Raw genomic sequence first — 56,197 nt, forward strand, 5'->3', positions numbered from 1 at the left:
TTGCGTGAAAGCCCCTGAGGGCTCGGTTGATCCTTGCTCCATGTATCAGTTGTTGAAAGACGGCGATGGCAACGATGTCGCGGAAGTGACGATGTTCCATGTTGGCTCTGACACTGTCGAAGCCGCCGCCACCTTCACCACACCGCTTGAGACACTGTTGACCGCGCAATTGGCGTTTTTCGTGGATGGCGAAAACGGCCGTCGCTACCCCTATTCGTTCTGCACCAAAGTCGGCTGTTTCGTGCGCGCGGGCATGAGTGGTGCCGAAGTTGAGCAGTTGAAAAAGGGCGTTGAGGGTCAGGTTGCCATTGTGCCGGTCGGTCGCCCCGACGAACCAGTGCAATTGAAACTCTCGCTCAAAGGCTTCACCGCCGCCTATGCCAAAGTGACCGAATTGAACATTGCGGCGAAGGATGGCAAAGGTCCCGAAGCGCCTGCTGAGTAAGCTCAGACCTATTTCAATCAAAAACGCCGCGTAGATAAAGATCTGCGCGGCGTTTTTACGTTTGAGGCGACTATTTTAGGGCGCTTTTCGCAACGCAAGCACCGCGTTCAACCCACCAAAGGCGAAAGCATTGGACAGAGCGACATCGACCGTCGCATCGCGCGCCTCATTGGGCACGACATCAAGGGCGCATTCGGGATCAGGCTCCTCATAGTTGATCGTCGGTGCGATGATCCCGTCTTTGAGCGCCATGATACAGGCCAAAAGTTCCACCGCGCCGGTGCCGCCAATCAGGTGGCCGTGCATGGATTTGGTTGAGGAAATCATGATGTTATCCGCATGGGCGCCAAGCGCGTCCGCCACAGCGGCACATTCGGTTTTGTCATTGGCCGCCGTGCCGGTGCCATGGGCGTTGATATAGCCGATCTCATCTTTGTTGAGCCGCGCATCGGTGATGGCCCCCGATATGGCCCGCGCCGCACCCTGTTTCGAGGGCATCACAATGTCGGAGGCATCCGACGTCATGGCAAAGCCGATCACCTCGGCCAAAATTTCGGCCCCGCGTTTTTGCGCATGTTCCATGTCTTCGAACACAAACACCGCAGCACCTTCGCCCTGCACCATGCCATTGCGGTTGAGCGAGAACGGCCGACAGGCGTCTTTCGACATCACCCGCAGCCCTTCCCAGGCCTTCACCCCGCCAAAACACAGCATCGACTCGGAGCCGCCGGTGATCATCGCGGTGGACATGCCACAGCGGATCATGTTGAACGCCTGCCCCATGGCGTGATTGGACGAAGCGCATGCGGTGGCAACCGTGTAACACGGGCCTTTGATGTTATATTCCATCGACACATGGCTACAGGCGGCGTTGTTCATCAACTTGGGCACAACAAAGGGATGCACCCGGTTTTTGCCCTCTTCGTAGACCATGCGGTAATTGTCGTCCTGGGTGGTCAGACCACCGCCAGAGGTGCCCAAAATCACCCCAGAGCGCAATGCCAATTCACCGACAAACTCAAGGCCGGATTGGCCAATCGCCTGTTGTGCGGCGACCAAAGTGAATTGGGTGAACCGGTCATAAAGCGCCATTTGTTGGCGGTTGAACTGGCCTTCGGCGTCCCATTCATGAATCTGACCGCCGATTTTGATCGCCAAACGGTCCACATCGCGGAAATTCAGATCGCCAATGCCACATTTTCCCTCTGCCATCGCGGCCAAGGTCGAAGGCACATCAAGGCCAAGCGCATTGACGGTCCCGGCGCCGGTAATGACAACCCGCTTCATGCTTTTTGGTCTTCGATCAGCCCTTGAACCGCTTTGACAATGGCGGCGACAGACGAAATATCGAAATCCGATTGGTCGGGTTCGTTGGCATTGAACGGCACGGTGATGTCAAAGGCCTCTTCGATGGCGAAAATGCTTTCGACCAGACCCAGGCTGTCGATCCCCAGCGCCTCAAGGGTTTGATCCATCGACACATCAGAAGGATCAAGCACCGCCTGCTCCGCGATGATTTCGATGATCTTTTCTTTCACATCCAATGCCATGTCGCTCTCCTCACCTTGCCCCGTATCCGTGTAAATGATCGGTTCCGCTCAGCTGCCAATCTGCGGCTGTCTGCGCACCGATTTAGTCTGAATTGCCCGGCTTTGAAACAGATTTTTGTGACAATTGCATATCGCCTGCGCCCCAAACCCCTGTTCCGTTACGCCAAATTCACCCGTCGCCGCGCAGTTTGCCGATCAACCGCGGCAAGCGTCGCAGGGCTTTATACATCTCAACATGGGTCTGCATCGCCACCGCCGGATAGCCCATCATCGCTTTGCCCTTGGGCACATTGGACAAAACCCCCGTGCCCGCGCCAATGATCGCGCCCGCGCCGATGGTCAGATTGTCTGCCGCCCCCGCCTGCCCGCCCATGACGCAGAAATCGCCAATGACGGTGGACCCGGCAATGCCGACCTGACCGCAGAGCAAACAATGCCGCCCGACCACAACATTGTGGCCAATGTGGACCTGGTTATCGAGTTTACAGCCATCACCGATCCGCGTGGCCCGGATCGTGCCTTGGTCAATTGTGACATTGGCCCCGAGTTCGACGTCATCACCGATCACCACAGAGCCGACCGAGGCAATGCGCATCCATGCCTGCCCGGCCGCCTCGACCGTCTCGCCCAAGCTTTCGCGGGCTTCTTCGACGGCGGATTTTTCTTGGGTGACAAAGGAAAACCCATCCGCGCCGATCACGCCGCCGGGTTGGGCAATCAAGCGGTCACCAATGGTCGCGCGCGCACCGATTTTGACGCCGGGATGGATCAAGGCGTCATCGCCAATCGTCACCCCTGCACCGATGGACACTTGCGCCGCGATCCGGGCGTTTTTGCCAATGCGTGCGCCCGCACCGATCACGGTCAGCGGGCCGATGGCCGCGCCAATGCCGATCTGCGCGCTTGGATCAATCACCGCCGTGGGATGCACGCCCGGAGCCAGTCCAAGGCCGGGATCGAAAGTTGCCGTCACGCCAGCCATTGCCAACCGTCCACGCGAGACCAGAATGGCGGCTTTTAGCCCGAAGCTCTGCCAATCTGCGCCCTGCCACAAGACGGCGGCAGAGGCGCGGCTCTGGGCCAGCGCGGGCGCGAATTTCGGGCTCATCGCCAGCGCCAGATCGCCCTCGCCCGCGTCCTGCGGCTCGGCGGCCTTGGAGACGATCACATCGCCCTGCCCCTCAAACGGTGCGCCAAGGCGGGCGGCAAGATCGGTGATGGTGATGGCGGTGCCGGGGATGGGATTACGCATGGGGCCTCCGAAAGATTGCTCTGATGGACATAAGCGCTTTACGTGGATTTGCAAAGCAAAGGGCGCCCAAAGATCAAACTAAGGACGCCCTAAAGCGTTACGCCATAAACCTGTTTCACGGGATTATGGCGCAACGCCCACACCATTGATATGTCTGGCAGCGTCACGCCTTTCCCCTGTCTCAGGTGAAAGGCGTGACGCTTTAAACCGATGAAAGTCTTGTCTCAGAGATCAGCCGCCAACCGCACGCAGTTGAACACCTTTTTTCTGAAGCGCGGCCCAGATCTTGGCATCGCGACCATAAATGTCGCGACGATACTCCATGCCGCCTTTCGGCAGGGTCACCGCGGTGCGATAGATCAGGTGAACCGGAACATGCTGTTCCAATTCAACAACGTTCTCAGCGCCCGTGGCCAAACGGGCTTTGAAAAAGCCTTCGGGGTCAGAGGTCTGTTTCGCCAACAGCGCATAGGCAAAATCGAACGGCTGTTGCAGGCGAATACAGCCATGCGAAAACGCGCGGACCTCGCGGCCAAACAGGCTCTTGGAGGGCGTGTCATGCAGGTAGATGTTGTATTTGTTCGGGAACATGAACTTCACCAACCCAAGCGCGTTGCCATCAGAGGGCGGTTGCTTGAGGTTAAACGGGAAGGTCTTGGTGGTGTATTGGCTAAAGTCGACATTGGCACGGCTCACCGTGCGGCCCCGGCTGTCAACAAGGCGCAAATGGCCTGCCGCATTCGGGTTCCGCTGCATCATTGGCAGGTATTCTTTAACCGCGATGGAGCGTGGCACGTTCCAGGTCGGGTTGATGACCATATGCTCCATTTCGTCGGAGAATTCCGGGCTACGACGGTCGCCGGTGTTCTGACCAATCACAGAACGGGTTTCAAAACTCACCTTACCATGATCAATGATCTTGGCGGTGAAATCGGTCAGGTTGACCCAGATATGGCGATCGCCGCGGTCAAAATTGGTCCAGCGTTCGCGCTCAAGTGCCACAAGGATCGAGGCCAAACGGTTTTCGGGACCGACGTTGATCTCTTCAATCGTCGCAGCCCCGGCCACCCCGTCCGGGCTCAACCCGTGTTGCATTTGAAACAGCTGAACCGCTTTTTGCAGGCTGGCATCATAGCTGGTTGCCGCCGAGCGCGGCAGATAGCCCATCGCCATCAACCGATTGCGCAAAATGATCACGCCATTGCCCGTTTGACCCGGCTCATATTTCGACCCGGGCACGGTCTGGCCCCAACCGCCCTGCCCCAAGACGCGCTCCAACTTGGCCTTTTCTTTCAAAAGCCGCGCATATTCCGGCGAGGTTGGTTCGAGTTTCCTCAAATAAGCCTGCGGCGATGATTTGACGAAATTGGTCAACACCGACAGGCCATCACGATAGGGCACCTGACGGACAATGCCGCTGTCGATGCGCGATGGGATCAACTGGCCGGTTTGGATGTCGCGGGCATAATCGAGAAACAATTGTGCCATCGCCACTTCGGCCCGCCCCAAATCGCGATCCGATGTGATGGCGCGAAGATTGGCCTCCAACAACGTCGTGTCATAGGGCGCAAGACCTTGGTTCGGAGCGGCCTGAACGGCGCGCAACAAGGCTTGGCGGCGGGCTTTGGCGCGTGACGAATTCTCTGCGAAAACAGGTTTGTACCCGGTTGCACGATAGAATTCCGACAGATCCTTTGAGCCAGACGCGGCCTCGGCAATGGATTGCATCAAGGCGCTGACCTGTTGCGCGTGCAAGGGCGCGGGCATCACCGAGATCACCGAGATCACCGACGCGGCAGTCAAGGACAGGGCGGTGGCCATCGCGACAGACCGCACGCCACGGCGCATATGGGCCATGCTCAAAGAGGGGGTGGAAAACCGGGGAAACGGGAAACGCGTCATGTCTGTCCTCGAACTTTTTCAGCAGTCAGTCGCAGGAAGATAGCGCAATTTCTTGACCGGTGTGAGGGGGAATGAACCGCCAATGCCCTCCTGTGCCCAAAGCACAACAGTCGAAGCCAAAGGGGAGCTAATCGTATTTTTCCCCTTATTTGACGTATTTTAGCGCAGAAATGCCACCGCCATCTCTGGACGTTTGGGCTTTCAAAACATGCGCCAACGCCTCGCCTCTGATCCCCCATTTTGGGCGCCAACAGGCAAATAAGTATGGTTCTCCTTACTGATTTGCGCAAAAACCCGCCGATTTCACCCCTTCCGCCCCCTTCGGTCGAATCCAAGGCTTGGCCCAAGAATCACATTGTGGCATAAGGCTTGCAGATCACTCATGAGGGGGTGATTTGGGTGTTTTTGACGTCACAAAGGATGATCAAACGGCGCTTCTTCTCGCTAAAATGTGATCGCGGTCGAACGATCCAGAGTGAAAAGGGGCGAGATTAAGTCTTAATTTTCTAGACTTCGTCTGATTTTGATCAAAGTGTCGGCAAAAAAATTGATTAAGAATGCCGCAAGAAGCGGCGCGTGACAACGAAAGCCGCGTGAGGCGGGAACAGATCAGCGACGGGACGCTTTGAGAGAATGACCAACACTGCATCAAGCGGATTAACGCGCCGAGGACTTTTGCGCGGTTTCGCAGCAATCACATTGAGTGCCACACCCGTTTACGCCAATGCCGCAGGCTTTCTGCGTGGCGCGGGTGACATTCGCCGCATCAATATGTATTCGGGTCGGACTGGCGAAAGCATCGACACGATTTATTGGATCGAGGGCGAATATATCCCTGAGGCCCTGAAGGAAGTCACCTATTTCTTCCGCGATTGGCGCAACTCCAAACTCAAAGCTGTTGATGCCCGTACAGTCGATATTCTGGCTGCGTCTCATGGTTTGATGGATGTGGACGAACCTTACATGCTCTTGTCGGGCTACCGCTCACCGGAAACCAACGCCATGTTGCGCTCGCGCTCCAAAGGCGTGGCTAAAAATTCCCTGCATATGCAAGCCCAAGCCGCTGATTTGCGCCTGAAATCACGTTCGATCCAACAAATGGCAGCCGCCGCAAAATCCTGTTCGGCTGGCGGCGTTGGCACCTATCGCGGCTCCAACTTTGTTCACATGGATTGCGGCCCGGTCCGCACGTGGAACGGCTAAGCACTCTGATTTTGACGAGGCGTGGGTGACGGCTCACGCCCTCACGATAGAAAAGGCCGCCCTTTGGCGGCTTTTTTCATGCGCGGACCTGAAACCCAAAGCCATCTGCGAAAGGCCTCTTCGCTTTTTTGACGCGCAATTCCTTCAGGTTTCCTCTGTCCTCTCAAAATTTCTTGTGAGAAGCGCGTGACAGTCCCTGCCCTCTGACGTCATAAGACGAAAAACAAAAGGACGGCACCGATGCATCGCCTCTCAGATAAAACTCGCGCCCTGTTGCGTCGGAGTGTGCCACTGATTTTGGGGCTGGTGTTGTTTGGCCTTGGCATCGCGGCGCTGTCGCATCTGTTGCATTCGGTCCATCCCAAGGATGTGATCGCACAGGCCCGCTCGATCCCACTGTCCACCTTGCTCTTGGCTGTCCTCTCAACCTTTGTCGGCTACGGCGCTTTGACGGGCTATGACTGGTGGGCGCTGCGCTTTGTCGATCGCCGGTTGCCACTGCGCGCCGTCGCCATGGGCAGTTTTTTGGGCTCGGCCTTTGGCAACACCGTTGGGGTCAGCATTGTTTCAGGCGGTGCCGTGCGCTATCGCATCTATGCCGCTTTGGGGCTGGACGCCTTTGAGGTCGCGACCGTCTCAACCTACATCGCCGTCTCGGTCGGCATGGGCCTGACCTTCATTGGCCTTGGTGCTTTGGCGCTGCATCCCGGTGTGATCGGAGGCACGATCTTGTCGCCCGATGTGATCCGCTGGGGCGCAACCGCTCTGCTCATTGTTGCGCTCGCGATTTTGATGACCCTCTCAATCGGTCGCAAAACCCTTAAAATCCGCCGCTTTGAAATCACCATGCCGCCGCCCGCCGCCATCCTTGGCCAGCTCGGCTTTAGCCTGATTGATGTTTTGGCCGCCGCCCTGTGTTTGTGGTTGCTGCTGCCCGAAGGTCGGCCCGATTTCACCACCTTCACCGCCATTTTTGCCGGTGCGATGATGTTGGGCGTGATCAGCCATGTGCCCGGTGGGATCGGGGTGTTTGAAACTGCGATCATCGCCGCCCTGCCCAATGAAGCCCCAGTCGGTCATATCGCCGCCGCCTTGTTGCTGTTTCGCGCGATCTATTACCTTTTGCCCTTCGCGCTGGCCTTTCTCATCGTCTCGCTCAACGAATTGCGCATCGCGGGCGGCGCGTTGTCGAAACTCTTCTCCGATCCCCGCGCCGATTTGCGCCCGGCCTATAACGCGCTTTCGGGCATCGTGCCCTCGCTCGTGGCCGTCACGGCCTTTGGCTACGGCGTGTTCCTGCTTGCGGTGGCGTTTGTGCCCTCTTTTCAAACCGGGGCTTTGAACGAAGGCGATCTGAGTGCTGCACTTTTGCTTGAAATCGGGGTGCTTGGCACCGCCGTGATGGGCGTCGTGTTGTTGATCCTGTCACATGCGCTGTTGCGGCGGGTGTCCGCGGCCTATTGGATGATGATCCTCACCATGGGGTTGGGCATCGTTGCCGCCGTATTCAATAATTTCGACTTTGAGAGCATGGATATTTTGGCCGTGGGTCTTTTGGCGATGCTGCCGTTTCGCCGCGCCTTTTATCGTCAGGCCAAATTGACCGATGGGGTGTTCACGCCCGCTTGGATCGTTTTGGTTCTGGCCTCCTTGCTGGGGATCGCGGCATTTTTCTTTTTCCTCCACCGCGCCACGCCCTATTCCTTGAGCCTGTGGACCGAGTTCTCCGCCAATGCCAACACGCCGCGCTCCTTGCGCGCGGGGGTTGCCGCCTCGACGCTGTTGCTGGTCTTTACTGTGATCCAAGCACTGCGCCCGGCCCATACCCACAAAGCGGACGCCGACCGCGATGGCTCGATCATTCGCACAAATGCAGTTTTGGCCACCTCTTCCGATCCGCAGGGATGTTTGGCACTTTCTGGCGACAAGCGATTGATGTTTTCGGACCAAAACCACGCCTATCTGATGTATGGCGTGCAACGGTCAGCCTGGGTGGCGCTTGGCGATCCGGTCGGCCCGGAGACTGAGGCGCATGATCTGGCTTGGACGTTTTTCGAACAGGCCCAACGCGCCAATGGCCGCCCCGTGTTTTACGAGGTCAGCGAGACCTATTTGCCCCTGTGGATTGAGATGGGTCTGTCGCTGCACAAGATCGGTGAAGAGGCCGTGGTGGTGTTGAAAGACTTCTCCTTGTCTGGCTCGAAATTCAAAACCATGCGCGCCGCCTACAACAAAAAACAGCGCGAAGGCTTGGTGCTTGAGATGCTGTCGCCGCCGCATTCTGACGCCGTTTTTGCCGAAATTGAGGCGATTTCCACCGCATGGCTTGGCGGCAAAACCGGCCGGGAAAAGGGGTTTTCGGTCGGGCGGTTTGACCGCGCCTATTTGGACCATTTCCCCTTGGCCGTGATCCGGCGCGAGGGGCGCATTGTCGCCTTTGCCAATGTCCTGGCCCCCGGCGACGGCAAACGCGTGGCAATTGATTTGATGCGCTATTTGCCCGCTGAGGCCTCCGGCATGATGGAATTTCTGTTCCTCTCGCTCATTGAGCATATGCGTGAGGCGGGGGCGGAAGAATTCAGCCTCGGCGTCGCGCCCCTCTCCGGCCTGTCACCGCGCCCCACCGCGCGAATGTGGAACAGCCTTGGGCGGATGATGTTTGAACATGGCGGCGCGTTTTACAATTTCGAGGGCCTGCGCAGCTTTAAACAAAAATTCCGCCCCGACTGGCGTCCGCGCTATATTGCTGTGCCGCCGGGCTATGCCCCGATGCGCGCAATGGCGAATGTGGCCTTGTTGATCTCCGGCGGCCCGCGCGGCTTGATCGGCAAATAAGGTTTGGCAAAGGGGTCAGTTGCTCTCGGTGTTTGAAAGAAAAAACACCTGTCGCTTGGCAGCGTCGCGTTTTTGGAGATTGGGGAATTCGGCCTCATGTCACGAAAGCGGTAGGCCAATTAAAATGGGGCAGGTGAGAGGAAAATTCTCGAACCAATCCGGCCTCAAGTAGCCGAAGGCGGTAGGCCAATTAAAAATGGTGCACCCGACTGGATTCGAACCAGTGGCCTCTGCCTTCGGAGCAAATACTGACTGGTTATCCGAAACATGCGATAAAGTTCGCCAAGGCGCGATAACACACTGAAACCGATTTACTTTTTCCCTGCCCGCCTCAGAAAATTCTATCCGTAAATACGCCGTGGCTTTCCCCCAAGTGCTTACGTGGTGCTTACGCGAGACGCACGGCCCTTCAGGAGGCGTCTGATGGCTAAAATCACGAAGAGGTTTGTCGAAAGCACGCAGATCAAGGGAAAGGATTACGTTGTATGGGACGATGACCTTCCCGGTTTTGGCCTGCGCGTGTTCGCATCGGGCAAACGCAGCTATGTGATCCAGTACCGAAGCGAAGGACGCTCTCGTCGCTACACGATCGGGCTCCACGGAATTTGGACTGCGGAGAGCGCGAGTCGGGAAGCGAGGATCCAAGTCGGGCGTGTTGCTCAGGGGGACAATCCGGCGGAAGAACGGCAGGTCGACCGCCAGGCGATCACCGTGAAGGAGCTTTGTGAGCGCTATATTGAAGCTCTCCATGCCGGCCTGATCCTTGGCAAACGTGGTCAACCGAAGAAGGCATCAACAACCGCCACGGACATCGGTCGTATCAACGGCCATATCATTCCTATCCTCTGGAAAAAGCGTGTACGCGATCTCATCAAACGCGTTCATCCAAAGCTTCGAACTCGTCGATGAGGGTGTTGAAGTTCTCAAGTGCTAGAGCCGACAATTTGGCTTCTGCGACGGCGTTCCGGATGTCCCTGCGAAACCGGGAGGCACCGACTGGAAGGACAACACCATATTCTCCCAGCAGACCGCGAATGTGGTTAATCAGTCCAGTTCGTTGCGTCATGAGCCGATCGCGAGTTCGATGAAGCATCTGCAAACCCTGTTGCTCCGTCGCCTTCACTGGTACAAATCGCATGGTCGAACGCAGAGCAGCCTCGTGGATCGCCTCGGCATCAACAGCATAATTCTTGGCACCTTTGACGAAGGGCGTGACGAAACGCAGATGTATAAGGCGCACAGGATATCCAATGGCTTCGATCCGGCGGCCCCAATGATGCGAACTGGCGCAGGCCTCTATGGTAACACAATCCGGAGAAAGCTCTTCGACTGCAGCCTCCAGCTTTAGTCGGCTCACCTTTATGGAAACCACTTCACCTTCATTGGTAATTCCGTGAATGTGAAAGGACTGCTCGCCCAAATCAATCGCAAGTAACTGCATTAGCTGAACTCCTCTCGTCTGCTATCATTGCCAGAACACTATCGGTTCGGGTGCAACGTGCGTCCATTCCATAAGATGAGACAGAAAACTGGAGCCAAACAAAGCCACGGTGAGAAGGTCGTCAAAGGCATCCGCCGCGCTACCCGCAAACAGTATTCCCCGAGGAGAAGATCTGGATCGTGCTGGACGGTATGAAGGGCGAGGATAGCACAGCTGAGATGTGCCGCCGTGACCAAATACTCAGTGCCTATCCGAATTATACGATAGAGTTCGCCAAGGCGCAATAACACACTGAAACTGATTTACTTTTCGCCTATTCGCCTCAGAAAATTCTATCCGTCAATACGCCGTGGGTTTCCGACAGAGCCGGGCATGGCACGGGCCATCCTCTGACCAGTCGGCTTCTGGGCGCCGACCGTGCCGGCCCGCTAACGGTCGCGGTGATACCCGGCATTGTCATTTGGGCGCGCAATGGCGTTCATCTGCCGCCTTTCCTGCAAGGGAACGATTGCAATCTGCGCCCCTTAAGATAAAAATTATTTCCTCCATAATACATTGTTGTCGAGATTTGCAGTTGTTCTCGATTGTCGTAGATATGTATAGGAGGCAACGGCCTTTCCGGCTTGCCAGCAGAAACATAAGGACTCGGTGATATCGTGCCTACAGCGCCTACAGAAAACCGGACGTCGAAAGCCTACAAGCTTTTGCGTCAGGAGATTTTGACCTGCCGCTTGAGGCCCGACCAGAAACTGGTGATTTCCGAACTTGTCTCAGAGATGGGGTTCAGCTTAGGTGCTGTGCGCGAGGCGCTGTCGCGCCTGACCTCTGAGGGGCTTGTCGTGCTCGAGACCAACAAGGGGTATCGCGTTGCGCCGATCACCAAGGAAGATCTCGAAGACCTGACCCGCACGCGAATCCTGATCGAAACCGAATGCCTGATGAACGCGATTGATAATGGCGATCTGAAATGGGAGGCGCAAATCGTCTCGACGCTTTTCGAATTGTCCAAAACCAGCCTGTGCAAGCCCGGCAGCACCAGCATCAATGAAGATTGGGCCACCATTCATGCCCGCTTTCACGAGGCACTGATAGCCGCCTGCGACAGCCCTTGGCTGCTGCGGTTGCGCGGCATGCTCTATACGCAATCGGAGCGCTATCGCAGCGTCTCCGTGCCGCTCGATCGCAAGAACCGGGACATCAACGCCGAACATCAGGCGATTGCGGATGCGACGATCGCTCGCGACAAGAGCGCGGCGGCCAGAGCGATGAAAGATCATCTCGCCCTGACGACGCAAATCTTGCTCGATGGAAATGTCACCGGCGATATGGCGCTGAACGACCGCTGAGCGTGCGCGAAGCACGGGCGATGGCGGAGCTTGTCCGATTACATTTCCAAAAGGATCGCGGCCGCGACGCACAGCAGCGCGCCGGCGAAAACCTTTTTGATCAGTGCTTCATCGAGCTGTCCGCTGATCCGCACTCCGAGCGGCGCCCCAAGCGCGGAGCCGGCTGCTAGCCCAACAAAGGCTGGCACATAGAGATAGCCGATGGCGAGGTTTCCGGGCAGATCGACGGGCTGAAGCGCGTAGACCACGGCGCCGAGGATCGAGACCGGCAGGCCGATCAGGGTCGAGGTTGCGACGGCTTTCGGCATCGGATGGCCACGGCTCGACAGGAAGGGCACCATGAAGACGCCGCCGCCCGCGCCGATCACGCTTGCGGCGAGCCCGATGGCGCCCCCGACCAGCCGGTAATGCCAGGGACCGGTCTGTGACGAGGCCGCTGCCCCCCCGGGCTTTCGGCCCCGCAACATGCGGATCGCGATATAGATCAGAAAGGCGCAGAACAGGACGCGGATCACCCCGCCGGGCAGGCGCGCTGCAAGGGAACTGCCAATGGCGATGCCGATGAGGCTCACGGGAATGGTGGTGCGCGCAACCTGCCAGATGACATTGCCTTTTCGATTGTGGCTGAGCACGGAGGAAACCGATCCGACGGAGACCACGGCCATAGAGGTTGCCAGCGCGATCAGAGGCACTGCCTCGCTGTCGAAGCCGAAGAGCGGCAGGCTGAAGATCAGCAGTGGCACAGTGACGAGCGCCATGCCGACGCCGATCAGCCCGAGCAGCACACCGCCGCATATGCCCGCGACGAAAAAGGCCAGTACAGGGCCGAGAAGATCCAGCATGTTTTCAATCCACCTTTCGCGTGACCGGGAAAATCGTCCATCCCGTTTTTTGTTCCAACAGCCCCCAAAGACCGACGCGTGAAATCAGCATCGTCACGATGGCTATCAGCCCCAGCACGATAAGATAGACCGCGCCCAGATCGGCGAGAAGTTCGCGGGTGATAAAGAATAGGATCGTTCCCAGCAACGCGCCTTCCAGTCGGCCGATGCCGCCGATGACCACGATAAAGATGATATAGACGGTCCAGTCGTTGACGTTAAAGGCGCTGTCCGGAGAAATCCGCAATTTCTGAAGAAAAATCACCGCGCCCAAGAGGCTGGTCACGGCGGCCACACCGACATAGATTAGGAATTTCGTTTTCCAAATGTCGATACCGAGCGAACCTGCCGCTAGGCTGTTGTCGCGAATGGCCATCAAGGCGAGCCCGGCTTTCGAACGCAAGAGCAGATAGGCGCCGATCAGTGTCCCCATCCCCATGCTCAACAACATCCAATAGATATAGGCCTCGCGATCAGGTCGGTTGGCGGCGATGGCTTTGACCGTCGCGACCGGAAGCGACATGCCCGCCCCGCCCCCGAGCTCGGGGATCATGCCAAAGCACAGACTGATGGTTTCGGCCGCCACCCAAGTGCCGATGGCGAAATATGCGCCGTTCAGACGGAACAGCAAAGGCGCGAATATGGCGGCGACAAGCGCGCCGGCGAGCGGGGCGGTGAGCAGTGCGATATAGGGGGACAGGCCGATCTTGGCGCTGATCACGAACAGGGTATAGCCGCCGATCCCGACAAAGGCCTGTTGTCCGACGGACAAAAGCCCGGCATAGCCCGCCAGCAGGTTCCAGAGCACGGCGAGACCGAGAAAGCTGAAGAATTCGCCCATCAGCCGGATGTCCGAGCGGCTGGCCCACCAAGGGGCGGCGGCCAGAATGATCAGCGCGGCGACGAGCGCCAGAGCCAGGATGGCTTCGCTCGAGAGGAAAGGTTTAGGCTTTTTGCTCGTCATGTCTCAGTCCGCCTTTGGGAACAATCCGCGCGGGCGCAGCGCGAGGATCAGAAAGAATACCAGATGTCCGGTGATGACCTGAAAGCTGGGCGAGATCTGTGCGCCGAGCGATTGCGACACGCCCAAGACGATGCCGCCCAGCAAAGTGCCCCAGAGGCTTCCGAGCCCGCCGATGATCACTGCTTCGAAACCGTAGATCAGCCGGGCCGGACCGGAGAACGGATCGAAATTGGAGCGCATCCCCAGAAGAACCGCAGCCACCGCGACGATCATCAGCGACAGGGCCATGGCCATGCCGAAGACCTTGCGGGTGTTCAACCCGATGGCGCGCGCCATTTCCGCATCATCGGATGTCGCACGAAAGGCGCGTCCGGTGCGGGTTCTGGAAAAGAAAAACTCCAGTGCGAGGATCAGGATGATCGCGACCGCGAAGGTCAGGAGCGGCAACAGGCCCAGCGAGATGCCGAATATGCTGATGCTCTGGGTCTCGATCGTGCCGGCGGGCAAACGTCGGCTGTCCGCAGAGAATGCGGTCAAGAGGCCGTTTTGTAGGATAATCGAGAGGCCGAACGTGACCAGAAGCGGCGGCAAGAGATCATCGCTCAACGTCCTGTTGAGCACCAGAACCTGAAGATAATAGCCAAACACCCCCATGATCGGGATCACGAGGATCAGCGACAGAGCCGGATGGATGCCAAAGGCCGAAACCACGCCATAGGCGATATAGGCGGCAAAGACGATCAGATCGCCATGGGCAATATTCACCAGACGCATCACGCCGAAGATCAGCGACAGACCGGCGGCGAACAACGCATAGAGCCCGCCCAGAAGGATGCCCTGAAGAATGGGTTCATAGAGCGACATGTTTATTCTCCGAAATAGGCGACGGTGAGGTCGTGCTGGCTGAAGTCATCCGCCCGGCCGCGCAAAACGACACGGCCTTCGCGCATGCAGATCAGATCGTCGGCGAGCGATTTGGCGCGGGTGACATCCTGTTCGACGAGAATGCCGCTAATGCCACTCGCCGTGATTTCCGGCATCGCCTGATAGACATCTCCGACGACGATCGGCGCGAGGCCGAGTGAGATTTCGTCGAACAGGACCACTTCGGGATTGGCGACCAGTGCCCGGCCGATGGCGACCATTTGTTGCTGTCCCCCGGACAGGGCCTGCGAGGGGATATTGCGCTTTTCGCCGAGGATCGGGAAAAGCTCCATCACCCGTGTCACGGTCCAGTCGCCCTTGCGACCGTAATCCGCACAGATCCGCAGGTTTTCCTCGACCGAGAGCGAGCGGAACAGACGGCGGCCTTCGGGCACCAGCGCCACGCCGAGCCGGGAGAAGGCGCTGGTCGGCAAATCGCCGACCGGTCTGCCCTTGAAATGGATCATCTCCCTGTCACGCGGCAACATGCCGAGGATGGATTTGAACAGGGTGCTCTTGCCGGCACCATTGGCCCCGACGAGCGCGAGAAGAGATTTCGGTTGCAGATCAAAGCTGACATCGAAAAGCGCCTGAAAGTCGCCATAGCCGGACGACAGGTTACGGACGGACAGAAGGGGCTCAGACATCGGCGCTCTCCGGTTCGAGACCGAGATAGATCGACGAGACCTCGGGGCTTTTCATGATCGTGTCCGGCTCGCCCTCGGCGATGAGTTCGCCAAAATCGAGAACGGCGATGCGGTCGACCACCGACAACAGCGCGTGCAGCACATGTTCGATCCAGACGATAGTGACGCCGCTCTCCTTGATATTGAGAATGAGCGTGATCAGATCGTGGCATTCCGCTTCGGTCAGCCCGCCGGCGATCTCATCGAGCAGGAGCATTCTGGGTCGTGTGGCAATCGCGCGGGCCAGTTCGAGCCTCTTGCGGTTGAGCAGGGTCAGAGAGCCGGCCTTGTCCTTGGCCAGATGCGCCAGCCCTGTCTGTTCAAGCGCGAGCCGCGCCGTCTCCCGCGCGCTTGTCTGCGAAATCCTCTGACCAAAGCAGGCGGCGACCAGAACATTCTCGAAAGTGGTCAATCCGGAAAACGGCTGCGGCACCTGAAACGAACGTCCGATGCCCAGATGACATCTCTGCCGAGCCTGCATGGCCGTTACGTTCTGATCAAAGAAATGCACCGTGCCGCCATTCGGGCGCACGGCGCCGGTGATCAGGTTAAAGAGCGTTGTCTTGCCCGCTCCATTCGGCCCGATGATGCCAAGCGCATCGCCTTCGTGAAGTCGGAGACTCACGTGTTTGGTGACCTGTAAGGCACCGTAGGATTTCGACAAATCCTGTACGTCCAATGCGATTTTCCGCTGTGACATTTCCCCTCCCAAGTCATGTCCACGATCTTTGGTATGGGCTTCAACAAACATATAATACACTACTAATCAAGAAATATATTATTTGTTGACGGATGAATTTTCCGCTGCTATCCCGAAAATACGAGGAGACCCCGATAACTCCGAACGACAGCGTCGGCGCGAGATAAGCGCACCGAGGACAGCGCTGCGCCCGGACCATGGGGACGCGCAGTCGAATGCGCTGCTTTTGGGAGGAAGCGATGACAAAGATGACATTTACACGCCGCTCCATGCTGCGGAACGGCATTGCCGCAAGCGCGGCTTTTGCGGCCCCGACCCTGATCGGCACCAAGGCGCGGGCCCAGGGCCGCGAGATCAAAATCGGCTTCGTCAGCCCCCGGACCGGCCCCGTCGCGGCCTTCGGCGCCTCTGACGATTATGTGCTCGACGGGGTGCGCGCGGCGATCACCGGCGGGATCGAGATCAACGGCACGGTGCATCCGGTGACGATCATCACCAAAGACAGTCAGTCGAACCCCAACCGCGCCGCCGAGGCCGCCTCAGAACTGATCCTCGAAGATGAGGTCGATTTGATGCTCGCCTCGTCCACCGCCGACACCACCAACCCTGTCGCAGATCAGTGCGAGTTGAACGAAGTGCCGTGCATTTCGACCGACACCCCGTGGGACGGGCATTTCTTTGGCCGTGGCGGCAATCCGGCCGAGGGGTTCACCTGGACCTATCATTTCTTCTGGGGCGCCTCCCAGATCGTCGATGCCTATACCTCGCTCTGGGATCAGCTCGACACCAATAAGAAAGTCGGCCTTTTGTGGTCCAACGACTCGGACGGTGTGCCTTTGTCTAATGAGACAACCGGCCTGCCGCCGCTGTTCCGGGCCAAAGGCTATGAGTTGGTCGACGCGGGTTTCCATGAGCCGCTGTCCGACGATTTCTCCGCCCAGATTTCCAAGTTGAAAGACGCGGGCGTCGATATCGTCTCCGGCGTGTTCCTTCCGCCCGATTTCACCACCTTCTGGGTGCAGGCCGCACAACAGAGCTTCAAACCCAAAGCCGTCACCGTCGCCAAGGCGCTGGTCTTCCCGACCTCTGTCGAGGCTCTGGGCGATCTCGGAAGCGGCGTCTCCACAGAGATTTGGTGGTCGCCGGGTCATCCCTATGCCTCCGGCCTGACCGGCCAAAGCTCCGCAGATTTTGCTCAGGGCTACATGGATCAAACCGGGCGTCAGTGGATTCAGCCGACGGGCTTCAAACACGCGCTTCTGGAGGTCGCAATCGACGTGCTCAAACGCACCAAGGATATCGACGACCCGGAGTCCATTCTGACCGCGATCACAGAGACCGATTACGACTCCATCGTGGGCAATGTGAACTGGGCCAACGGTCCGGTGAAAAACGCCACGACCACGCCAGTTGTGGGCGGCCAGTGGGTCGCGGGAGACACCTATCCCTACGATCTCAAGATTTGTGAAAACCAATATGCGCCCGAGGTGCAGGTCCAATCTGACTTCAAACCGCTCTGACCTATCGGGGCGCTCCGATGGGGCGCCCCATCCCCGATGGCGATCCGAGGATCGTCTCACTGAACCTACTCGATTTTGACGACTATGAGGTCCCTATGAAATTTCTGTCCTATTCTCTCAACGGCCAAGAGGGCCTTGCTGTCGAGGTCGACGGCACATTCCGCGGCCTCACCTCTGACGCCCCGAATTTCCCCGGCGACCTTCTGTCTCTCATCCGCGCCGGGAGCGATGCGATGGCCGAGGCAGGCGCGGTGCTCGCCAAGGGCGATGTGGTCGACACGGACGCCGTCACCTACCTGCCGCCGGTGTCGCAGCCCGAAAAAATCATCTGTGTCGGTCTCAACTACCGCGATCACTCCGCCGAGAGCGGGTTTGAGCAACCCGATTACCCCACCCTTTTCGGTCGCTTCAATTCGAGCCTGATCGGCCACGACGCGCCGATCCTGCGCCCGGCGATTTCCGAGGAACTCGATTACGAGGGTGAACTTGTCGCGATCATCGGCAAAGAGGCGCGGCATGTTTCAGAGGCGGACGCGCTTGACTATGTTGCGGGCTATTCGATCTTCAACGACGCCTCGATCCGGGATTATCAGTTCAAAGCCCCACAATGGACGCCGGGCAAAAACTTTGACGACACCGGTGCCTTCGGTCCTACGTTTGTCACCGCCGATGCGCTGCCCAAGGGCTGCCTCGGCCTGCGCCTGCAAACCCGCCTCAATGGCGAAGTCGTGCAAAGCGCGATGATCGACGAGATGGTCTTTTCGGTCGCCCAACAGATCGCGATCATCTCAGAATTCCTGACCCTGCGCCCCGGCGATGTCATTGTCACCGGCACGCCCTCCGGCGTCGGCCTCGCCCGCACCCCGAAACTCTGGATGAAAGACGGCGATGTCTGTGAGGTCGAAATCGACCAAATTGGCATTCTGAGCAACCCCATCAAGGACGCGTAACCCAAACGCACATTTCTGACAGGAGGAGGAAGAAATGACAGCAATTCGAGGAACCATCGGCGTCAACAAACGCCCCGGCGAATTGGGCGCGCATTCGCTCGACAGTTTCCGCATGGCCGTGCCGGACCTGACCGTGGCCGAGAAATTCTACACGGAATTCGGTCTTGAGGTTCGGGAGGAGGGCAATGGCCTTGGGCTTTATACCCATGGCAATTCGCACCGTTGGATGAGCCTGTCAGAAGGGCTGCGCAAAGAGCTTCAGGGCTTTACCTTTGGCGTGTTCGAAGAAGATTTCGAACCGATGAAAAAACGGATCGAAGCGCAGGGCGTCAAATTGATGGACGCCCCGCGCGGTCAGGAAAGCAACAGCATCTGGTTTGCCGACAACAACGGCCTGATGATCGAGATGAAGATTGCCGAAAAGACCTCGCTCGATGCCAAGGCGGATTTCGGCGGTATGGAAACCTCGGTTCCGGCCAATGAAGTCGGTTCCTGGAGCCGCCGCGCCAAACCACAAGTGAGCCCGATCCGCTTTGCGCATATGCTGGTGTTTACCCCCAGCGTGCCTCAGTCGATCGAGTTCTATAGCCGCGTCCTCGGCCTGCGCCTCTCGGACCGAACGGGCGACATCATTGCCTTCATGCACGGCATTCACGGGTGCGACCACCATATGATCGCATTCGTGGACTCCGGCGGCAAAGCGCCCGGCCTGCATCATTGCAGCTGGGACATGGGGTCGCTCAACGGCATCGGTCTCGCCGCACAGCAGATGGCGGATGCGGGATACACCGAAGGCTGGGGCCTTGGGCGTCACGTTCTCGGCTCGAACTACTTCCACTACATGAAAGACCCTTGGGGCAGCTGGGCGGAGTATTCGGCGGATATCGACTACATCTCGCTCGACAAGGACTGGGAGGCCAAAAACCATCCTGAAGAGGACGGGATTTATGTCTGGGGCCCGGAATTGCCCGAAGACTTCGTCCACAATTACGAAGCCGATCAGTAAGCGCCTACTGGCCCCGCTCTCACATTGAGGCCGGGGCTGACCCCAGGGAGGAAAATCCGTGAAAGAAACCGTTCTCAAATCCATTCTTTTCATGCTGCCGAAGCTTTTGAAACGCTCGGCGCGCAAATTTCCGGTGCAGGCCGAGCTGATAAAGCGGCACAATGCCACCGTTCAAATTCAGACCAAGGACGGCGCGATCGGCCGTTGGTATCGGTTCGAGAACGGCAAGCTCTCCACGAAAGCGGGTGTGTTGCCCGAGGTCGATCTGCGCATCATTTTCAAGGACGTGCCGACCGCCGTTCGCCTTTTGACTCCTCCCGTGGACCGGGGTGAGGCCACCCATGCGGCAAAGAATTTCCACATCCTCCAGATCGGCCCTGATCACATCGCACAGTGGTTTCACGCGATGATCAACAACATGGACAAGCTCGGCCTGCAATACGGCATGCCGATGCCTGACGGCTCGACCCGTTACACCACCAATGGCAATGGCGGCCCGACCTATGTCTATGTGAAGAATGGGAAAATCCTGCGGATCACACCGATTGACCTGCAACCCGAAGACGCCGAAAGCTACACGATCACGGCGCGCGGAAAAGAATTCAGGCCCAAGCGACGTGGCACGGTGAACCCGCACGCCCTAAGCCTCAAGAGCCAGATTTATTCCGACAAACGCATCCTCAAACCGATGAAACGGGTCGATTGGGACCCGAACGGCGAGCGCAATCCGCAGACCCGGGGCAAATCCGGCTATGTCGAGATTTCCTGGGACGAGGCGCTCGATCTCGTGGTCTCCGAAATTCAACGCCAGAACCGCAAATACGGCCCCGGCGCCATGGCGCTTTATTTCGGCTCGCATCACCAATGGGGCAATGTCGGCTATTACCTCTCCGCCCTTTTGCGGTTCGGCAATATGATCGGGTTCACCCGCATCCACCCCAACCCGGACAGCTGGGAAGGCTGGTATTGGGGCGCAACGCACCATTATGGCAACTCGGCCCGCGTCGGCATCCCGTCGTTCTATTCCACCGTCGAAGACGCGCTTCAGAACGCTGAACAGATCGTGTTTTGGTCCTCTGACCCGGAATCCACCAGCGGCTACGCCTCCGGCATGGAAGGCACGCAGCGACGGTTCTGGGCCAAGGAACTTGGCATCGACTTCATCCACATCGACCCGAACCTGAACCCGACCGCGCAGCTTTACGGCGGGCGCTGGATCGGCATCCGACCGGGCACGGATAGCGCGCTAGCTCATGCGATCATGAACGTCTGGATCAAGGAAGGGCTCTACGACAAGGACTACGTCGCGGCCCGCACCACCGGCTTTGACGAATGGCGCGCCTATATCCTCGGCGAAAGCGACGGCGTCGATAAAACCCCGGAATGGCAAGAAGAAGAGACCGGCGTGCCGGCCCATACCTGCCGTGCCCTCGCCCGGTCCTGGGGCAAGAAGAAAACCTATCTCGCCGCGGGCGGTCTCGGCGCGGGGTTTGGCGGCGCTTGCCGCAACGCGACCGGTGCTCAATGGGCGCGCAACATGATCCTGATGATGGCCATGCAGGGCTTGGGCAAACCGGGGATCAATTTCGGGAACCTGCAAATCGGCACGCCGATGGATCACAATTTCTACTTCCCCGGCTATGCCGAGGGCGGGATCTCCGGCGATCTGCAATTCAACGCCAACGCGGTGAACAATTATCAGCGCAACCCGCATGTGCTCTCGATGAACCCGGTGACCCAGATGATCCCGCGCCTCGCGCTCGCCGAAGCGATCCTTGAAGGCAAGGCCAAGGGCTTCATGTGGGACGGGTTCTCGATGGAGGCGCAGATGACGCCGTTCGAGTACCCGAAACCCGGCTATCCGCATATCCACATGATCTACCGCTATGGTTCGTCGACCTTTGGCACCATCGCCAATTCGGACCGGATGATCGACGCCTATCGCCATGAGAGCATCGACTGTGTCGTGAACCAGTCGATCTGGCGCGAGGGCGAGACTGAATTTGCCGATCTCATCCTGCCCGCCTGCACCAGCTTCGAACGCTGGGACATCAGCGAATGGGGCAACTCGGGCGGCTACATCCACCACAACACTGACCAGCTCAATCACCGCATGGTGGTGATGCAGCACAAATGTATCGAACCTCTGGGCGAGTCCAAATCCGACTACCAGATTTTCTTCGATATCCTGTCGCGTATGGGCAAAGGACAGCTTTTCTCAGAGACCTGCGATGAGTTGGATTGGGCGAAACGGATTTTCGACAGTTCCGACATCAAATATCACATGAAATGGAAAGACTTCGTCAAAAAGGGCTATTTCGTTGTGCCCGTCGAGAAACCCGAATGTCGTGATGCGGTGGCCTATCGCTGGTTCGCCAACGGCACACCCAAGGACCTGCCGGAGCCGCTCCCCCTGCCCTCACAGTTTGGCGAGCGCTTCCTCGAAGGGCTGGAAACCCAGTCCGGCAAGATCGAATTCCTGCCCAGCACGCTCAAACGCGCCGCGCCGAATGAGGAGCGCCCCGTGCTCAACCGCTATATCCCGGCCTGGGAGGGCCGTCAGACCAAGGACTTGTTCGAGCGTTTCCCGCTGCAACTGGTAACGACCCACCCGCGCTATTCGTTCCACACCTATAACGACGGTAAGGATTCGACCACCAACGACATCCCGGAACATCGGGTGAAGGTGGACGGCTATTATTACTGGGTGATGCGGATCGCACAGGGGGATGCGGAGACCCGCGGCATCCGACAGCACGATCTGATCCGCGTCTATAACGAACGCGGCAGCGTGATCTGCGTCGCCGATGTCACGCCGCTGATGGCGCCGGGCACCTGCAAGGCCTACGAATCCTGCGCCGAGCTTGATCTCATCGAACACCCGGTCTTCGGCCGGGTCGATCGTGGCGGTGCGCTCAACCTGCTGACCCCACCGCGGGTGCAGACCAAGGGCACCTCCGGCATGGGCACCAACAGCTGCCTGATCGAGTTTGAAAAATGGACCGACACCGCCGCCTTTGGCATCGCGGCGGAATGAGGATGGATCGCATGTCTGAGAAATGGAACATGATCATCGACGTGGCGCGCTGCGAGAATTGTCACAATTGCACCCTCGCGACCAAGGACGAGACCGTCGAGAACGATTTCCCCGGCTATTCCGCCCCGCAACCACGGCACGGGCATGAATGGATCAAGCTGACGCGCAAGGTACGAGGGCGTAACCACCTTGTTGACACGGCCTATCTGCCGAGCATGTGCAACCATTGCGACGATGCGCCCTGTGTCCATACCGGCGCGGGCTGTGTGAGCAAACGCGATGACGGCTTGGTCATCATCGACCCGCAAAAGGCCAAGGGCCGCCGCGACCTCGTGGACGCCTGCCCCTATGGCAATATCTGGTGGAACGAGGAATTGGACCTGCCGCAGCACTGGACCTTCGATGCGCATCTTCTGGACCAAGGATGGAAAGAACCCCGCGCCTCGCAGGCCTGTCCCACCGGCGCCATGGAGGCGGTCAAGCTCACGGATGACGCCATGGCGGCGCGCGCATCACGGGACGGGCTGGAAACCCTACCCAATGACGCGGGCGCGAAACCGCGGGTCTGGTACCGAAATCTCTTTCGCTTCACCCATGCCTTTCTGGGTGGCACCGTGCTGCATGAGACCGATGGGGTGAAAGACGTGGTGATCGACGCTTCCGTGACGCTTCGGCGGGACGGGCAGAAGATCGCCGCGACCCGGACCGACATGTTCGGGGATTTCAAATTCGATGGTCTGCTCCCCGACGGCGCGATCTATGAGATTGTCGTGTCGGCACCGGAGGGGTCTGAAACGCTGAGCGTGGCGCTCGCGGACACGGTTGTTCTCGATCCGATTGTGCTCAAGGGATGAGCCGGCATTTGACGGCTGTGGCGCCGGACGGGCTCAGGCGTAGGGTGCCGGAAAGACCTGCCCCTGCATGAGCTTTCGTGCGGTGCGCAGGGTTCCTGCGCCGGTCACCTGCCCTGCCGGGTTGCGTTCCAGCAGCACCTCCGCAGCACCGCTGGGATGTTCGATGGCAAAACTCTTGCCCGCTGGCATCTCGGCGCATTTGGCTGCGGGCGATCCTTCGAGTGTCGCGGCCGTGGCCACGGAGACGGCGGCGAACACGCCGATTGAGGCGTGGCAGCGATGCGGGATGAAGCTGCGGGTATTGATTACGCCGCCCTGTATGGGCGCGCTGACCAATGTCATTTTAGGCACGGATTTTTCGGCGACATCGCCGAGGTTCATCTTTTTCCCGGCGATCAGGCGGATCGCTTCGAGCCGCGCTTTGAGCCCCGCGTCATTGTCGAGCGCCTCGCGGCTCTCCTGTCCGGTGAGATCAAAATCCACCGCCGCCATGATCACAACCGGCATGCCGTTGTCGATCAGCGTGCAGGCCACGCCTTCGATCACATCGACCGCATTGCCACTGGGCAGCAGCGCGCCACACATGGAGCCAGCCAAGTTCTGGAACAAAAGCGGGATCGACGCGTGATGCCCCGGCACCCCGTCGATCCGGGCCGCGCCCTCATAGGTGACGCGCCCCTCGGGCGTTTGAACCGTCGCGACGGCCACCTCGCCGGTGTTTTCCATGAAGATCCGCACCCGGGTCTCACCGGCATGGGCGGGCAGGATGCCCATCTCGATCGCCGCCGGTCCGACACCCGCGAGGATATTGCCGCAGGCCTGCGCCCCGGAGACCAGCGGCTGATCGACGAAGACCTGCAAGAACAGGTAATCGACATCCGCATCCGTGCGCGCCGAGGGCGAGAGGATCGCGACTTTCGAACAGAGCGGATCGGCACCGCCGATGCCGTCGATCTGACGTGGGTCGGGGCTACCCATGATGCGCAGCAAAAGCGCATCCCTGTCCTCGAGCGAAGACGGCAGGTCGGAGGCCCTGAAATAGGCGCCTTTCGAAGTGCCGCCGCGCATCCAGAGACAGGCAATACCCTCAGACATATTTCAGCCCTTTGGCTTCGAGACGCGGACGCATGTCGTAGATATCGAGCCCCAGCTCGCCATTGGCCAGGCGCTGACGCTTCGCCTCCTCCAGATCGAGCCGCTTTTGCGCCGCGGCCAGAACTTCTTTGGCCTCTTCTCGGCGTACGACACAGACCCCGTCATCATCGGCACAGATGATATCGCCCGGGTTGATCGCCTGACCGGCGCAGACGATCGGCAGGTTCACATCGCCAAGCGTCTCTTTCACCGTGCCCTGACAGGACACGGCCTTGGACCAGACCGGGAATCCCATCGCTTCGAGATCGACCGTGTCGCGCACGCCCGCGTCGATGATCAAGCCGCGACAGCCGCGCGCCTGGGCAGAGGTCGCGAGAAGATCGCCGAAATAGCCGTTGTCACAGGGCGAGGTCGGCGCCAGCACGAGGATGTCGCCCTCCTTGAGCTGTTCGATCGCGACATGGATCATCCAATTGTCGCCGGGCACCGCCGAAATGGTCACGGCAGAGCCAGCAATCTTGGCGCCGCGATAGATCGGGCGCAGGTAGGATTGCAGGCAGCCGATCCGACCCTGAGCTTCGTGGACTGTTGCGACACCGGCCTCGGCGAGCGCGTCGATCACCTTCTGATCCGCACGTTCTATATTCTGGACGACAACGGGCATTTGGATCTCCTTAGTTCTTGACCGGCGGGGTGCCGTGCGTGTGGAAGCTTTCGATGGTTTTGAGCCCCCAGGCCTGGCCCTTCATCCGGTCCGTCTGGGTCCAGCACACCGGTTTCCAATCTGGGGCAAGGATCAGCCGCGCACCGCCATTGGCCAGCTCAACTCGGTTCCCGGCGGGTTCCCAGACATAGAGAAAGAACGTTCCCTGCACCGCGTGCTTATGCGGGCCCGTCTCGATATGAACCCCGTTCTGAAGGAAGATATCCGCCGCGCGCAGGACGTCTTCGCGCTGGTCGGTGGCATAGGTGACATGGTGCAAACGGGCGTGCCCGCCGCCATGTTCTTCGGTACAAGCCAGATCGTAGGTCTTGTTGTTGACGGTGAACCAGCACCCGCCCAGACGCCCGTTGTCGAGCTGGATATATTCCGTCACGCGGCTCCCGAGACAGGTCTCCATAAAGCGTTTGAACTCGGTGACATCCGAGGACAGGAGGTTGAGGTGGTCGATCCGACGTGGGGCGGCGCCGGTAAAGGCCGAGGCGGTGTTTTTCAGCGCCGCGACATCGTCGTTTTCGGCCTCGAACCATTTGGTGTCGTAATAGATCTCGAACACATGGCCGAACGGATCCTCGAATCGAAAAGCGCGCCCGTGGGACAGATCACCGTCGTTCCAGCCGATCACCTTGAAATCGCTCTCTTCGATCGCTTTCACCCGACGCTCCAGCGCCTCCGGCGAAGCGGCACGATAGCCGATATGGGCGACGCCCGTGGTGTCGGATTTGGTCAGTTTCAGCGTGCAGAATTCGTAATCATCCCAAGCGCGCAGGTAGGCCGAGGTCGCGTCCTGCGCAGAAAGTTTCAGCCCGTAGACACGGGTGAAGAAATCGAGGCTTTCCTCGAATTTGTCGGTGAGCATTTCGACATGGCCCAAATGGGCGATGTCGAAAGACGGGTTGGTGGGGTTGGACATGGTGTCTCCTCCGAAATGGTGTCCCGTGCGTGTGTTGTTTTATTGGCCTCTGCCCGAGAGACGCGCCGAGAAAAGGTTGTCACCGGGGCAGAATGCAGGATGGTTCAGAGTTCGTCGACGGTGCGCGGAAAGATCGACTGGAACCCTTCGGCATATTTGCAATCGCGCCCGCCGGACATCCCGCCGGAATTGCGTTTGAAATGGTTGGCACGTTGCTGTGCGACACGAGTGTAATAGTCCCAAAGATGAACCTGACCGTTCATCTCTTCCATCGCAGCGCGCTTTTTCTCCCACACGGGCGTGATGTCGAGAAAGGTGTCGGGTTTCCATCCCATCTGTTCCGTCTGATGCGGTTCAAACAGGTAAAGCTGCGGCGCACCCAGCACCTTTTGGCCGGGGTTGTGGCCCCAGGCCTGCGCGATCATCCGGCATTCCAGCGCCACCTGTGTCATATACATGTGGTCGGTGTTGTAAGGATCATACTGGCTGTGGCTCATCATGAAAGCGGGCTGCACCTCGCGGATCAGCTCCACAAGCTTGTATTTATCTTCTTTCTCAAGATGCAGCGGGTAGTCGCCCAGATCGAAACATTCGAGACGCGCCACGCCGAGCTTATCTGCTGCCGCTTCGGCCTCGCCACGACGAATGGCTTTCACCTCATCGAGGCTCTTGCCCTCTTTCCAAAGCCGCGCGCTTTCCCCGCGCTCGCCGAAAGACAGGCAGGCCACCGTGACCTCATAGCCCATGTCGGCATGAAGCGCGATCGCGCCGCCACAGCGCCAGACAAAGTCAGCGGCATGGGCGGAAATGACGAGGGCGGTTTTTGGGCTGGTCATCAGGTCCTCCAAATTCTGTCGCCCCTGATGTCCCATGGCTCCGCCGGTGAGACAATTTGATTGCGAGTGAATTTGGATAACTTATTGCTATAATGAATGGGCCGGATGCGCGCGCGGATCCGGCCACGAGAGAAACGAGAGAGGCGAAAAAATGGGAGTTTCACGAAATATACGGCATTTCAGGGTCTTTCTGGCCGTTGCGGAGTTGAATTCCCTAACGCTCGCCTCGGAAACCTGCAATGTGTCGCAACCCGCCGTCAGCCAGTCCTTGCATAAGCTGGAGCGTGCGGCCGGGGGCGATCTCTTTACCCGCGCGCGATTAGGGGTGTTTCTCACCCCTCGTGGCGAGTTGCTCGCCCGCCGTCTCAAGCGCGCCTTTGCTCATCTCGACCCGGTACTGGGCGATCTCTCGCCCCGGCTGCAAATCACCGTGACAATCGCACAGCTTCAGGCGCTGATCGCCGTGCGCGAGGCGGAGAACTTCACCCTCGCGGCGCAGAGGCTTGGGCTGGCGCAGCCAACGGTCCACCGGGCGGTGTCGCAGATTGAAACCGTGGCGGGGCGTCCGCTGTTCGAACGCGCCGCCCATGGGCTGATCCCGACCCCGGCGGCCAAGGCGCTGGCGCAGGCGGCGCGACTGGCGTTTTCCGAGCTCGATCAAGCAGATGCGGAGCTTGCGGAATTCGACGGTCAGGAGGTCGGCCGGATCGCGATCGGCGCGCTGCCGCTGTCGCGTTCGATCCTACTGCCGCGCGCACTCGCGGCGTTTCGCGAGCGCCGTCCCCGCCTTTCGATCGAGGTCAATGACGGGCCCTATGACGATCTGCTCAACGGGCTCCGGCGCGGTGATCTCGATGTGATCATCGGCGCGTTGCGGATGCCCGCCCCGATCGAGGATGTGATGCAGGAGGCACTGTTCAATGACGAGCTGGCCTTTGTCGCGCGCCCGGATCATCCACTTGTCGGCACCGCTCCGGCGCTTGAAAGCCTGACCGATCGGCAATGGGTGGTGCCGCGGCCCGGCAGCCCCTCGCGCGGGCAGTTCGACGCCTATTTCGCGGATCGCGGCATCGCTCCACCGGCCAGCCTGATCGAATGCGGCTCAATCCTGTTCATGCGCGAGATGCTCAGCGCCGGCCCGTTCATCGGATGTATCTCGGGCGCCCAGGCCGAGGCAGAGATCGCCAAGGGGCTGATCGCCCGGATCAATGTCACCGGCGCCTGGCCCGGACGTGCCATTGGTCTTACCACTCGCCGGAACTGGGAACCGACGAAATCGCAGGCCCTCTTGCTCGATCTCTTGCGCCAAGCTGCCAAGGATCGAAGGGGAGTATAGCAAAAACTTATTCGAAGAACCTCCCTTTGAATTGGGCTTTCGGGACGGATTGGCACAACTCTGTCACAGGATTGCATGGCCGCAGAGGATCGGACATGCCTGATCGCTCAATCTTTGGGAGGAACTAATATGCGTACAACCGCCGCTCTGACACTCGCCGGGGTGACCCTCTGGGGCTCTATCGCCGCCGCAGAAGATCTTAAATTCGCCAACTTCATGCCGCCGATGCATCCCTATGTCGAGGGCGCGTTCCAGCCCTTTGCCAATATGGTGAGCGAGGCCACCGGCGGCGATGTGACCGTCACGATCTATTCCGGCGGCGAATTGGGCCCGGGCCCGGTCGAGCAATATTCCCGTGTCGTCGACGGCGTGGCGGAACTGGCGGTTTCGCTGCCCGGTTATACCGCCTCGCAATTCCCGCTTACGCTGATCAGCGAACTTCCGGGGGTGATCAACGAGGCCAGCGGCACCGCTGATCTTTGGGACAATATCGACCTGTTGAAAGACGAATACCGCCGCGTGCAGCTTGTGTCGCTCTGGTCCTCGGCGGGCAATGCGCTCTACATGCGCGATGTCGCGGTCGACAGCCCGGACGATCTCGAAGGGTTGAAAATCCGCGTGCCGTCGCGCAACGCCGGACTGGTGATCGAAGCCTGGGGCGCGACGCCGGTCTCGATGCCGGTGTCCGAAATTTACAACGCCATGCAGACCGGTGTCATCGACGGCGCGTATATCGACACCACCGCCACCCGCGCCTTCCGTCTCGGCGAGGTTGCCAATTACCTCACCATGGGGATGGCGACGACCAATTCGCCCTTCTTCATCCTGATGAACCGCGACGCCTTTGACGATCTCTCGGACGACCAACAGGCCGCCGTGATCGAGGCCGGTATGAAAGCCTCTCTGCTCGCCAATGAGACCCAACTCAAGGTCGCCAAAGCCGGGATTGATGCCTTTGCCGAAGGAGAAGGCAAACAAGTGATCATGTTGACCGCAGATCAGGCCGCGGCCTTTGACGCACTGTCGCAGCCGGTCACCGAAAAAGTCGTCGAAGAGACCGGTGGTCAGGCCGCGGCGATCGTCGCTGCTCTGGCGCAGTGATCCGCCATGTCCGGGTATGAGAAATCCGCATGGGCAAGATATTTTGCCCATGCCAATTACATCCTGGCAGTGCTGGGTGGGATCTGTCTGATCGGCCTCGTGCTTATTCTGGCCTTTGGCGTGATCATGCGTTACGCATTTGGCCAGCCGATCCTCGGCCTCAATGAAATCGTTCAGCTCGTCGCGCTGGCGCTGGTCATGGCCTCCCTGCCCTATGCCACCGAACAGCGCGTCCATGTCCGCGTCGATGTGTTCGACAAGGCGTTGGGGCATTGGGGGCGAATGTTCGGCGATATCGTCTCCCGTCTGATCTCAGGCTATGTGCTGGCGATTTTGACCCAACGCGCTTGGGCGAAATCCATGGATGCGCTGGAATGGGGCGATGCCACCAATATGCTGAACCTGCCGGTCTGGCCCTTTTACGCGGTGCTGGCGGCGGGGACGGCTCTTTGCGTGATGGTGTTTGTCGCCGACATTCTCCTGATCCTCTCTGGAAAAGACGAGCAGTAACATGACTGATACAACTGTAGGCCTGATCGGCATCGCCAGCCTGTTCGTGCTGATGATCCTGCGCATGCCCGTGGCCTTTGCCATGCTGGTGGTCGGCTTCTTCGGCTATGGCATACTCGAAGGCATGCGGTCTGCCTCCGCCCTGCTCCTGACTGAGAGCTACTCGGCGGTGGCCAATTATTCCCTGATCGTGGTTCCGATGTTCATCCTTCTGGGCAATATCTCTTCGGTCGCGGGCTATTCGCGGGGGCTCTATGATGCAGCCTTTGCCTGGGTCGGACGATTCCGGGGCGGCCTGGCCTCTGCCTCGGTCATCGGCTGCGCCGCGTTCTCCGCCGTGTCCGGCTCTTCCGTCGCCACCGCCGTCACCCTCGGCAAAGTGGCCCTGCCGGAGATGAAACGCGTCGGCTATGCCGACAGCCTCGCCACCGGAGCCATTGCCGCTGGCGGCACGCTCGGCTTCCTGATCCCGCCCTCCACCGGCTTCGTACTCTATGCCATCCTGACAGAGGAAAGCATCGGTAGGCTGTTCATGGCCGGCATCCTGCCCGGACTTCTCCTGATGGTCCTGTTCATGGCTGTGGTCTGGCTGGTCGCGACGCTCGATGAGCACGCCGGTCCGCGTGGCGAAAAAGTCCCGTTCGGCCAGCGCTTCAAACTCCTGCTCGAAGCGGCGCCCTTGCTCTTCGTGATCATCGCCTCGATCGGCGGCATCTATCTCGGGGTATTCTCCCCGGTCGAAGCCTCCGGCATAGGTGCGGGTCTGGTGCTGTTGCTCGCCCTCATTCAGCGTCGGCTATCATGGATCGGCTTCAAAGAAGCGGTGCTCGGCACCCTTCAGACCTCGTCCATGCTCTATATGATCGTGATTGGCGCCAATATTCTTAACCCGTTCTTCTCGGTCACCCATATTCCGCAGGTGCTGGGTGTCGGACTCGGCAATCTCGATGTCGGGGCCTATGGCACGCTCGCGGTGATCTTGCTGGCCTATGTCGTGCTCGGCATGTTCATGGACGGGCTGTCTATGCTGGTCATCACCATCCCGATCGTCTTTCCTGTGATCATCAGCCTCGGGTTCGATCCAATCTGGTTCGGCGTCGTCGCCGTGATCGTGATCGAAATGGGGATGATCACCCCGCCCGTAGGCCTCAATGTTTTCGTGGTCCGCGGGGTGGCGGATAACGTGCCGCTGACCACGGTGTTCAAAGGGGTGACACCTTTCCTGATCGCCATGATCGTCGGATTGCTGCTGATCATTGCCTTCCCGCAGATTGCTCTGTTCATTCCAAACTCGATGTTCGGATGAGAAACCCGAGAATCCGAGAGGGGCGCAACATGACCTCTCGGATGCTTGGTCCTCTGAAGAATGCGTCGTACGCCAGCGACAGGTTCACGCAATCCACTCAGGCAGTGGTCAGTCGGATGACATTTTCCCGGGTAAAGGCGGGCGATCACGCGCTGCCAATTCTGTCGCGCCTTCCAGCCCTATCCCGGTCATGCACAACAACCGGACAATTATGTCCCGGCGACAGTCATGCGTCAGGCGCCCCTCGGACATGGCCAGCGCAGCGCCCATAATAGCCTGCGTCGTCAACCGCCAGATCAGGTCTGGATCGGGCGTCCGGAACCGTCCTGCGGCTTCAGCCTGTCTCATGTCGCGGGTCGCGAAAGGCCCCATCACTCGGTAGGCCGTGTCGGCGATCACTTCAGAACGATGGAGAAGCTGCTGCCAGCGCGGATCATCGGTGGCCTCGTCCAGCACGGTTCTGATCCCGAAGGCGTAGACCTGCTCCGGATCGTCGAAACGGTTGGTCACCTGTTCGATCCGAAGCGCTAGAATATGCATGAGGTTCTCAAGCACGGCCAGCGCCAGATCATCCTTTGACTTGAAATAGTTATAGACCGTCCCCGCACCGACATCTGCGCGTTCGGCGATTTCGAGCATCGTCGTCGCATCGACGCCTTTTTCGGTCATGATCGCGCTCGCGGCTTCGATCAGTGCCACGCGGTTTCGGCGCTGGCGCCGGGCAACACGCCCTTCAGATGGTTTTGTATCCGACTTCATAGGCTCTCTGAAAACGACTCATAACTGGGGTCAAAAGCGAATCACGTTCATGCGTGAGATTGACGTGCAACCTACCCTGCGAATCCAAATTCGAACAGGGCGGTTTAATGCAAGATTTATGCTGCGGAGCAGCAAGGCCCTGATTTTTCAATTATTTTCAAGCCTCTCCATCCTCGCAAAAATGACTCAATCTCAAAGTTGACGAACATTCATTTTTAGATCACCGTTAGAGCAACAGGTCGAAATACATCCGAAACGCATCGAGATGTGACCGAACGGGAGGGCAGACGGTTTCCGACAGGGGCCGTCTCTTACGCATAAAGGGAGGATTTCCAAAATGACCGAGTCATCGGGCACTCAAGCTGTATCTTGCGATGTCACCATCGTGGGCGCCGGTCCAGTCGGCACGCTACTTGCCATTCTGCTGGGACAGCGCGGCAAAAAGGTAACCCTGGTGGAACGTTGGACCACGCATTACGAATTGCCGCGCGCCGTGACATATGATCACGAGATCGCACGCATTCTCGCCACCCTCGGCATGAACAGCGAAGACGATCCGTCGATCTCCTATCACGACGAGCTCTACTACTGGCAGAACGCCGATCGCGAGAACATCCAGATCGTCGATTGGCAAAGCCAATCCGCATCTGGCTGGCGTGTGCGCTACTGGTTCAACCAACCGATGATGGAAAACCGTTTCCTCGATATCGCCGGCAAGATGGATAACATCACGCTGCTGCGCGGTTGGGTCGGCGAGACCATGGAACAGGATGACGAGGGTGTGACCCTCACCATCCGACGCAATCCCGAAGAGGTCGGCCCCGATGGCGAGACCCGGGTGATCCGCTCCAAATTCCTCGCAGGGACCGATGGCGCGAATTCTTTCGTCCGCGAAAGCCTCGGCATCGAAAATGAGGACAAGGGCTATTTCTTCGACTGGCTCATCCTCGATATGATCCCGGATTTCGACTATTGCGCCTCGCGCCCCGATGAGCCGGCGCAATGGCAGCTCTGCGACCCGAAACGCCCGACCACCGTAGTGCCGGGCGGCCCCGGCCCGACCCCGGACAGTTTCCCGCGCCGTCGCTGGGAATATATGGTTCTGCCCGGCGAGGATGCCGCCGAGCTGGCGCAACCCGAAAACGCTTGGAAGCTTCTTGAGCCCTGGGGTGTCACGCCGGAGAATTCCGAGCTCGAGCGCGCCGCCGTCTACCGTTTTCAGGCCCGCTGGGCCAAACAATGGAACAAAGGCCGTTGCGTGATCGGCGGCGATGCCGCTCACTTGATGCCCCCGTTCGCTGGCGAAGGCATGTGTGCCGGCGTCCGTGATGCGGTTGCGGTGGGATGGCGTCTCAACGCGATCCTCGAAGGCAAAGCCGGTCTGGGTCTTTTGGACAGCTACACCACCGAGCGCGTCGAGCATGCGAAACACTACATCAACTTCTCGCAGGACCTCGGCAAGATCATCTGTATCGCCGATGATGACGAGGCCGCGAAACGCGACGATGTGATGAAGAAAGAGCTGGCCGAGCGCAATTTCACCCCGGTGCCGACCGACATTTGTCACCTCGGCGAAGGTGTGTGGTGCGATGCCTCCGCGCATGCCGGTGAGCTGTCCGTGCAAGGCGTCGTCGAAGCCAACGGCAAGCGCGACCGTTTCGATCAGGCCGTGGGTCAGGGCTGGGTGCTCGTCGGGTATGAAACCGATCCGGTGTCTGCTCTGAGCGAAGAACAGCGCGCGCAGCTTGCCCAGATCGAAGGTTTCGGCACCCAAATTTGCGCCCCTGGCGGTAGCTGCGACGTGATCGACGTCGAAGGCACCTACAAGAATTGGCTCACCGATATCGATGCGAAATATGTGCTGATCCGTCCGGATTTCTATGTTGCACTGACCGCCAAAACACCACAAGAGTTGCAGTCCCGCTTCGACAAGGTGATGGCGGCCTACGACCTGCTTCCGACACCTGAAATGGCGGCGGAGTGAACGATGCTTCAGCCGTTCACCTGCACCCTGAACCCCGCCCGGATCATTTTTGGTCCGGGAAAATTGGCCGAAGTCGCGAATGAAATTGTCGGGCAGCACTGCCGCAAGGCACTGATCCTTTCCACGCCCTTTCAACAACAGGATGCCGAAAAACTCAGCGAGGCCCTGGGCTATGTCTCGGCGGGCGTCTTTGCCGAAGCGGCCATGCACACGCCAGTGGATTTGACAGAAAAAGCGCTTGCGGCGTTCGAGGCAAGCGGTGCCGATTGTGTTCTCTCATTGGGTGGCGGCTCCACCATCGGACTGGGCAAGGCGATTGCCTATCGTAACGACTGCCCTCAGATCGTGGTGGCGACGACCTATGCCGGATCGGAAGTGACCCCCATCCTCGGGCAAACCGAGAACGGCGTCAAAACCACCGTGCGCGATGCCTCGATCTTGCCGGAGGTCGTGATTTACGATCCCGAGTTGACGCTTGGATTGCCCGTCGGCATGTCGGTCACCTCGGGAATGAATGCAATGGCGCACGCGGTCGAGGGCATCTATGCCCAGGATCGCAACCCGATTGCCTCGATGATGGCCGTCGACGGTGTCCGGGCCTTACGCGATGCGCTACCGGCGATCGTCAAGGACCCGAAGAACCGCGTGGCACGCGGCGAGGCGCTCTACGGCGCTTGGCTCTGCGGCACGGTTCTGGGCTCCGTCGGCATGGCGCTGCACCACAAACTTTGTCACACGCTGGGCGGCTCTTTTGATCTGCCCCATGCGGACACCCACACCATCATGCTGCCCCACACCGCCGCCTATAACGCTGAGGCGGCTGGTGAGGCGATGAAGCCCCTCGCTGATCTCTTCGGTGGCGACATCGGGGGCGGGCTCTGGGATTTCGCCAAATCGCTTGGCGCTCCCATGGCTTTGAAAGACCTCGGCACAACAGAGGCAGATATGGACCGTGCCGCAGAGATCGCGGTCAAGAATCCATACTGGAACCCGCGCCCTGTGGAGAAGGACGCGATCCGGGCTTTGCTGCAACGCGCTTGGGAGGGGGCTCGCCCGCAAAGCTGAAACATAAAAATGCATCTTAGGGAGGAAATATGATGCTTACACGACGCACAGTACTCAAAACCGGGCTGGCCGCCGCCGCGACCAGCACCCTTGCCATGCCGGCGCTGGCCAAAGGCACCAAGGTCAAAATCGGCTATGTCAGCCCGCAATCCGGCCCGCTTTCGGCGTTCTCAGAAGCTGACGATTACATGATCAAACGCTTCCTTGAGACCGCGACGGCGCAAGGTCTCGACGTGGAAGTGGTGGTCAAGGACAGCCAATCGAACCCGAACCGCGCCGCCGAAGTGGCCCGCGAGCTGATCGTGCGTGATGAGGTAAATCTGATCTGCGTGGCCTCGACGCCCGAGACCACGAACCCCGTCTGCACCATCGCCGAAAGCGAAGAGATCCCAGTGATCTCGTCGGTCGCACCGTGGCAGCCGTGGTTCATCGGTCAGCAAGGCAACCCGAACGATCCGGGCAGCTGGCAGGAATTCGATTACGTTTACCATTTCTTCTGGGGACTGGAGGACAATGTCTCGACCTTCATCAACATGTGGGACCGTCTCGACACCAACAAGGTCGTCGGCGCGCTTTGGCCGAATGACGGCGATGGCAATGCCTGGTCCGCCGATGTAGGGATGCCGCCTGCGGCTGCGGCTGCCGGGTATAACCTGATTGATCCGGGCCGGTATCAGAACCTGACCGACGATTTCTCCGCACAGATCAACGCGTTTAAAAACGGCGGTGCCGAGATTTTCACCGGCATTCCGATCCCGCCAGATTTCACCACCTTCTGGACCCAGGCGCGGCAACAGGGCTTTACCCCGAAAGTCGCCTCTGTGGCGAAGGCGCTTTTGTTCCCCGAGAGCGTGCAGCAGCTTGGCGATCTGGCGCATAACCTGTCCTGCGAAGTCTATTGGACGCCCGAGTTCCCCTACGCCTCCTCGCTCACCGGCGAAAGCAACAGCGATCTCGCCGCAGGCTTCGAGGCCGCCGCAGGCCGTCAGTGGACCCAGCCGGTGGGCTTTACCCATGCGCTTTTCGAGGTGGCCGCCGATGCGATCAAACGCGCGGGCGATCCGACCGATGGCGACGATCTGGCCGAGGCGATTGCCGCGACCAATCTCGACACCGTTGTGGGCAACATCGCCTGGGGCAAGGACAACCTGCCGCCGTTTGCCCAGAAAAACGTGGCCAAAACCCCGCTCGTCGGCGGTCAGTGGCGACGTCAGGATGACGGCTCTTTCGATCTGATCATCGTCGAGAACGGCAATGCACCCGATATCCCGCTCGGCGGCGAAATCGAAGCGCTGGCCTAACAGTTCCTCCCGGGTGGGCGCACAACCTCGTGCGTCCGCCTCGGGGAGAGAGGGAAAACATGAGCATTCTGTCACTTCAAAACGTGTCGAAAAGCTTCGGCGCCTTGAAGGTCACGGATGATGTCAGCTTTGACCTCGCCGCGGGCGAGGCGCTTGGTATCATCGGGCCGAACGGTGCGGGCAAGTCGACCTTGTTCAACCTGATCACCGGCAATATTGCCGTGGATCAGGGCACCATTACTCTGGACGGGCGCGACGTGACGCGCCAGCCCCCAATGGCGCGGGTGGCGGCGGGCATTGGCCGGTCGTTCCAGATCCCGCAGCCGTTCACCCATCTGTCGGTCTTCGAGAACCTTCTGGTCGCGGCCAATTTCGGCGGCGGACATCACGGCTCGGAAGCCGGGGATTTCGCGATGGATATCCTGTCGCGCACCGGTCTTGCAGCCGAGGCTGATCTGGTGTCCGGCGGGCTGTCCCTGTTGCAGCGTAAACGCCTCGAGTTGGCCCGCGCCATGGCCACCTCGCCCAAAGTCATCCTGTTGGACGAGATCGCGGGCGGTCTGACCGAAGGCGAATGTCACGCGCTGGTCGACACCATCAAGGGCATCCACGCCGAAGGCACCGCGATCATCTGGATCGAGCATGTGCTGCACGCGCTCAACTCCGTGGTCGAACGCCTCATGGTGCTGGATTTCGGCAAGAACCTGATGATCGGGGAGCCCTCCGTGGTGATGGAAGCACCTCAAGTCAAAGAGATTTATTTGGGGATCGAGATATGAGCACACTTCTGGAAACCCAAGGCCTGACCGCCTTCTACAGCGATTTTCAGGCGCTGTTCGGTGTCGATATCAAGATCGACAAGGGCGAGACCATCGCCATCATCGGCGCCAATGGCGCGGGCAAAACCACCTTGATGCGGGCGATCACCGGACTGTTGTCCTCCGACCCGGAGGCGATCCGTTTCGACGGTGCTGCCATCGGCGCTCTGCCGTCCTGGGCGGTGATCGACAAGGGCATTTCGATGGTGCCGGAGGGGCGCAAGCTGTTTCCGTCCCTGACCGTCGAAGAGAACCTGATGATCGGCGCGCACAAACGCACGGGCAATGGCTATTGGACGCTGGAGCGGATCTACGAGATGTTCCCGATCCTGCGCGAGCGCAAGGACAATCCCGGCACAGCTTTGTCGGGCGGCCAGCAACAGATGGTCGCCATCGGCCGCGCGCTGATGTCCAACCCGGAGCTGCTTTTGTGCGACGAGATCAGCCTCGGCCTCGCCCCCGTCATCATCAACGACATCTACGCCGCCTTCCCGCAAATTCGCGAAAGCGGCACCTCGATCATCGTCGTGGAACAGGACATCTCGCGCGCCCTCAAGGTCGCCGACCGTGTCTATTGCATGATGGAAGGCCGCGTGACGCTGCAAGGCCGTCCCGACGCGCTTGACCGCTCTGCCATCCACGACGCCTATTTCGGAGTATCCGCATGATCTGGATCGACACCCTCGTGCAGGGCATCCTGCTGGGCGGTCTCTACGCCCTTTTCGCCGCCGGTCTGAGCCTCGTTTTCGGGATCATGCGACTGGTCAACCTGGCCCATGGCGATCTCATCGTTCTGGGTGCCTTTCTCATCCTCGTGGCCACCACGGTTCTGGGCATCCACCCGTTCCTCGCGGTGCTGATCGCCGCTCCCATCATGTTCGCGCTCGGCTGGGCGCTGCAGACCTTGGTTCTCAACAAGGTGCTGGGCGACGACATCCTGCCGCCGCTTCTGGTGACCTTCGGCCTGTCGGTCGTGATCCAGAACGGTCTGCTCGAAGGCTTCTCCGCCGACAGCCAAAAGCTCTCCGCCGGTCCGATCGAAGCGGCTTCTCTGGATCTCGGCTTCACCACGGTGGGCGTCATGCCTCTTATGACGCTGGCCTCCGCCGTCGCCGTGATCTTTGGCCTCAACCAGTTGTTCTACCGCACCAAACTGGGCCGCGCCTTCCGCGCCACCTCCGACGATGCGGTGACCGCCGGTCTCATGGGCATCCGCCCGCAGAACGTCTTTGCCATCGCCACCGGCATCGCTCTGGTCGTCGCCACCATCGCCGCGCTCTATCTGGGCATCCGCGCCAATTTCGACCCGTCGATCGGGCCGGCGCGCCTGCTCTATGCGTTTGAGGCCGTGATCATCGGCGGGCTCGGCTCGCTCTGGGGCACCCTCGCCGGCGGCATCGTCATCGGTGTGGCCCAGGCGCTTGGCGCCGCGATCAATCCCGAATGGCAAATCCTGGCAGGGCATGTCGCCTTTGTCGTCATCCTGTTGATCCGTCCGCGCGGGCTTTTCCCGCGGGCTTATGATTGAGGGCCGATCCATGACCACTCAGAACTCTTCTATCCTCGCCCGTCTCGCCTTTGGCCTGATCGTCATCGCGTTAATCTTTGTCCCCATCGTCGGCTCGCGCGCGCTGGTGCAGGACCTCTTCATGGTGATGACCATGCTGGTGTTGGCGCTCAACTGGAACATGCTCGCGGGCTTTGCAGGCCTTGTGTCGGTGGGCCAGCAGGCCTTCGTCGGCATCGGCGCCTATGCCATGTTCGCCGCCGTCATCCTCTGGGGCATCGACCCGGTGTTCGGCATCCTCATCGGCGGTGTCGCGGCCCTGTTGCTGGCGATCCCGATGGCGTTTTTCTCCTTCCGCCTCAACGGTGCCTATTTCGCCATCGGCACATGGGTCGTGGCCGAGATCACGCGGTTGATCATGGCGCAATGGCAGGCGCTTGGCGGCGGCACCGGCACCTCGCTTCCGAAAGGCACCACCAAGGAAATGATCGGCGTCGAGTTCACCAAGAACCTCATCGGCGGCTCATCCTCGGCGGCGGCGGATGCGGTGACCTATTGGCTGGCGATGTGGCTGGCGCTGGTGACGCTGGTCGCGGGCTACCTGTTCCTGCGCTCGCGCATGGGGCTCGGCCTGCAGGCGATCCGCGACAACACGGAGGCCGCGCGCTCGGTCGGGGTTGATCCGGTAAAGCTCAAGGCGCTTGTGTTCCTTCTGACCGCTTTCGGCACCGGGGTCTGTGGCGCGCTCCTGTTCATCCAGATCACCCGCGTCACCCCGAAGCCGCCTTCTCCGTCGTCGATTGGACCGCTTTCGTGATCTTCATCACCGTCATCGGCGGCATCGGCACCCTGCCGGGTCCGATCATTGGCGTCATCGTGTTCTACGCCCTGCAACGCCTGCTTTCCGATTACGGCACGCTCTATCTCATCGTCCTCGGCCTGATCGGCATTTCCATCATGCTCTTCGCCCGTCGCGGCCTCTGGGGATTGTTCACCGACCGAACCGGCATCGAGCTGCTGCCGCTGCGCCACAAGGCGCCGCGGCCCCGCAAACACGCACAATCATAAGCTTGGCATAAGATTGGAAAGGACGTCACATGACTAAATATTTTACTGAGGAAGGCTCTGTTGAGGCCGTGAACGCGCGGATGCGCGGTGAGGTGGAACCCCGCCTCAAAGAGATCATGGCCTGCCTCGTCAAGCACCTGCACGAGTTTGCCAAGGAAACCGAGCTGACCCAGGAAGAATGGGATATCGGCATCGAATTTCTGACCAAAACCGGCCAGATCTGTTCCGAAGAGCGTCAGGAATACATCCTCTTGTCCGACGTTCTGGGCTTTTCCATGCTCGTCGATGCGATCAACAACCGCCGCCCGGCCGGGGCCACCGAGAACACTGTCTTCGGCCCCTTCCACGTCGCCGACGCGCCGATCCGTGAGATGGGCGAATGCATCTCGCTTGATGGCAAAGGTGAGCTCTGCCTCTACGAGGGCCGCGTCGTCGATCTGCACGGCGAGCCGATCAAAGGCGCCTGCGTCGATGCCTGGTCCGACAATGCCGAAGGCTTCTACGACGTGCAGCAGCCCGACATCCAGCCCAAATGGAACAACCGTGGCCGCTTCATCACCGGCGCGGATGGCGTCTATAAATTCGTCGGCATCAAACCGGTGAGCTACCCCATCCCAGATGACGGCCCCGTTGGAAAGATGCTGGGCCAGATCGGGCGTCACCCCTATCGCCCCGCCCATATGCACTTCATGGTCACCGCCCCAAACTTCCAGACCATCGTCACACACACCTTCGTCGGAGATGACGAATACATCAATGACGACACCGTCTTCGGCGTCAAAGAGACCCTCGTCGCGCCCTTCGAGCATATCAAAGACGAAACCGAATGGCGCTGCCCGTTCGACTTCGTGATGGTCGAGAAAAAGGACTAAGCCGATGCCGTTGATGAAGCTCTACGTAGATCAAAACCAGCCCGAGAGCGTGAAAACCGCCCTCAAAGGCGCGATGTCGGACCTGCGGGCGCTGGTTTGCGGGCGTCTCGATGTGCCGCTAGCGGCGGCGCATCTGGCGCTGATCGAACATATCGGTCTGCCGGATCAGCCGCAGATCAACATCGAGATCAAATATTTGGGCCGCGAAGACCGCACTGAGGACAAAATCCGCAGTGTTGGTGCGGAGATCCGAGACAAGGTCGCAGGGCTCAGCGGGATCACACCCGCGGTGCGCATGGCGATGCTGCGGCCCGAAGAATATGCTGCGCTTAAATAACTGCATGAGCCTCGGAACGGAACCGCTCTACTCCGGGGCTCCAATCGCTCAAGCAAAGTTTTTTCAACCAGTTTGTGTAGTTCTTCTTCAAGCCTCCGAACCATTTCGTGGCTTACATACATTCCACCTCGGAGGAATAAATCTTTGACGTTTCGAAGCGAAAATGGAATGCGAACGTAGAGCACCGCTGCCGAACGGATGATTTCCGGTCAGGTATCAAAGAGCAGTCTCTCGATCCTGCCCATTCGGTTGCAGCCATTCTTCAGGAGTTGAACATTTTTCGTCCACATCCCATCGTGAGCCGCAATTTGACATTGCCAATTCGCTTGAGAAAAAGGTTCTCTTCTCTAGAACAATATGAGTTTTTCTCGTTCTGATGAGACCAACCGTGAAAGCGCCGACCTACATCACACGCGTTCTGAACGACTTTCCCGATCATCGGGACTTGCAACGGCGCCAGACGCTGCTTTTGCAGGGCGATGTCAGCCGCCATGCCTATTACATCGAAAGCGGATGCCTGCGGCTCTGCTATAATGACGACGGCAATGACATCACCGTGCAATTCTTCCAGCCCGGAGAGATCGTCGCCTCTCTGGAAAGCTTCCTGAAAGGCGAACCGAGCCGTTTCGGCATCGAGGCGATCGTACCGAGCTCCGTGCGGGTGATCGACAAGGTCCGTTTTGAAGAGCATATGAACGCGTCCGGAAGCCTGCGGGACTTTTTGTTCGAGGCGCTGCTGACGCGGCTTTCGGATTACCAGACCCTGTTTCTCAACCGGATCATGGAGAGCCCGGAGAAACGCTACCGCCATCTGCTGGCGCAAAATCCCGCGCTGTTCGAGATCGTGCCACAGCATTATATTGCCTCGTTCCTTGGCGTGACCCCTGTCTCTCTGAGCAGAATTCGCAAAAAAGTCGAGGAATCTTAACAATCGATAACGCGCGGATATCCGGGCGCGCTCATATTGCACGCAAATTACCAATATCGGAGGCGATCATGCGTGTACTCGTTGTTTTCAATCACCCGTATAAGGGCAGTTTCTGTAATGCCATATTGACGTCCGTCCTCTCCGGTCTGGCGACCGGCGGACACGAGGCCGATCTCATCCATCTCGACGATGACGGGTTCGACCCGGTGATGCGGGCCAAGGATCTCAAGGCCTTTGTCCTGGGATCAAAGGATCGCGATGCCGCAGCCGGGTTGATCGATCCGCAGGCCGCCGATTACATTCGCCGCGCCGAACAGGCCGATCATATCATTTTCATCTTCCCGATCTGGTGGGAACTGATGCCGGCGCTGACCAAAGGCTTCATCGACAAGGTCGTCTTCCCCGGCTTCTTCTACGACTATACGCCGAGCAACAAGGGCATGATCAACCGGATGACCCAGCTCAAGGGCGTGACGATGATCACCACCATGAACACGCCGGGTATCATTTATCGTCTGGTGTTTGGCAACGCGATCAAGAAAGCGCTCCTGCTCGGCACCTTCTGGAAAGTCGGGATCAAGAACCGCAAATGGATCAGCTTTAATTACGTGAAATTTGTAAAACCGGAACGGCGTGAAAAATGGCTGTCAGATATCGAAGCGCGTATGCGTCGACTTTCTTGAAATTGCAGCAATTGAAACTGGCTCTCATATCTCAAGCGAATAGTTCGACAACAGGTCAAACTCTGCCGGAACACAACAAAATACCGACGAGCCGATTAGTTTGGGTGGACCATTTGTACCCTCACCAGCGCACAACTCCTCGATAAAATTCTCCTGTCGGTCGAGCGCCGCCTCCCATTCCTTCGGCACCGCCGCTTCCCGCTCAAGTGTCTCGGGCTCTGGCTGCCCACGCCCGGCCGCCATCGCCATCACGCTCATGGCGCGCACCTCACGGCGCTGCGAACGACCCCGCACAGGTGCGCGTTCGGCTGGTCTCGCCTGCTCGTCTGCGCCAGCCTCATCTCCACCATCGCCCCCCACTATTTCATTACAAGCCCCACACCCTGCACACTCGGCCGATAGGAGAATGGAGAGGTGGTCGCGGAAATTCGGATCAGCGCTTAAGCTGGATTGGACCTGTCACGCTTTCGTGCCGCCCCATGTGCTCGTTTAAGCCACTTTCCGTTCGAATGCGACGGGGCTTTTCCAACCCAGTGCTGAGTGGCGTCGTCGCGGATTGTAAAACCCGTTGATGTATTCAAAGATCGCCACTTCAGCTTGCCGCCGCGTTTCCCATGACTTGCGCCAGATCAGTTCGGCTTTGATGGTTTTGAAGAACGTTTCGACGGCAGCATTGTCGTAGCAATTGCCCTTGCCACTCATCGACACCTTGAAGCCATGCTGGCGCAGAAGCGTCTGATAGTCGTGTGAACAATATTGCGGCCCGCGATCCGTATGATGAATGCAGCCTTTGGGCGGCGCCCGGAAAGCTATGGCCATGTTCAACGCTCGGATCCGCCCCCTGCTCGATCGACCAGGGGAGGCGTCCGCAAATGCGCCTAGCAGTCGTCTTGTTTGCCTGCGCGACAGGCAGCTGCCTGCGCAGTGTGTCGCGTTCTGAGCGAGGCGTAAATGGCCGTTATCGCCGATTGCCGCTGGCGCGGTGCCGCGACCTCACAGGCCGTTTTCCGCCCTTTGCACCCAGCAAAATACCCCGAACGCAGTACACGTTTGGGGTAGAGTAGTCATTCAGCGGCGGTGAGAATCGTGGCCTCCGGCCTGGTTTGCTCGATTTCGTCAACCTGCTCGTCGTCGGCCTCCAGGGCATCACCGCCCCCATCCGCTCCACGAAGCGGCTCTGGCATCCAGCCGCTGCCCGTCAGCAGGCGCTCGGCTTCCTGCGCCATGTCGGCCTTCTTCAGGTGCTCGATGCGCGCCGCCTCGCGCTCGCCAGCCGCCTCACGAACCGCTTCGAGGATGGGCGCCCCTCTTCGCGCATCACGGTCTCGATGATCTTGCCGGTCTCGGCCTTCGAGAAACCGCGCTTGCGAAGGAAGTCGTTGCGATCCTCGTCGCTGTGCGCCACCGGAAGCCACTCTCCCGACACTCAACCCGTCATGAGGCCACAGGCCCAACTTTACCTCTAGAATACCACCTGAAATGGCACCTCAAGAGCGGCACATAACTTATTGATTTTGTTAAGTTAATGGCGCACCCATCAGGATTCGAACCTGAGGCCTTCGCCTTCGGAGGGCGACGCTCTATCCAGCTGAGCTATGGGTGCGCAGTAGAACCGTCAGGGCCTAACTGCTTACGCGAATTCTCCAGACCTTAAATCGAAAAACGATCTCATCGGCAAGAGTTTGTTATCACGTATGTATTTTAGTCCTCTTTAACTTACAAATCCCTTGACATCAGCCTTCGGAGGGTAGCGCTCTATCCAGCTGAGCTACGGGTGCCTGTGGGGGATCGTATAGGCGATGAAAAAAGGCGGCGCAATCTGTTTTCGCGCCGCCTTGTGCAATTGAGTTCAGGCGAAAAACTCGTGGCACAATTCCAGTGCCTCGACCAAGCGGTCCACCTCTTCAAAACTGTTATACATGGCAAAAGACGCGCGGCAGGTGGCGGTTTGGCCAAGATGTTCCATCAGCGGCATGGCGCAATGCGACCCGGCGCGCACGGCAACACCTTTTTTGTCCAAGACGGTGGACAAATCATGGGCATGTGCGCCTTCCATTGTGAAGGAAAAGATCGCGCCTTTCCCCGGAGCTGTGCCCTGCACCGTCAGCCAATTGAGATTCTGCAACCGCTCGGCGGCATAGGCCCCCAGTTTGGCCTCATGCGCAGCGATCTTGTCCATGCCGATGGCCATCAGGTAATCCAACGCCACGCCCATGCCGATGGTTTGCACGATGCCGGGTGTGCCCGCCTCGAATTTCAGCGGCGGTTTGGCGTAGGTGATTGTGTCCTTGGTCACCGTGTCGATCATATCACCGCCGCCCATAAAGGGGCGCATTTCGGCCTGTCGCTCGGCGCGGATATAGATCGCACCCGACCCAGACGGACCGTAAAGTTTATGGCCGGTGATCGGATAAAAATCGCAACCGATGTCTTGCACATCGACAGGGCCATGCACCGCCCCCTGAGAACCGTCCACAAGTGTCGCCACACCGCGTGCGCGGGCGGCGTGACAGATGGTTTTGACATCGACGCGGGTGCCGGTGACATTGGACATTTGGGTGATGGCGATCAGTTTGGTTTTGGGACCAATGGCGTCGATCACGGCCTGCGGATCAAGACTGCCGTCCATGGCGCAATCGACCCATTTGATCACCACGCCCATGCGGTCGCGCAGGAAATGCCACGGCACGATATTGGCGTGATGTTCGAGCACCGAAAGGATGATTTCATCGCCGGGTTTGAGCATCTCAGCGCCCCAAGCGTATGAGACCAGATTGATCCCCTCGGTGGTGCCAGAGGTAAAGACAATCTCATCCTCCGACCCCGCATTCAGAAAGGTCTGAACAATCCCACGCACGCTTTCATAGCGCTCCGTCGACAGATTAGAAAGAAAGTGCAACCCCCTGTGAACGTTGGAATATTCCTCCGCGTAGGCGCGCGTGATCGCATCAATCACCACCTGTGGCTTTTGCGCCGAAGCGCCATTGTCGAGATAGGTCAAAGGCGCGCCATTGACCGTTCGGGACAGGATCGGAAAGTCGCGACGGATCGCCTCTACATCATACATCTTTTGTCTCTTTCGAAAAGGCGACCTCAGACAGGCCCATGCCCCAGAAATACATCAGCGCCGCCAACGCAATCACACCGACCAAACTGGTCGCCGCCCCCGGCCCAACAAACCCCGCCGTCAGCCCCCACAGAAGCCATAGCGGCGCGGCACAGAGCAGCCCCCAAAACACCGCCATGCGGGTCTCATAGCCCGTGGCGGTGCCGCCCAAAAGCGAGAGGACAAAGCGGATCAGGCCGGCAATGACGTAAAACACCAATGGCATGATAAAGAGCCACCCCAACAGCGTGGCCCCCAACAGCATTTGCACCTCTTGGCCGGTCTCAAAGGCCACGCGCGACAGGCGCGGCCATTGGGCGACAAAGACCAGACCACAGGCGATCATGAGCGTGACCAAAGCCCCGCCTTCATTTTCGCCTTGGCCCAACCTATGACGCAGCACAGCCCGAGGGGCGCGATAGCTACGAGCCATATCGGTGACGACACCCATGGGTTAGCCCCGACGCCGGGCAAGCCAGCCCTCAAGACGCTCAAGAATATCGGCGCTGATCGCTTCATCCTCGATCTCGTCGATCGCTTCGGCCAAAAATGCCAGCGTCAAAAGATCGGTGGCCTCGGCATGAGGAACGCCGCGCGATTGCAGGTAAAACAGCGCATCCTCATTGATCGCGCCCACGGTCGAGCCATGCGAACAAGCCACATCATCGGCGTAAATCTCAAGCTCAGGCTTAGCCAAAAACTGGCTGTCCTCATCAAGCAAAAGCCCCTGAGAGATTTGATAACCATCCGTTTTTTGCGCCGCTTGTTTGACCAAAATCTTGCCTTGGAACACGCCTTTGGCACCGTTGCGCAGCACCTTTTTAAACACCTGACGCGATTCACAACGCAGGCCCGCGTGGGTGATGAACACGGTGTCATCATGCAAGAAATCGCCATCCCCCATCGCGGCACCCGCGACATGGGCCACAGAGTCGTCGCCGGAGATGTCGATGAAGACCTCGTTGCGGGTCAACACGCCATTGGCGGTCATGGTAAAGGATTTAAACGCCGCATCGGAGCCGACAGAGGCAAACAAATGGGTCACAGCCCGGCGTTCATGGTCACGACCTTGAGCGCGGACATGATGGAAGCGCGCGCCATCGGCGACCTCGATTTCCATCACTTTGTTGAACCGTGCCGCCGCCGGACCGTTTTCCAACAGCGTCAGCTCCGCACCCGCATCGAGTTTGATCACATGGTGCAGGATCGCGTCCGAGCTCTCATCTTTGTGCAGATAGATCAGCGACACCGGACGGCTCACCGGCCCTGTGGCGCGGATCACCACGCCATCGGTGGCAAAGGCGGTGTTGAGCGTGGCCAGCGGCCGATCAACCGGATCTTGGGCGCGTTTTTCAAGAGCGCCATAGGCATCTTTGACCCAATGAATGTCGCTGCCGAGCGCATCGGTCAATCGCATGACCTCAAGGTTCTCGCCTTCAAGCGCATCGGAGGCGGCTGCGTCAAACACACCATCGACAAAGACCAGTTTCAACCGATCAAGCGCGGAGAAAATCGGCGTGTCATCGGAGTGGAACACCGCCGCTTGGGTCGGAGTTTCCGCCGTCAGACTGTCGGGTTTGGTCCAGCGCCAATATTCATCGCGCCCCTGCGGCAAGCCGATGGAGAGCAAGCGGTTCAAAGCGTCCTGACGCAGGTCATTGGCCCATGCCGCGCCCTGCGGCATCACCATGCCCAAAACCCGCTCGGCCGTGGCGTCGAGTTTGCGTTGTTTCATCTCAAAGCGTGTCATCAGGCTTGCTCCTGCTCCGCCAACAAATCGGCATAGCCATTGTGTTCGACCTCAAGCGCCAATTCCGGCCCGCCGGATTTGATGATGCGGCCTGCGGACATGATGTGAACGACATCGGGTTTGATGTGGTCCAAAAGGCGTTGATAGTGCGTGATCACGACAAAGGAGCGTTTGCCGTCGCGCAACGCGTTGACGCCCTCGGAGACCAATTTCATCGCATCCACGTCGAGACCGGAATCGGTTTCGTCCAAGATGCAAAGTTTCGGTTCAAGCATCGCCATCTGAAGGATTTCATTGCGCTTTTTCTCACCGCCCGAAAAGCCGACATTGACCGGACGTTTCAACATATCGGCGTCGATTTTCAACGACTTGGCCTTTTCGCGCACGACTTTGAGAAACTCGGTGGCGGACAATTCGTCTTCGCCGCGGGCTTTGCGTTGGGCGTTTACGGCGGTGCGCAGGAAGGTCATATTGCCCACGCCCGGAATTTCGACCGGGTATTGGAAGGCCAAAAACAGACCCGCCGCCGCGCGTTCCTCCGGCTCCATATCCAACAGGTTTTGCCCGTTCAAAAGCGCCTCACCGTCGGTGACCTCATAGCCATCGCGGCCCGCAAGCACATAAGAGGTGGTCGATTTGCCCGATCCGTTCGGGCCCATGATCGCGTGCACTTCGCCTTCGCCGACGGTCAGGTTGACGCCTTTGAGAATCTGCTTGTCTTCTTCTTCAAGTTTGACGTGGAGGTTTTTGATTTCCAACATTTTATTGTCCTTTCACGAGGAATGGCCCGCGCGCGGCAGAACCGCGGCAGACACCAGTGTTTTATATGTGCGTTGTTGTGGTTTACCCCCCGATCGCACTGCACCAGAGCAGGCTTTGGGGTGGAATTGAGAGGCGGATTTTACAGGCCGACGTAGCGCAGATAGAGCAGCAACAACAGCCCGAGCGCCGTGGTCTGCATCACGCCGGATTTGAGCCCCGCACGCATCAAAACGCGCGCCGAGGGACGATCTGGGTCTTGCGGTCTCAGATGGGTGACGCCGGACACTTTCTTGCCCCGTGGCGTGTCCGCGTCCTGGAGACCGGTGTAGACCGTCGAAAACGTGTTGGGTCCGCCCCGTTCGATCCGATTGATCCGCGTGGCGAATTGCGCGTGCTGTGCATGCTGCATCTGATCCCTGCCCTTTTTTGTCTGACTGCTTTTTATATGTGTCAGTTTGGTTCGGGAATTGGATCAGATCATGGCAATCCTGCGGTGATCTTGCGCCTTTTGAGACTGACGCCGGGTCACCTTGACGGGGGGCTCTGCGACGGGGTTCCCCGACTAGATTTTGTAGCTTTGTCCACGGAAATTGAGCGTGCCGGGTTCGGTCGTTTGCATCACATGCTCGACCCATTGGGGTGAGAACAGCCGCCCAAACGTGTCCGGCATGTGATGGACGACATTGTGCATTGTCACCATCGCCAAAAGAATGCCGGCAAACTGTGCGCCCATCCGTTTGACCGCCGACAAAGACACCGCCTCGCGCAGAACAAAGGCGATCACGATGGCGAAAATCACGTCGAGCGCCAGATCGAAATCCGCATTGGGGATCACTGTGCCGGAGATTTGGCCGGAGATTTGATAACGCAAAGCCCGCGCGATCACCGCCGCCATTCCGCCCATGCCAAAGGCGATCACATAGGACATCACTTGCGTCGCCATCAGCTGTGGCTCGCTCATCGGACGACCATGAACGCCCTGACTTTTGTGGCGCTGAAGCATCTGCGCCAGGCGGTGATTGCGGCCAACATTTTGCGATTGCGCAGGCCCGATCATACTCACCCCGTTTTGTGGCGCACGTGCGACGCGCCCCAAACGATTGAGAAATTCCTGATGCTGATACGTCATAACCAAACCCTTCGAAACACTGAGTAAGCATTTCGTTTACCATCTGAAAATGGCAAAAATCGGGCGGTTTGAGCGAAAAACGCCCGGCGTGATGATCAAACCTATGAAGATCAAAGGCGCACATCACAGTTTCACCTGAAAGGTTTTCAGCAGGGTATAAAGCTGATCGGCGGGCAACGTGTTGATCGGCTCAAGATCAAACTGCGCCATGCGGCCATGCAGGGCTGTGATCGAGGCAAACTCCAGAATGGCGCTGTATTTCTCTTCGCGCCCGACATAATCGTCCAAAAGCACGGTGGTCGGTTTTTGGATCGCGCACAACGTGGCCAAGAAACACCCGGCCCGGAACCGACCGTCGATCAGCACCAAATCCGGCGCAATCAAATCGTCGCGCTGCCACACGCCAAAGCAATAATCCGGGTAGCGGTGCCATTTGGCGTTGTTTTTCGGCCAGCTCCAATCGCCGGTGGGACCGATGTCGGCATAGATCAAATTCAGCTCAGCCTTGGGCGGATGCGCCGCAAAATGCGCCTGCATCGCGTCGTGCCACTCCTTTGACCCCTCGACTGAATAGATCACCTTGCCCGTTTGTGCCGCCCCATAAGCGGTGGAGCCGCCGGACCCGTATTCAAGGATCACGCCCGCCTGGTCATATTGCCCACAGACAAAACTCATGACCTCCAAGGGGAAGGTCAGCTCTGGCCCTTTTGGGTCAAATGTATATGTCGGCGTGGTGCTCATCTCAGCCCTTAAACGTGATCAAACGGATCAGTGTCATCGCCGCAAAGGCCAGCATCGAGGCGAGAAAGGCCGTGGCATAAACGCTGTCTTTATAAAGCCCCTTTTTGCCCGAACGTTTGGCGCGCACAGACAGGCCGATGATCGCCCCAATAAAAACACCGACGGCGACGCCGAGGCTTTGCTTGGCAAAGAGGGGAAGAAGTTCAAGATGCATATCGCGTCCAATTCGAGAGTTCGGGGATCCGTTGAGGCAGGCGGGGCGGCGTCATTTCTGGGACCGTTTCGCAAGGATCAGGCCAATGACCCGTCCGATGCCCCAATAGACGGCGGCAAAAAACACCATCGGCGTGAGAATTTCGGCGCGCGGCCAATCGAACACCAACACCATGCCAAGACCCCAAAGGACCGTGGCAATCAGCGTTTGAATCAGAAGCCCGCGCGTGCTCATCAGCCCACAGATCCTTCCAGAGAAATCGCCACCAATTGTTGCGCTTCCATGGCGAATTCCATCGGCAGAGCTTGCAACACGTCTTTGCAGAACCCGTTGACGACCAAGGCCACGGCCTCCTCTTCGTCCATGCCACGTTGACGGCAGTAGAACAGTTGATCGTCATCGACTTTCGAGGTGGTGGCCTCATGTTCAACCCGCGACGAGTTGTTTTTGACCTCAATGTAAGGCACGGTGTGGGCCCCACATTGCGAACCGATCAACAAGCTGTCGCATTGGGTGTAATTGCGCGAATTCTTCGCTTTCTGGTGCATCGACACCTGACCACGATAGGTGTTTTGCGCTTTACCCGCAGAGATGCCTTTCGACACGATCCGGCTCTTGGTGTTTTTGCCAAGGTGGATCATTTTCGTGCCAGTATCAGCCTGTTGCATGTTGTTGGTGATGGCGATGGAATAGAATTCACCCTGACTGTCATCGCCGCGCAGGATGCAGGACGGGTATTTCCACGTCACCGCCGAGCCGGTTTCGACCTGTGTCCACATCACTTTCGCCCGATCCCCCCTGCAATCGGCGCGTTTGGTCACAAAGTTATAGATCCCGCCCTTGCCGTTCTCATCGCCCGGGAACCAGTTTTGCACGGTGGAATATTTCACCTCCGCGTCCTCCAAGATCACGATCTCAACCACGGCGGCGTGAAGTTGCGCCACGTCGCGTTGTGGTGCTGTGCAGCCTTCGAGATAGGACACATAGGAGCCCTTGTCGGCGATGATCAGCGTGCGCTCGAACTGGCCGGTGTTTTCGGCGTTGATGCGGAAATAGGTCGAAAGCTCCATCGGGCAACGGGTATTTGGCGGGATGTAGACGAAGGAGCCGTCGGAGAAGACCGCAGAGTTCAATGTGGCGTAATAATTGTCCGAGACCGGCACCACGGAGGCGAGGTATTTTTTCACCAGCTCCGGGTGGTCCTTGATGGCTTCCGAGATCGAACAGAAAATCACCCCGGCTTTTTCAAGCTCTTTTTTGAAGGTCGTGCCGACAGACACCGAGTCAAACACCGCATCCACCGCCACTTTGCGCTCAGAATTGGCGCCATCGGCAGGCACCTCGCCCGCGCCTTCGACGCCCGCCAAAATCATCTGTTCTTTCAGAGAAATGCCAAGCTTTTCATAGGTCGCCAATAGTTTCGGATCGACGTCGTCCAAAGACTTTGGCTTGTCTTCCATGCTTTTCGGGCGGGCGTAGTAATACTGATCCTGAAAGTCGATTTCAGGATACTCAACCATCGCCCAATTCGGCTCTTCCATCGTCAACCAACGGCGATAGGCCTCAAGCCGCCAGTCCAACATCCACTCCGGCTCATCGTTTTTAGACGAGATCAAACGCACGATATCTTCGGACAGGCCTTTGGGCGCATATTCCATCTCGATATCGGTGTCCCAGCCGTATTTATAGGTGCCAGCCAGCGCCTGAACGGCATCAACAGTGTCCTGCTCCACCCCGTCCTTGACTTGAACCGCGTCTTTAACCTGAACGTCATCCGTCATCGGATCACTCCTTCGTCTGTGCCAAAATGGCATGTGCGTCTTATGGGGCTCTCGTGTCGGCCCCTCTTATGTCGGTTAGGCCGCTCGTTGTTTCCAACGGCCATAGGCGGCGAGCCATGCTGTGGCAAACCGCTCAATCTCTTGTGTCGTCGTCGCGGGGCCGATGGACACGCGCAGCGCGCTCATCGCCTCAGTCTCATCATACCCCATGGCGCGCAGCACCTTTGAGGCTTTGACCTTGCCGCTGGAACAGGCCGATCCGGCACTCACCGCAAACCCCGCCAAATCCATTTGCATCACCTGGGTCTCGCCCTTCCAACCGGGCGTGATCAGGCACATGGTATTGGGCAGGCGCGCGTGTGGTTTGCCAACAAACATCGGCGTGTCGATCTCTTGCGCCAACAGGTCTTCCAACCGATCGCGCTTTTGCGCCACCTCGTCCCAAACCCCGTTCGCCAAGGCCTTGGCCGCCGCTTTTGCCGCCGCGCCAAAGCCCGCGATGCCGATCAGGTTTTCCGTGCCCGAACGTCGTCCCATCTCTTGGCCGCCGCCGCGAATGCCCGCGACAACGTCCAATCCCTGACGCAGCACCAAAGCGCCGACCCCTTTTGGCCCGCCGATCTTATGACCCGAGATCAGCGCCATATCGCAACCAATCCAATTGAACGCCACCGGCAATTTACCAAACCCCTGCGTCGCATCGCACAGCGCCAGTCCGCTCGGCAGTTCTTGCACCATGCCGGTCTCAGAATTCGCCAATTGCAGCGCCGATGTCGCGGGGTTCAAACAAATCACCGCACCGTCTGAAGACACCGGAAGCGCCCCGCCGGACCAAGATGACACCGCTTCGTGTTCCACATCGGCACAGTGCAACCCCCGTCCGGCCATCGCCAAAGCCGCCGCCTCAGTCGCCCCAGAGGTGAACACAATATCCGCGCCATCGGCCCCGAACGCCTCGGCCACCTGCGCCCGCGCCCGCTCCATCAAACCCTTGGCCGCACGGCCCTCGGCATGAACCGACGACGGATTGCCGACCACATCCATCGCCGCGATCATCGCCGCGCGCGCCGCCGCGCCGAGCGGAGCGGTGGCGTTGTAATCGAGATATGTGCGATTCTGGGTCACGCGGTCAGGTCTTCTTTTTGGTTCAAATACTCAAAAGCCGGATCAGTCTTCGTCGACCACGGCAAACAGGGTCGGCACCGCCGGACAGGGACGCAATTCGTTGCGGATCACGTCCGAAAGCCGGGTTTGGTGCAAGAACACATAGACATGTGCGGACAGGCCCTCCCACAACCGGTTGGTCATGCTCTGCGCCCGTGACCCGGACACGCCGCCCGAAGCCCCAGCCCCGGTGTGCATGGCCGACACGGTTTCATCCACCGCGCCCATAATGTCAGAGACGCGAATTTCAGAGGCCGGTCGCGCCAATTTATAACCGCCACCCGGACCGCGCACTGAAACCACCAAATCGGCCCGGCGCAGCTTGACGAACAGTTGTTCCAGATAAGGCAATGAAATGTCCTGGCGTTTGGAAATCTCCGCCAGCGACAACAGCGCATTGTCCGGCTGCAACGCCAAATCCGCGAGTGCCACCATTGCATAACGTCCCTTGGTCGACAGCTTCATGTCACAGTCCCTCTTGATGCGATCCGAAACCATTTTGGCCCGATCATCGCGGCGTAATCCGCCTCTTGAAACGCTCCAAACACCGCATCAACAACGACACGAGCGGTCACAGGGGCCATTTTGGCGCATTTCCGCGCGTTTCCCACTCGCAATGAGGCAAAAAACGGCGCAAATACATTGACGTATGCGGCGTGGAGCCTTACCTCCATACCACTCCCGCGCGGTCGCCCACGCAGATTTAGAATGTTTCTAAATTGTCCGAGCGATTTCGTCAACTATAAAGGCAGCGCGGTGGAAAAACGAGAGCAAAAGCGACAGCCCGACAGGGCTCGTTCCGCTCGGGCCCTCCTTGCGTGCCACATAATTCGGTGTGTGCAACGTAAGCTGGCCCGCGGAACGGAACAGGAGACAGGGACCCAATGCCCGAAGTGATTTTTCCCGGCCCAGAAGGCCGGCTTGAAGGCCGCTACCATCCGCAACGCGCTAAAGACGCCCCCATCGCCATCATTCTTCATCCCCACCCGCAATTCGGCGGCACGATGAACAATCGCGTGGTCTATAATCTGCATTATGCCTTCCACCAGATGGGCTTTACCGTTTTGCGGTTCAACTTTCGGGGTGTGGGCCGGTCGCAGGGCGAATATGATCAGGGCGTGGGTGAGTTGTCCGATGCCGCCTCCGCGCTCGATTATCTGCAATCCATGAACCCCAATGCCAAACATTGCTGGGTCGCGGGCTTTAGCTTTGGCGCCTGGATCGGCATGCAGCTTTTGATGCGTCGCCCGGAAATCTCCGGCTTTATCTCGGTCGCCCCGCCCGCCAATATGTATGACTTCTCCTTCCTCGCGCCCTGCCCGGCGTCTGGTTTGGTGATCAACGGCACCGCCGACCGTGTCGCCCCGCCGAAAGACACCCAGTCCTTGGTCGCCAAGCTGCATGAGCAAAAAGGCATCACCATCACCCATGAAGAGGTCGAAGGCGCGGGCCATTTCTTTGAAGATCCGCATATGGAACATATGATCGGCTCGGTCGACACCTATGTCCGCCGCCGCCTGACCGAAACCAGCCGCTGACGCGCCACCTTCAGAGGGTCTTACGATGAGCATCATGGAAGATCTGGCCGACGCTTTGGCCAAGGACACAATCGACGCCTTGGACATTGTCGGCACGGACGAGCTTATTCAGGATGTGGCCCGCGTCATCGGGGCCTCCTCTGTCACCACACAAGAGGCGTTTTTGACCTCTGCCCGCGTGCGCCTGTCGGAAAAACGGGCGCGCGTTTACCTTGAAAAACGCATTGAAGAGGCGAAAAAGGGGCTTGCGGCCTCCGCCCCCCGCCCAGTGCCGAGGATGACATTGAATATTGACGCCGCCCTGCCCGCTTTGCCTGACCTGACGGTGGCGGAAATCGCCCGTCTTGATGCCCAATATGCGTTTTTGATGGAGGCGGATCGGCTGAAAACCGTGCTGCGCGCCAATCAATTGATGGATCGGTCGCGGTTTGAAAATTCCGCCGAACATTCGTGGCACGCCGCCCTTTTGGCGCTTCTGTGTGCGCCCATGGCCGGGCCGGATGTTGAGATGTCCCGTGCCATCGAAATGCTGATGTTGCACGACATTGTCGAAGTCGATGCGGGCGATCATCCGATCCACATCACCCACAACCCCGCCTCTGTCGCCGCGCTTGAAGAGGCCGCCGCGGATCGCATTTACGGCCTCTTGCCCGAGGATCTGCGCCGCCGCTTTCGCGCCACTTGGGAAGAGTTCGAGGCGATGCAAAGCCCGACCGCGCGCTATGCCAAGGCGATTGATTTCCTCGCCCCCGCATTGCAATCCATTGGTGCGCCAGAGCAGGATGACGACGAACGCCACATCGTCGCGACCAACCTGACCCAAGGCCGCGCCACAAAGACCAAAGACATCCTGCCCGACCTATTCGAATTTACCCGCGCCGGATTTTATGGTGAGGCCGTAGACGCCACACTCGCCGCGCGCTTTGCCTTTTGGTGCGAGGCGGATCGGCTGAAATCAGTCTACCGCGCCACCCCCATTGCCGATGGCTCGCGCAAGGAAAACACTGGCGAACACTCTTGGCATATCATGCTCTACGCCCTGACGCTTGCGGATCAGGCGCAGGACGGTGTGGACATCGCTTTGGCGATTAAAATGTTGGTGCTGCACGATATTGTCGAGATTGATGCGGGCGACACCCCAATCCATGGCGCGGTGACGGTTGAGGCACAAAAGGCGCAAGACGAGGCAGAGATCAAAGCCGCGGACCGCCTGTTCGACCTGTTGCCGCCTGAGCAAGGCGTGGAATTCCGCGCCATTTGGGAGGAATTCGAGGCCGCCCAAACCCCAACCGCGATCTTTGCCAAGTCTATCGACCGGGTCCAACCCGTGCTGCACAATCTGGCCGATGACGGCGGCTCATGGCGCACCTATAACG

At 58.9% G+C, this 56,197-nt stretch carries 60 protein-coding genes and 1 tRNA gene (2 of these 61 only partly in view); 28 read left to right on the forward strand and 33 right to left on the reverse strand.

Annotated elements, in window-relative coordinates; genetic code table 11:
* A protein-coding gene (locus tag DA792_RS08190; RefSeq protein ID WP_107719523.1) for an invasion associated locus B family protein crosses the window boundary here: on the forward strand, positions 1-445 show its 3' portion. It extends 182 nt beyond the left edge of the window; the window shows 445 of its 627 coding nt (coding positions 183-627); the start codon falls outside the window, past its left edge; the stop codon is at positions 443-445.
* Between the two features lie 75 nt (positions 446-520).
* Here the strand turns inward: DA792_RS08190 and DA792_RS08195 are convergent, their stop codons facing one another.
* The 4 genes from DA792_RS08195 to DA792_RS08210 all read right to left on the reverse strand — a co-directional run bounded on the left by DA792_RS08195 (position 521) and on the right by DA792_RS08210 (position 5,149).
* A complete protein-coding gene (locus DA792_RS08195) occupies positions 521-1,732 on the reverse strand; it encodes a beta-ketoacyl-[acyl-carrier-protein] synthase family protein (RefSeq protein ID WP_107719524.1) in 1,212 nt (403 codons plus the stop codon).
* Positions 1,729-1,995, reverse strand: coding sequence for an acyl carrier protein (locus DA792_RS08200; protein ID WP_107719525.1), 267 nt, complete (start codon positions 1,993-1,995; stop codon positions 1,729-1,731). The genes DA792_RS08195 and DA792_RS08200 overlap by 4 nt, the downstream gene beginning before the upstream one ends.
* A gap of 169 nt (positions 1,996-2,164) precedes the next feature.
* Positions 2,165-3,247 (reverse strand): UDP-3-O-(3-hydroxymyristoyl)glucosamine N-acyltransferase, encoded by a 1,083-nt coding sequence (gene lpxD, locus DA792_RS08205; RefSeq protein ID WP_107719526.1) that lies wholly within the window; start codon positions 3,245-3,247, stop codon positions 2,165-2,167.
* A gap of 231 nt (positions 3,248-3,478) precedes the next feature.
* On the reverse strand, positions 3,479-5,149 hold the full coding sequence (locus DA792_RS08210; RefSeq protein WP_254679643.1) for a L,D-transpeptidase family protein: 1,671 nt from the start codon (positions 5,147-5,149) through the stop codon (positions 3,479-3,481).
* 633 nt (positions 5,150-5,782) lie between these two features.
* On the opposite strand from DA792_RS08210, the gene DA792_RS08215 reads away from it, so the two are divergent.
* The 3 genes from DA792_RS08215 (at position 5,783) to DA792_RS08225 (ending at position 10,096) form a co-directional block, all read left to right on the forward strand.
* Positions 5,783-6,352 carry a YcbK family protein gene (locus tag DA792_RS08215; RefSeq protein ID WP_107719527.1) on the forward strand — a complete coding sequence of 190 codons (570 nt, stop codon included), beginning with the start codon at positions 5,783-5,785 and terminating at the stop codon, positions 6,350-6,352.
* Between the two features lie 240 nt (positions 6,353-6,592).
* Complete coding sequence (mprF, locus tag DA792_RS08220; RefSeq protein ID WP_107719528.1) at positions 6,593-9,187, forward strand: bifunctional lysylphosphatidylglycerol flippase/synthetase MprF; 2,595 nt, start codon at positions 6,593-6,595, stop codon at positions 9,185-9,187.
* A gap of 423 nt (positions 9,188-9,610) precedes the next feature.
* Entirely contained in the window at positions 9,611-10,096 is a 486-nt protein-coding gene (locus tag DA792_RS08225; protein WP_107719529.1) for an Arm DNA-binding domain-containing protein, read from the forward strand.
* Here the strand turns inward: DA792_RS08225 and DA792_RS08230 are convergent.
* Positions 10,059-10,628 (reverse strand): IS110 family transposase, encoded by a 570-nt coding sequence (locus tag DA792_RS08230; RefSeq protein ID WP_107719530.1) that lies wholly within the window; start codon positions 10,626-10,628, stop codon positions 10,059-10,061. The two genes, DA792_RS08225 and DA792_RS08230, sit on opposite strands and share 38 nt — an antisense overlap.
* A gap of 656 nt (positions 10,629-11,284) precedes the next feature.
* Here DA792_RS08230 and DA792_RS08235 point away from each other — a divergent pair.
* Complete coding sequence (locus tag DA792_RS08235; RefSeq protein ID WP_199908140.1) at positions 11,285-11,974, forward strand: GntR family transcriptional regulator; 690 nt, start codon at positions 11,285-11,287, stop codon at positions 11,972-11,974.
* Positions 11,975-12,012: 38 nt separating this feature from the next.
* Here DA792_RS08235 and DA792_RS08240 read toward each other — a convergent pair whose 3' ends face one another.
* The 5 genes from DA792_RS08240 to DA792_RS08260 are packed head-to-tail and all read right to left on the reverse strand — an operon-like array spanning position 12,013 to position 16,129.
* The gene (locus tag DA792_RS08240) at positions 12,013-12,816 is read right to left on the reverse strand and encodes a sulfite exporter TauE/SafE family protein (RefSeq protein WP_107719531.1); all 804 of its coding nucleotides are present in this window, start codon (positions 12,814-12,816) and stop codon (positions 12,013-12,015) included.
* A gap of 4 nt (positions 12,817-12,820) precedes the next feature.
* On the reverse strand, positions 12,821-13,819 hold the full coding sequence (locus DA792_RS08245; RefSeq protein WP_107719532.1) for a branched-chain amino acid ABC transporter permease: 999 nt from the start codon (positions 13,817-13,819) through the stop codon (positions 12,821-12,823).
* Positions 13,820-13,822: 3 nt separating this feature from the next.
* Positions 13,823-14,683, reverse strand: coding sequence for a branched-chain amino acid ABC transporter permease (locus tag DA792_RS08250; protein ID WP_107719533.1), 861 nt, complete (start codon positions 14,681-14,683; stop codon positions 13,823-13,825).
* Between the two features lie 2 nt (positions 14,684-14,685).
* Positions 14,686-15,390, reverse strand: a complete 705-nt coding sequence (locus DA792_RS08255) for an ABC transporter ATP-binding protein (RefSeq protein ID WP_107719534.1) — start codon at positions 15,388-15,390, stop codon at positions 14,686-14,688.
* The gene (locus DA792_RS08260; RefSeq protein ID WP_107719535.1) at positions 15,383-16,129 is read right to left on the reverse strand and encodes an ABC transporter ATP-binding protein; all 747 of its coding nucleotides are present in this window, start codon (positions 16,127-16,129) and stop codon (positions 15,383-15,385) included. The genes DA792_RS08255 and DA792_RS08260 overlap by 8 nt, the downstream gene beginning before the upstream one ends.
* Positions 16,130-16,368: 239 nt before the next feature.
* On the opposite strand from DA792_RS08260, the gene DA792_RS08265 reads away from it, so the two are divergent.
* From DA792_RS08265 to DA792_RS08285, 5 genes are read left to right on the forward strand one after another with little or no spacing between them, the layout of a single operon-like run.
* On the forward strand, positions 16,369-17,649 hold the full coding sequence (locus DA792_RS08265) for an ABC transporter substrate-binding protein (RefSeq protein ID WP_107722618.1): 1,281 nt from the start codon (positions 16,369-16,371) through the stop codon (positions 17,647-17,649).
* A 17-nt stretch (positions 17,650-17,666) separates the two neighbouring features.
* Positions 17,667-18,599: a fumarylacetoacetate hydrolase family protein gene (locus DA792_RS08270; RefSeq protein ID WP_199908141.1), complete on the forward strand. Its 933-nt coding sequence runs from the start codon at positions 17,667-17,669 to the stop codon at positions 18,597-18,599.
* Positions 18,600-18,633: 34 nt separating this feature from the next.
* Positions 18,634-19,605 (forward strand): VOC family protein, encoded by a 972-nt coding sequence (locus DA792_RS08275; RefSeq protein ID WP_107719536.1) that lies wholly within the window; start codon positions 18,634-18,636, stop codon positions 19,603-19,605.
* A gap of 58 nt (positions 19,606-19,663) precedes the next feature.
* The gene (locus DA792_RS08280; RefSeq protein ID WP_107719537.1) at positions 19,664-22,642 is read left to right on the forward strand and encodes a molybdopterin-dependent oxidoreductase; all 2,979 of its coding nucleotides are present in this window, start codon (positions 19,664-19,666) and stop codon (positions 22,640-22,642) included.
* Between the two features lie 11 nt (positions 22,643-22,653).
* On the forward strand, positions 22,654-23,496 hold the full coding sequence (locus DA792_RS08285) for a 4Fe-4S dicluster domain-containing protein (protein ID WP_107722620.1): 843 nt from the start codon (positions 22,654-22,656) through the stop codon (positions 23,494-23,496).
* A gap of 33 nt (positions 23,497-23,529) precedes the next feature.
* Here the strand turns inward: DA792_RS08285 and DA792_RS08290 are convergent, their stop codons facing one another.
* The 4 genes from DA792_RS08290 to DA792_RS08305 all read right to left on the reverse strand — a co-directional run bounded on the left by DA792_RS08290 (position 23,530) and on the right by DA792_RS08305 (position 27,061).
* Entirely contained in the window at positions 23,530-24,591 is a 1,062-nt protein-coding gene (locus DA792_RS08290; RefSeq protein WP_107719538.1) for a 4-oxalomesaconate tautomerase, read from the reverse strand.
* Positions 24,584-25,255 carry a 4-carboxy-4-hydroxy-2-oxoadipate aldolase/oxaloacetate decarboxylase gene (locus DA792_RS08295; RefSeq protein WP_107719539.1) on the reverse strand — a complete coding sequence of 224 codons (672 nt, stop codon included), beginning with the start codon at positions 25,253-25,255 and terminating at the stop codon, positions 24,584-24,586. The genes DA792_RS08290 and DA792_RS08295 overlap by 8 nt, the downstream gene beginning before the upstream one ends.
* Positions 25,256-25,265: 10 nt before the next feature.
* A complete protein-coding gene (locus tag DA792_RS08300) occupies positions 25,266-26,225 on the reverse strand; it encodes a VOC family protein (protein WP_107719540.1) in 960 nt (319 codons plus the stop codon).
* Positions 26,226-26,329: 104 nt separating this feature from the next.
* The gene (locus tag DA792_RS08305; protein WP_107719541.1) at positions 26,330-27,061 is read right to left on the reverse strand and encodes a PIG-L deacetylase family protein; all 732 of its coding nucleotides are present in this window, start codon (positions 27,059-27,061) and stop codon (positions 26,330-26,332) included.
* A gap of 151 nt (positions 27,062-27,212) precedes the next feature.
* On the opposite strand from DA792_RS08305, the gene DA792_RS08310 reads away from it, so the two are divergent.
* The 4 genes from DA792_RS08310 to DA792_RS08325 all read left to right on the forward strand — a co-directional run bounded on the left by DA792_RS08310 (position 27,213) and on the right by DA792_RS08325 (position 31,314).
* On the forward strand, positions 27,213-28,397 hold the full coding sequence (locus DA792_RS08310) for a LysR family transcriptional regulator (protein ID WP_107719542.1): 1,185 nt from the start codon (positions 27,213-27,215) through the stop codon (positions 28,395-28,397).
* 129 nt (positions 28,398-28,526) lie between these two features.
* Positions 28,527-29,498: a TRAP transporter substrate-binding protein gene (locus DA792_RS08315; RefSeq protein WP_107719543.1), complete on the forward strand. Its 972-nt coding sequence runs from the start codon at positions 28,527-28,529 to the stop codon at positions 29,496-29,498.
* Positions 29,499-29,504: 6 nt separating this feature from the next.
* Entirely contained in the window at positions 29,505-30,008 is a 504-nt protein-coding gene (locus DA792_RS08320; RefSeq protein ID WP_107719544.1) for a TRAP transporter small permease, read from the forward strand.
* Between the two features lies 1 nt (position 30,009).
* The gene (locus DA792_RS08325; protein WP_107719545.1) at positions 30,010-31,314 is read left to right on the forward strand and encodes a TRAP transporter large permease; all 1,305 of its coding nucleotides are present in this window, start codon (positions 30,010-30,012) and stop codon (positions 31,312-31,314) included.
* A gap of 108 nt (positions 31,315-31,422) precedes the next feature.
* Here DA792_RS08325 and DA792_RS08330 read toward each other — a convergent pair whose 3' ends face one another.
* Entirely contained in the window at positions 31,423-32,013 is a 591-nt protein-coding gene (locus DA792_RS08330) for a TetR/AcrR family transcriptional regulator (protein ID WP_254679644.1), read from the reverse strand.
* Positions 32,014-32,410: 397 nt separating this feature from the next.
* Here DA792_RS08330 and mhpA point away from each other — a divergent pair, with 397 nt between their 5' ends.
* The 12 genes from mhpA to DA792_RS08385 all read left to right on the forward strand — a co-directional run bounded on the left by mhpA (position 32,411) and on the right by DA792_RS08385 (position 42,636).
* Positions 32,411-34,057, forward strand: a complete 1,647-nt coding sequence (gene mhpA, locus DA792_RS08335) for a bifunctional 3-(3-hydroxy-phenyl)propionate/3-hydroxycinnamic acid hydroxylase MhpA (RefSeq protein ID WP_107719547.1) — start codon at positions 32,411-32,413, stop codon at positions 34,055-34,057.
* A gap of 3 nt (positions 34,058-34,060) precedes the next feature.
* Positions 34,061-35,122 (forward strand): maleylacetate reductase, encoded by a 1,062-nt coding sequence (locus tag DA792_RS08340; protein WP_107719548.1) that lies wholly within the window; start codon positions 34,061-34,063, stop codon positions 35,120-35,122.
* A gap of 29 nt (positions 35,123-35,151) precedes the next feature.
* Positions 35,152-36,423, forward strand: coding sequence for an ABC transporter substrate-binding protein (locus tag DA792_RS08345; RefSeq protein ID WP_254679645.1), 1,272 nt, complete (start codon positions 35,152-35,154; stop codon positions 36,421-36,423).
* Positions 36,424-36,482: 59 nt separating this feature from the next.
* A complete protein-coding gene (locus tag DA792_RS08350; protein WP_107719549.1) occupies positions 36,483-37,202 on the forward strand; it encodes an ABC transporter ATP-binding protein in 720 nt (239 codons plus the stop codon).
* Entirely contained in the window at positions 37,199-37,909 is a 711-nt protein-coding gene (locus DA792_RS08355) for an ABC transporter ATP-binding protein (RefSeq protein ID WP_107719550.1), read from the forward strand. The genes DA792_RS08350 and DA792_RS08355 overlap by 4 nt, the downstream gene beginning before the upstream one ends.
* The gene (locus DA792_RS08360) at positions 37,906-38,769 is read left to right on the forward strand and encodes a branched-chain amino acid ABC transporter permease (protein WP_107719551.1); all 864 of its coding nucleotides are present in this window, start codon (positions 37,906-37,908) and stop codon (positions 38,767-38,769) included. The genes DA792_RS08355 and DA792_RS08360 overlap by 4 nt, the downstream gene beginning before the upstream one ends.
* A 10-nt stretch (positions 38,770-38,779) precedes the next feature.
* Positions 38,780-39,565: a branched-chain amino acid ABC transporter permease gene (locus DA792_RS08365; RefSeq protein ID WP_254679646.1), complete on the forward strand. Its 786-nt coding sequence runs from the start codon at positions 38,780-38,782 to the stop codon at positions 39,563-39,565.
* Positions 39,562-39,816, forward strand: coding sequence for a hypothetical protein (locus tag DA792_RS22755; protein WP_254679647.1), 255 nt, complete (start codon positions 39,562-39,564; stop codon positions 39,814-39,816). Before DA792_RS08365 ends, DA792_RS22755 begins: the two co-directional genes overlap by 4 nt.
* Positions 39,817-39,845: 29 nt before the next feature.
* Positions 39,846-40,688, forward strand: coding sequence for a dioxygenase family protein (locus DA792_RS08370; RefSeq protein WP_107719552.1), 843 nt, complete (start codon positions 39,846-39,848; stop codon positions 40,686-40,688).
* A 4-nt stretch (positions 40,689-40,692) separates the two neighbouring features.
* Complete coding sequence (locus DA792_RS08375) at positions 40,693-41,025, forward strand: hypothetical protein (protein ID WP_107719553.1); 333 nt, start codon at positions 40,693-40,695, stop codon at positions 41,023-41,025.
* Between the two features lie 388 nt (positions 41,026-41,413).
* Positions 41,414-41,953: a Crp/Fnr family transcriptional regulator gene (locus tag DA792_RS08380; RefSeq protein WP_217621090.1), complete on the forward strand. Its 540-nt coding sequence runs from the start codon at positions 41,414-41,416 to the stop codon at positions 41,951-41,953.
* Positions 41,954-42,021: 68 nt separating this feature from the next.
* Positions 42,022-42,636 carry an NAD(P)H-dependent oxidoreductase gene (locus tag DA792_RS08385; RefSeq protein WP_107719555.1) on the forward strand — a complete coding sequence of 205 codons (615 nt, stop codon included), beginning with the start codon at positions 42,022-42,024 and terminating at the stop codon, positions 42,634-42,636.
* 24 nt (positions 42,637-42,660) lie between these two features.
* On the opposite strand, the gene DA792_RS08390 is transcribed toward DA792_RS08385, so the two are convergent.
* From DA792_RS08390 to DA792_RS23070, 18 genes are all read right to left on the reverse strand, one after another.
* A complete protein-coding gene (locus DA792_RS08390) occupies positions 42,661-42,894 on the reverse strand; it encodes a hypothetical protein (protein ID WP_159075206.1) in 234 nt (77 codons plus the stop codon).
* A gap of 231 nt (positions 42,895-43,125) precedes the next feature.
* Entirely contained in the window at positions 43,126-43,605 is a 480-nt protein-coding gene (locus DA792_RS08395; RefSeq protein ID WP_368074510.1) for a DDE-type integrase/transposase/recombinase, read from the reverse strand.
* Between the two features lie 95 nt (positions 43,606-43,700).
* Entirely contained in the window at positions 43,701-43,862 is a 162-nt protein-coding gene (locus DA792_RS08400) for a hypothetical protein (protein ID WP_199908211.1), read from the reverse strand.
* Between the two features lie 11 nt (positions 43,863-43,873).
* Complete coding sequence (locus DA792_RS22195) at positions 43,874-44,041, reverse strand: hypothetical protein (RefSeq protein WP_254679736.1); 168 nt, start codon at positions 44,039-44,041, stop codon at positions 43,874-43,876.
* 121 nt (positions 44,042-44,162) lie between these two features.
* Positions 44,163-44,239: transfer RNA gene (locus DA792_RS08405), tRNA-Arg, on the reverse strand.
* Between the two features lie 246 nt (positions 44,240-44,485).
* Complete coding sequence (locus DA792_RS08410) at positions 44,486-45,703, reverse strand: cysteine desulfurase (protein WP_107719557.1); 1,218 nt, start codon at positions 45,701-45,703, stop codon at positions 44,486-44,488.
* Positions 45,696-46,193 carry a YIP1 family protein gene (locus tag DA792_RS08415; RefSeq protein WP_107719558.1) on the reverse strand — a complete coding sequence of 166 codons (498 nt, stop codon included), beginning with the start codon at positions 46,191-46,193 and terminating at the stop codon, positions 45,696-45,698. The genes DA792_RS08410 and DA792_RS08415 overlap by 8 nt, the downstream gene beginning before the upstream one ends.
* 3 nt (positions 46,194-46,196) lie before the next feature.
* A complete protein-coding gene (locus DA792_RS08420; protein ID WP_107719559.1) occupies positions 46,197-47,492 on the reverse strand; it encodes a SufB/SufD family protein in 1,296 nt (431 codons plus the stop codon).
* Positions 47,492-48,253, reverse strand: a complete 762-nt coding sequence (gene sufC, locus DA792_RS08425) for a Fe-S cluster assembly ATPase SufC (RefSeq protein WP_107719560.1) — start codon at positions 48,251-48,253, stop codon at positions 47,492-47,494. Before sufC ends, DA792_RS08420 begins: the two co-directional genes overlap by 1 nt.
* A 140-nt stretch (positions 48,254-48,393) precedes the next feature.
* Positions 48,394-48,663, reverse strand: coding sequence for a hypothetical protein (locus tag DA792_RS08430; RefSeq protein ID WP_107719561.1), 270 nt, complete (start codon positions 48,661-48,663; stop codon positions 48,394-48,396).
* Between the two features lie 153 nt (positions 48,664-48,816).
* Complete coding sequence (locus DA792_RS08435; RefSeq protein WP_107719562.1) at positions 48,817-49,383, reverse strand: hypothetical protein; 567 nt, start codon at positions 49,381-49,383, stop codon at positions 48,817-48,819.
* A 123-nt stretch (positions 49,384-49,506) separates the two neighbouring features.
* On the reverse strand, positions 49,507-50,124 hold the full coding sequence (locus DA792_RS08440; protein ID WP_107719563.1) for a hypothetical protein: 618 nt from the start codon (positions 50,122-50,124) through the stop codon (positions 49,507-49,509).
* Between the two features lies 1 nt (position 50,125).
* Positions 50,126-50,338: a hypothetical protein gene (locus tag DA792_RS08445; RefSeq protein ID WP_107719564.1), complete on the reverse strand. Its 213-nt coding sequence runs from the start codon at positions 50,336-50,338 to the stop codon at positions 50,126-50,128.
* 51 nt (positions 50,339-50,389) lie between these two features.
* Positions 50,390-50,572: a hypothetical protein gene (locus DA792_RS08450; RefSeq protein ID WP_107719565.1), complete on the reverse strand. Its 183-nt coding sequence runs from the start codon at positions 50,570-50,572 to the stop codon at positions 50,390-50,392.
* Entirely contained in the window at positions 50,572-52,119 is a 1,548-nt protein-coding gene (gene sufB, locus DA792_RS08455; RefSeq protein ID WP_107719566.1) for a Fe-S cluster assembly protein SufB, read from the reverse strand. The genes DA792_RS08450 and sufB overlap by 1 nt, the downstream gene beginning before the upstream one ends.
* Positions 52,120-52,194: 75 nt before the next feature.
* Entirely contained in the window at positions 52,195-53,244 is a 1,050-nt protein-coding gene (locus tag DA792_RS08460; protein WP_107719567.1) for a cysteine desulfurase family protein, read from the reverse strand.
* Positions 53,245-53,286: 42 nt separating this feature from the next.
* On the reverse strand, positions 53,287-53,748 hold the full coding sequence (locus DA792_RS08465; RefSeq protein WP_107719568.1) for an Rrf2 family transcriptional regulator: 462 nt from the start codon (positions 53,746-53,748) through the stop codon (positions 53,287-53,289).
* Complete coding sequence (locus DA792_RS23070) at positions 53,745-53,867, reverse strand: hypothetical protein (RefSeq protein WP_302666908.1); 123 nt, start codon at positions 53,865-53,867, stop codon at positions 53,745-53,747. The genes DA792_RS08465 and DA792_RS23070 overlap by 4 nt, the downstream gene beginning before the upstream one ends.
* Before the next feature lie 300 nt (positions 53,868-54,167).
* On the opposite strand from DA792_RS23070, the gene DA792_RS08470 reads away from it, so the two are divergent.
* Together DA792_RS08470 and DA792_RS08475 are read left to right on the forward strand one after the other, a co-directional pair.
* A complete protein-coding gene (locus DA792_RS08470) occupies positions 54,168-54,821 on the forward strand; it encodes an alpha/beta hydrolase (RefSeq protein ID WP_107719569.1) in 654 nt (217 codons plus the stop codon).
* Between the two features lie 25 nt (positions 54,822-54,846).
* Positions 54,847-56,197, forward strand: the 5' portion of a protein-coding gene (locus DA792_RS08475) for an HD domain-containing protein (RefSeq protein ID WP_368074502.1). Its footprint extends 119 nt past the window's final position; 1,351 of the gene's 1,470 nt are visible here — the first part of the coding sequence; its start codon is at positions 54,847-54,849; its stop codon lies off the right edge, out of view.

It is taken from the genome of Celeribacter baekdonensis, assembly GCF_003047105.1.
GTDB lineage: Bacteria > Pseudomonadota > Alphaproteobacteria > Rhodobacterales > Rhodobacteraceae > Celeribacter > Celeribacter baekdonensis_B.

Excerpts from the sequence above, each read along its gene's own strand:
- DA792_RS08420 (WP_107719559.1), bottom strand. The coding sequence starts at position 47,492 with ATGACACGCTTTGAGATGAAACAACGCAAACTCGACGCCACGGCCGAG.
- DA792_RS08325 (WP_107719545.1), top strand. The coding sequence starts at position 30,010 with ATGACTGATACAACTGTAGGCCTGATCGGCATCGCCAGCCTGTTCGTG.
- DA792_RS08210 (WP_254679643.1), bottom strand. The coding sequence starts at position 5,149 with ATGACGCGTTTCCCGTTTCCCCGGTTTTCCACCCCCTCTTTGAGCATG.
- DA792_RS08260 (WP_107719535.1), bottom strand. The coding sequence starts at position 16,129 with ATGTCACAGCGGAAAATCGCATTGGACGTACAGGATTTGTCGAAATCC.
- DA792_RS08300 (WP_107719540.1), bottom strand. The coding sequence starts at position 26,225 with ATGTCCAACCCCACCAACCCGTCTTTCGACATCGCCCATTTGGGCCAT.
- DA792_RS08265 (WP_107722618.1), top strand. The coding sequence starts at position 16,369 with ATGACAAAGATGACATTTACACGCCGCTCCATGCTGCGGAACGGCATT.
- DA792_RS08310 (WP_107719542.1), top strand. The coding sequence starts at position 27,213 with ATGGGAGTTTCACGAAATATACGGCATTTCAGGGTCTTTCTGGCCGTT.
- DA792_RS08385 (WP_107719555.1), top strand. The coding sequence starts at position 42,022 with ATGCGTGTACTCGTTGTTTTCAATCACCCGTATAAGGGCAGTTTCTGT.
- DA792_RS08370 (WP_107719552.1), top strand. The coding sequence starts at position 39,846 with ATGACTAAATATTTTACTGAGGAAGGCTCTGTTGAGGCCGTGAACGCG.
- DA792_RS23070 (WP_302666908.1), bottom strand. The coding sequence starts at position 53,867 with ATGGCCCCTGTGACCGCTCGTGTCGTTGTTGATGCGGTGTTTGGAGCG.
- DA792_RS08305 (WP_107719541.1), bottom strand. The coding sequence starts at position 27,061 with ATGACCAGCCCAAAAACCGCCCTCGTCATTTCCGCCCATGCCGCTGAC.
- DA792_RS08215 (WP_107719527.1), top strand. The coding sequence starts at position 5,783 with ATGACCAACACTGCATCAAGCGGATTAACGCGCCGAGGACTTTTGCGC.
- DA792_RS08375 (WP_107719553.1), top strand. The coding sequence starts at position 40,693 with ATGCCGTTGATGAAGCTCTACGTAGATCAAAACCAGCCCGAGAGCGTG.
- DA792_RS08270 (WP_199908141.1), top strand. The coding sequence starts at position 17,667 with ATGGGGCGCCCCATCCCCGATGGCGATCCGAGGATCGTCTCACTGAAC.
- DA792_RS08255 (WP_107719534.1), bottom strand. The coding sequence starts at position 15,390 with ATGTCTGAGCCCCTTCTGTCCGTCCGTAACCTGTCGTCCGGCTATGGC.
- DA792_RS08225 (WP_107719529.1), top strand. The coding sequence starts at position 9,611 with ATGGCTAAAATCACGAAGAGGTTTGTCGAAAGCACGCAGATCAAGGGA.
- sufC (WP_107719560.1), bottom strand. The coding sequence starts at position 48,253 with ATGTTGGAAATCAAAAACCTCCACGTCAAACTTGAAGAAGAAGACAAG.
- DA792_RS08290 (WP_107719538.1), bottom strand. The coding sequence starts at position 24,591 with ATGTCTGAGGGTATTGCCTGTCTCTGGATGCGCGGCGGCACTTCGAAA.
- DA792_RS08430 (WP_107719561.1), bottom strand. The coding sequence starts at position 48,663 with ATGCAGCATGCACAGCACGCGCAATTCGCCACGCGGATCAATCGGATC.
- DA792_RS08470 (WP_107719569.1), top strand. The coding sequence starts at position 54,168 with ATGCCCGAAGTGATTTTTCCCGGCCCAGAAGGCCGGCTTGAAGGCCGC.
- DA792_RS08200 (WP_107719525.1), bottom strand. The coding sequence starts at position 1,995 with ATGGCATTGGATGTGAAAGAAAAGATCATCGAAATCATCGCGGAGCAG.
- DA792_RS08285 (WP_107722620.1), top strand. The coding sequence starts at position 22,654 with ATGTCTGAGAAATGGAACATGATCATCGACGTGGCGCGCTGCGAGAAT.
- DA792_RS08465 (WP_107719568.1), bottom strand. The coding sequence starts at position 53,748 with ATGAAGCTGTCGACCAAGGGACGTTATGCAATGGTGGCACTCGCGGAT.
- DA792_RS08365 (WP_254679646.1), top strand. The coding sequence starts at position 38,780 with ATGACCACTCAGAACTCTTCTATCCTCGCCCGTCTCGCCTTTGGCCTG.
- DA792_RS08320 (WP_107719544.1), top strand. The coding sequence starts at position 29,505 with ATGTCCGGGTATGAGAAATCCGCATGGGCAAGATATTTTGCCCATGCC.
- DA792_RS08355 (WP_107719550.1), top strand. The coding sequence starts at position 37,199 with ATGAGCACACTTCTGGAAACCCAAGGCCTGACCGCCTTCTACAGCGAT.
- DA792_RS08245 (WP_107719532.1), bottom strand. The coding sequence starts at position 13,819 with ATGACGAGCAAAAAGCCTAAACCTTTCCTCTCGAGCGAAGCCATCCTG.
- DA792_RS08240 (WP_107719531.1), bottom strand. The coding sequence starts at position 12,816 with ATGCTGGATCTTCTCGGCCCTGTACTGGCCTTTTTCGTCGCGGGCATA.
- DA792_RS08390 (WP_159075206.1), bottom strand. The coding sequence starts at position 42,894 with ATGAGCGTGATGGCGATGGCGGCCGGGCGTGGGCAGCCAGAGCCCGAG.
- mprF (WP_107719528.1), top strand. The coding sequence starts at position 6,593 with ATGCATCGCCTCTCAGATAAAACTCGCGCCCTGTTGCGTCGGAGTGTG.
- DA792_RS08295 (WP_107719539.1), bottom strand. The coding sequence starts at position 25,255 with ATGCCCGTTGTCGTCCAGAATATAGAACGTGCGGATCAGAAGGTGATC.
- DA792_RS08250 (WP_107719533.1), bottom strand. The coding sequence starts at position 14,683 with ATGTCGCTCTATGAACCCATTCTTCAGGGCATCCTTCTGGGCGGGCTC.
- DA792_RS08450 (WP_107719565.1), bottom strand. The coding sequence starts at position 50,572 with ATGAGCACGCGCGGGCTTCTGATTCAAACGCTGATTGCCACGGTCCTT.
- DA792_RS08340 (WP_107719548.1), top strand. The coding sequence starts at position 34,061 with ATGCTTCAGCCGTTCACCTGCACCCTGAACCCCGCCCGGATCATTTTT.
- DA792_RS08440 (WP_107719563.1), bottom strand. The coding sequence starts at position 50,124 with ATGAGCACCACGCCGACATATACATTTGACCCAAAAGGGCCAGAGCTG.
- DA792_RS08445 (WP_107719564.1), bottom strand. The coding sequence starts at position 50,338 with ATGCATCTTGAACTTCTTCCCCTCTTTGCCAAGCAAAGCCTCGGCGTC.
- DA792_RS08410 (WP_107719557.1), bottom strand. The coding sequence starts at position 45,703 with ATGTATGATGTAGAGGCGATCCGTCGCGACTTTCCGATCCTGTCCCGA.
- DA792_RS08195 (WP_107719524.1), bottom strand. The coding sequence starts at position 1,732 with ATGAAGCGGGTTGTCATTACCGGCGCCGGGACCGTCAATGCGCTTGGC.
- DA792_RS08315 (WP_107719543.1), top strand. The coding sequence starts at position 28,527 with ATGCGTACAACCGCCGCTCTGACACTCGCCGGGGTGACCCTCTGGGGC.
- DA792_RS08275 (WP_107719536.1), top strand. The coding sequence starts at position 18,634 with ATGACAGCAATTCGAGGAACCATCGGCGTCAACAAACGCCCCGGCGAA.
- sufB (WP_107719566.1), bottom strand. The coding sequence starts at position 52,119 with ATGACGGATGACGTTCAGGTTAAAGACGCGGTTCAAGTCAAGGACGGG.
- DA792_RS08435 (WP_107719562.1), bottom strand. The coding sequence starts at position 49,383 with ATGACGTATCAGCATCAGGAATTTCTCAATCGTTTGGGGCGCGTCGCA.
- DA792_RS08360 (WP_107719551.1), top strand. The coding sequence starts at position 37,906 with ATGATCTGGATCGACACCCTCGTGCAGGGCATCCTGCTGGGCGGTCTC.
- lpxD (WP_107719526.1), bottom strand. The coding sequence starts at position 3,247 with ATGCGTAATCCCATCCCCGGCACCGCCATCACCATCACCGATCTTGCC.
- DA792_RS08415 (WP_107719558.1), bottom strand. The coding sequence starts at position 46,193 with ATGGGTGTCGTCACCGATATGGCTCGTAGCTATCGCGCCCCTCGGGCT.
- DA792_RS08400 (WP_199908211.1), bottom strand. The coding sequence starts at position 43,862 with ATGGCGCAGGAAGCCGAGCGCCTGCTGACGGGCAGCGGCTGGATGCCA.
- DA792_RS08345 (WP_254679645.1), top strand. The coding sequence starts at position 35,152 with ATGATGCTTACACGACGCACAGTACTCAAAACCGGGCTGGCCGCCGCC.
- mhpA (WP_107719547.1), top strand. The coding sequence starts at position 32,411 with ATGACCGAGTCATCGGGCACTCAAGCTGTATCTTGCGATGTCACCATC.
- DA792_RS08350 (WP_107719549.1), top strand. The coding sequence starts at position 36,483 with ATGAGCATTCTGTCACTTCAAAACGTGTCGAAAAGCTTCGGCGCCTTG.
- DA792_RS08230 (WP_107719530.1), bottom strand. The coding sequence starts at position 10,628 with ATGCAGTTACTTGCGATTGATTTGGGCGAGCAGTCCTTTCACATTCAC.